Raw genomic sequence first — 57671 nt, 5'->3', positions numbered from 1 at the left:
CTCTACATCGATCAGTTGCGGGTACGTCGAGAGATTGCCGTTGACGATGAACACGCGCCGTTGTGCAAGCTGGAGGCTCCCCGGGGCGAGTTCGACGGGCTCGTGTTGCGCGACGTCCAACGGGCGCTCTATCGGCTACCGGTCGAACAGCGCGAAGTGCTGCTGCTCGTCTGCGTCGAGGAGTTGACATACCAGGAAGCGTCGAGCGCGCTCGGCGTGCCTATCGGTACGGTGATGTCGCGGCTGTCGCGCGCGCGTGAACGCCTGCGCGCGCGTGCACACCTTCGCGTGCTGCTGACCGAGGGATCGACGAGTAAGTTCTCACCACAGCAAGTAGTGAGAGATCCGTTATGAACAACGATGATGATCCTAATTCCGTGCTCAGGCCCGACCTGCCCACGTTGTCGGCGTTCGTCGACGACGAGTTGCCGGATGCGGAGAGCGCTGGCGTACTCGCGCGTCTTGCAAACGATCCCCATGCCGCCGCGCAGGTCGCTGCCTGGCGTGCGCAGAAGTCCACGCTAAAAGCGCTGTTCAGCGCTCCCGCGCATGAAGATCCATCCGTCGTTGTACATGCCCCAGACCCTTGGTGGTGAATCTGCATCGCGGCGTGTTTGCTCGTGCCCGGAACAGACGTGACGCTCGCGCTCGGAGCGTTAGCATCGCGTTGGATCAACAACGGCATCGTCGACTATCCAATGACGCTCGCAAAACGCGTCGACGTCGCCTATCCGGTCTATGCGCCCAAATGGCATCATTCGGTCGAGGTCACGGCCACCGAAGAAGAACATCTGAACAGTTGCCTGTCGAAACGTCTGAACCATTCGCTGTGGGTGCCGTCAAGTCGGGAGGTCTGTGATTCGTTGGTCGGCGGCCGTCTGTTGCCGGGCGAAGTACGTCTGGTGGCGCCGGTTTATGCACGAAAATCCGACGGGTGCACGGCTCACGCTCTACGCAACTGGTACTTCCACGGGCGAGACCACGTTTCGTCTCTTTCGCGCTGACAACTAGCCTGACATGGGGGGCTAACAACCAGGTGAGCTATGAGTTGGCGGCCGGAGTCCTGGCACTCGTGTAGATGCATTAAAAATGTCACCCGTTGAATGCCAAGGTAAAGGAATAAAAAGTTTCCCTCAAGACCAAGTCTTGCGTGGTTGGGGATAGTGATCCCTCCGTTGCGAACCTTGATGACGGGTCCGGTTTCTCGTCGTCTGGCTACGGAACTGATCCGCACCAGTCAACCATCTGGCTCAAGGTGAGCGCCGACTTAGCGCGGCTGGCCATCCGACGCATTGGCGGAATAAAGGGCACGTAGAACACGCTAGCAAAATTAATGAACAATCGGCCATGCGACCGTCACCGAAACGCAATGCGCCAGAAAGCTACGTTTGTTGGATGGCGGCTTTATTTGTCGGTGGTCTTCAGGGTCTTTTAGCTAGCGTGACCAAGGAATACTGTTAACAGAATTGGCGCATTTCGTCAGATGCTGCCACGCGGCGGATCCCGTCAGAGTGCAACCCAGATCTGCTGGATAAGAGACGTTATCCTTATCATATGGTCGCCGCTCGACCTGCTGTTCTTGTCGCGCCGGACCCTTTCTCCGAGGGGCAATCGTGCTACGGGCAGCCCTTCCTCGGGTCAAGAGGCGATGCGCCAGACGGCCGAAGTCACTCGCTCGGTATTCAAGCCGAACTGCCTGGCGATGGAAATCAGACGTTCCTGCCATTCCCACGTGCCAAACACGTCGTGGACGTTCTGCAGGCAGCTCAGCAAAGCGATTGTTGTCGGGTCATACACATTGATGTGTGCGCGCAGTAGAGCCTTTTTCAACGCTGCGACCCCCGCATCCATATAAGCGGGAATCTCGTTCGACGCCTTCGCGAGAAAGCGAACGGGCACCCCCTCCATCGTCGTGCTGTAATCGCGCGGCTGGATCAGGCGACCCACTGGACACCCGCCAAGGTAACCACAGTAGGCGCCGCCGCCGCGCTGTAACAAACCCGCCCGACCCTGCTGCTGCAAGTGCATAGCAGCGCGGTCAAAGATTTCCTGGTGGCTCAGGAAAGCTGTTGTTTCCGTTTTCATCTCATGCTCCTTCTGCCTTTTGGCCCTCTTACGCTGCAAGCCGATAACCCATCATTGCCGGCCGTGCAATCGCAGGAAACACACACCACGCGCCGTCGTCGTGCCGAAAGAAAAAAATTGCACGCGAACCGGCCGCGGCCGAGACCTCGACGCGCACATAGCGTCTCTTGTGTAAGCCCATGCGACCAGATTGGACTACGCGGATCCGCATCGTTGGAGTGGGCGCGAGCCATTTTTCTACCAGGAAACGTAGGGACTTCTCGGCGATGTTCATGTCCTTCTCCTTCCACTTCGGCCTCACTACTCACGCTGGCGGGCTGGTTAGTCGCCGTATGCCACGACCTGTCAACCGTCCGGCGTACACTGAGCAGACCACCGCAGTGCCCGCCTTATTCCCGAGTTGCAATTTTTGGTAGCCTTCAACGTTCGGCCAGTTGTTCAGCAACTACCGCTGTTCGCGGTGAAGTCATCGTGACAGGTTGCTTCTTTAGTCGAGTTAGCCATTGTCTCCGCACGAGGTGGTGCGTACACGAAGCTCAGTACCGCCGCCGGGAGCCAGCGCACCCGACAATCACGAACTGCAACTGGCTGTAGAAGTCGCCCGGAACATTGGGCTTCCAACGCTCGTTCTTGGTGCAGGCCTCCCGCGCTCTGCTTCCCAACATCGGCAAGACCGCGGGTAATCGGTGAACACCTGATCGATTGCACGACCGATGGGCGTCGTCGATGCGTTGCAGAAGGTGAGCAGGTCGTTGTTAGCGCGGGGTGCATCGTTAAACCGGCTGATAGCGTAGACTGCCGCACAATATTTCGAAGAAAATGCACGACAGCCGGGCTGCTCAAGCCGTTCAACCGAGGGACTTGGCGTCGTCATAAGTCGACACCCGATTGCCAATACACGCATCATGGAAAATCTGCATGCCGCAATGCTTTGCAGAGCGCTCGCGTACGTTTTCTTCCCGAATCTCGACCTCTGGCCCGCATTGTCTGGAGGGCGGTTCCTTTCAGTCGAACCGCCCTAAACTATCGGGTGCGCAGCCATGCGGTGCGTCCGCTCGCCGCAGCGGCACCCCGACGGCAGCGTGAACACAGCGCGGTTATTTTTAGGCACCCGCGTTGCTCAGGAGTCGCCCCCGTAGCCGCGGTAGATTCGGGAATAACCAACCGCAACCGACAGTCTTGCACAGTGAAAAGACACAAAAGGGGCGTCACAATGGACATCATCGACATGGCCCGTGCATCGGGAATGGCGGTCCTTCTCGACGGAAGGATCGGCCGCGAGGAATATCAGAGCGTATGTGGTTCGCTGTGGGCATTGCAGCGATTTGCCGATGCTGTACGTCAAGCCACGGCGGACCAAAACGGCAATCAGAAGCGCGCCAAAAAACCGCCCACCGCGCATAGGAAAAGGTCCACGGCACAAGCCGTGCGGTAGGACGCTGACCGGCCGATCTGAATCCGTTATGCGTATGCGCTCACCAGATCCTAGTAGGTCACGTCGTCGATAGGCATAAGCCCCTTTCCGCTTCGAGCAATTGCAGGTGTACCTGCTCGTGCGTCGTGGTACCTTGCGCCGCTACTGCATCCGCGATTGCGTGTAGCCCCAATTGGCACTGGCCACGCCTTAGCCGGCTACGATAATGCACACCGTCTGCAGCTAAAGACCAGCCTCGCTGTTGCTTCTCAACCCGACACTTTCGTTTATTGAATCTGGTGTTCCGTTCTGTTGTTACAGTAGCTGACCTATGTTTGCGTAGGATGCTGGTATCAACGGAACGGGAGGTACCACCATCCCAATGGGACGACCGAAGGCCGAATTGGTGTTGAGCGTAGACGAGCGGTCGCAATTGACTTCGATAGCCCCGCATAGACGACCGCGCCGGCGGCCGCGAGTGACTACACCGCATAGCCACGACGCGCGCTACCGAGTGCCGTCAGCGCAACGCCAGGAGGCCTACCATGGCCGCCGCTTGCAGCCAGATCAGGTATAGCCCCGCAGCGAGCGAGAGCGCATATAAAGCGCCCAGTCGCCAGCGGCCCAGGGAGGCAGCGGAGCCCCGGCCGTGGCTCCTGAGCATCTAAGCGCACGCAGGTACCCACCACCACCATCCCGAACAGTATGCCCTGCCCGACGGCGACCACGGGTTCCATGTCGGCGAGCGACTCCATCACTACCTGACCGTGAAGGTGTATTCACCTTGCGTGCGATGCCCGTCCGCGGCGACCGCCACCCACGTGACCGTGTACACCCCGGGCATCAATGCGTTCAGCGCCACCCACATGTGTTTCGCGTTGGACGGATCGACCACCGCCTTGCCACTCGTTACGGACATGCCGCGCGCATCAGTCACGGTGATCGCACTGAATTCCGATTCGAGTCCGTCATCAAAATCGATAGTCACCGCCTGTTGCGAACTGGGCACCGTGGAGCCAGCGGCCGGCACTTCGTGCTTCGGAAAGGCGTGAGCATGTGCCAGTTGCGCGATCGCCAGTGTCAGCGACGCAACGAGGCCGCGCGCGGTGGATGCACTCAGGAAAGAGGTTTTCATGGATAGCTCAGCGTTTTGCCTGGAGAGTTGGGAAACAGGTCATCGACATCCGTCGGGGCCGGAAAGACACGGCCACCACCGACCCTTTAGCCGGAGCCGTCAGCAAACCGGCAAAGCAATCGGAGGTGCCGCCTACCGCCTCAAAGTCGCACGCATGGTTCACACGTTGAAACACAAATTTCATGAACTGGGCAATGTCACATTAACGTTCAGCCAGTGGAAGTAGCGACTGGACACGTTGAAGCCGCGCTGCTGTTGCCATCGATATGTCCGATCCTTCATCAGGTATACGGTCCAGTTCGTCGGCGGGACGTCGGAGCGTCGTTGTCTGAACGTGGCGCGTTGCTCAGACATGAGACTGATAGGGCACTGGCGCGGCCTTCGCGAAACCGACCAGGTAGGCTCAGCATCGAACCGGTACCATCGGGCACCCCGACGGCCAGAGCTGGGATTCATGATTTGGCCAATGCCATCCACTTCGGCGTGGTCCATCAGCGCTTCGCGATCAAACGATTCACTCCGGATGATGCTCGCTATCGAGATTAACCTGCCAGACGCCCCGCGTCGTGGCCTGCTCACCGGCAATTTCCAAAGTCCGGCTGTCGTTTGCTAAGCCACTCGACACCTGCACCTTTTGCTTGCATTCTTGGCCAAGCCGAAAGCCTTGTTCGGAACCATCGACACGCGCCCCTCAGACCGACCCAAGCCAGCATCGAGCATGGGGCGCGAACTGTATTCGCAATCCACCGGATTCAGGGACTGAGCTTAGTCTGCGCTATCTGGTTTCCACCGGTCAGCGCATTCTTTTCCGCTTGATGTTTGGTCTCCAGCCTTTGTTCCGCCGCCTGAACGTCACCTGGGTAGTAGAGATCATTGGGAATCGGGCGATATCCAACCGACTCCAACTCCTTGAGTTCTTGCCGCACTTCTGCACGGGTGAGCTGATGTGTGCCGGGTTCCAGCGACGTTTGCGCGTACACAGAGGCTGAAGTTGCCATCAGCACTGCACTCGCGATGAGCGAACCACGCGCGGAATGAACAACAACCCGATTCAGCGAATTCGGTTTCATGTCAATACTCCTTGAATGTTCGAGCGAATGATGTCCACAATCGACTTGACTGCGCAGCATGACGCCCTGCACTGGTAAACCGCCAGACCGTCCTCCTTATTCCCAATTCGGTTTCGCAGGATGTATAGCCCGGGGTCATGGTTGACACTTCTGGGTAATTCAACTGCCTCGACTCAGATGCCTTGGAACCAGCGAGACACCATGAATGCGATAGCGCCGACATGGTCCAGCCTGCGCGTCCCAGGCGCGATTAATGATGAGCGTCGGGATGCCCTTGTGCCGGCGCTGGATCTCGGGCTCCCACAGGCGGGATATCGGTAGCTCCAGGCCGCCTCGACCAGCAACTGCCTGGCGTAGCTGTTGCCAGTTTTTTCAATGCTGCGCCGGCGCTGCTTGTCGCCCGATGAATGTTCGGGTCGCGTAACGCCCATCCAAGCCATCAATTGACGCGGGTGGTCGAAGCGCGACAGATCGCCGACCTCAGAAAGTATGCCTACGGCCATCGTGAACGGAGGACGCTGGAGGATGCCTCGACGAAGTGATCGCGGGTCGGCTCCGCATCGCTTCAAGACCATGTGATCTCGAAAAATCCGACTCGATGTCCAGGGTGTTCCAGCCTGATCCAACGTAGTCCGAAAAAAATTACACCGACTTCTCCAGTAACAATCGAGCAAGTGCAGACCTCGCCGCAGCAACCTCTAACTCGTACTTTTGCCACGGACGGTGGGGCCGTCGCGAAATCCACTTCGTCCCATGTGGCCTCGATGAATTCCGACTTGCGCACCAGGTGAGTAGCATGAACCTGATCGCCAGGCGTAAGGTGGATGTCGTCGCCGTCTGCTCAAGCGCATTGAAAAAGGTATGAATCTCAGCAGGCGATAACGTCCTGTCGTGAGCCTTGAATCTTGCAATAGCGCTGGGTCGGATCGACTCGGCCGGATTTTCAATTTTCAATCCGCGAGCATTGATGAATCGAAAGACCTGCAGCACGATTTCACGCGCGTGAACTGCCGGCGCTGCCGCCCCACGCTCCTTAATCTTTTCGCATCTGGCCATCAGCCGCACAGGTGTGATCTCTTCCAGCTTCAATCGACCAAATTCGTCTGCGAGGTTGCGGTCGTAGACCGACTTGCGCATGTCTCTCGTGGAATCGGCCAGATGAGCCTCGGCGAAGTATTTCTCCGCCCATTTTCCGAACGTTAGCGCATCGGCAACTTCGGACCTCTTTTCAACTTTGGAGCGTGAAGGGCTCGCCCCCTGTTCGACAGACCTGCGCGCCCGACCGAGCAGCAAGCGTGCCTCTGCGAGGGATAAGGAAACGCCCTAGTCCAGCTCGTTCAGCCCGCGCGCCTTCCTGGCCCCGACCGTCGGGTCATATCTGCCTATCACCAGAGTCTCGCGGCGTCCGTTCACTCGTTAGTCAAACCGCAAACTGATGACTCCCTTCCGCGTAACGGCGACGTAGAGCCCCTGCTGGTCTGCAACCTGTAGCTCTTCTCAGCGGGCTTGAGCGCCCTCAACTTCATGCCCGTGAGCATGAAACCCCTCCGTAAACTGATACCGTCAGGCCGTCTGACGGTATCGGTTTGGGTCGTTCAAGGAGCGGATCTCTGTACCGTCAGCAATACCGACATATTTGTCGTGCACTGCTGGGACATAGTGAGACGACATGGGACACTAAGTTACTGTTTTTAAATCGGAATATTGAAAAATCCGACGACGTGAAACGACTTGAAATGATGATAGTTCACTCCCACTCGATCGTAGCCGGCGGTTTCCCCGAAATATCATAAACAACGCGATTAATCCCGCGAACTTCATTAATGATCCGGTTCGAAACATGTCCTAACAGCTCATGCGGCAGATGTGCCCATTGCGCGGTCATGAAGTCCAGCGTCTGCACGGCCCGGAGAGCAACCACATACTCATAAGTCCGCCCATCGCCCATCACGCCGACGCTTTTCACCGGCAGGAACACCGCAAAAGCCTGACTGGTCAGCTCATACCAAGACTTCCCGGACTCCTTATCGACCGTATTCCTCAACGTTTCGATAAAAATCGCATCCGCGTGGCGCAGCAGTTCGGCGAACTCCTTCTTCACCTCGCCCAAAATCCGCACACCCAAACCCGGTCCCGGGAACGGATGCCGATAAACCATCGCCGGCGGCAGCCCCAGCTTCACACCCAACTCCCGCACTTCGTCCTTGAACAATTCGCGCAACGGCTCAAGCAACTTGAGGTTCAGCGTCTCAGGCAAACCACCTACGTTGTGATGGCTCTTGATCGTGTGGCCCTTCTTGCCCTTGCCTGCCGACTCGATCACATCCGGGTAAATCGTCCCTTGCGCGAGCCACTGCGCGTCCTTCAGCTTGTTGGCTTCCGTCTGGAACACTTCAACGAACTCAGCGCCAATGATCTTGCGCTTCGCCTCAGGATCGGTCACCCCGGCAAGCTTCGACAAAAACACTTCGCTCGCATCAACATGAATCACCTTCACACCAAGGTGATCGGCGAACGTGGTCATGACCTGCTCGGCTTCGTTCAACCGCAGCAACCCGTGATCAACAAATACGCACGTCAATTGCGCGCCAATCGCACGATGCAAAAGCGCTGCCGCCACCGACGAATCCACGCCGCCCGACAAGCCCAGGATCACATGTTCATCGCCAACTTGCGCGCGGATCTTCTCCACGGCTTCATCAATGTAGTGTCCCATCTCCCAGTCCGGCCGCGCACCGCACAACTCGAGCACGAAGCGGTCGAGCATCGCGCGCCCCTGCACTGTGTGCGTGACTTCCGGATGCCACTGGAGACCGTAGAAATGGCGTTCGTCGTCGGCCATGGCGGCGATCGGGCAAGCCGGTGTAGATGCCATCAGCTTGAATCCGACCGGCATGTCCGACACCTTGTCACCGTGGCTCATCCACACTTTCAGCATGCCGTGACCTTCAGCCGTCTGGAAGTCTTCAATGCCGTTCAGGAAGCTCGTGTGGTTATGCGCCCGCACTTCGGCATAACCGAATTCGCGAACATTGCCGAGTTCAACCTTGCCGCCGAGCTGTTCGGCCATCGTCTGCATGCCGTAGCAAATGCCGAGCACCGGCACGCCGAGATCGAAGACAACGTGCGGCGCCCGCGGCGAACCGAGTTCGGTGACCGAGTTCGGACCGCCCGACAAAATGATGCCCTTCGGTGCGAACTCACGGATGAACGCCTCATCGACGTCGTACGGATGGATCTCCGAATACACATGTGATTCGCGGATGCGTCGTGCGATCAACTGGGTGACTTGGGAGCCGAAATCGAGAATCAGGATCTTGTCGTGCATGGCAGCGGCCGGAGGGCGAGTGAACAGAAATAGTTGGCAAAAACGCAAAAAACGAAAACGCAAGCAGCAGGAGCAATGTCCCGCGCATCACGTCACGCAGAAAGTTCAACGGCCGGCGCTTGATGCCGACCGCAGCAAGACAGATTCATCGATACAACGAAACGCGGCGCTCCGTTCCCCGATCAGTGTTAGATCGACCCGACGCAGCCTTCGGGACCTGCGCGTACCACCCTCAGCGCGGATCGCGGCGAATCGGATCGATAAACTGGCCGGTAACCGGATCCACCGTACGGCCGGTGACCGGGTCAATCGGACGACCGGTTTCAGGATCGATCTTGTGACCGCTGACGGGATCGAACGCGCGGCCAGTGGCGGGATCAAGCGTGCGGCCTGTCGCCGGATCGATAGCATGTCCGGTAGCAGGATCAAACGCCGTAGCCGATGGCGCAGCGGGACGTGGTATGGCCTCGCCCACGACCGGCTCGGCCAACTCACTATCCCAGCGAGGATTCGCTGGTGCGACGGGATCGGACGACAAGGGCCTCGGCGGCGGAGTCACGCGCTCCACACGCTCTTCCGCCTGCGTCTTCGCCGCGCGCTTTTCGGCGCGCTCAGCCGCAGCAGCCCCCGCCAGCGCGGCGCGCTCACGCCGCCGCACCGCACCTGATAGCCTCACGCTGCCAAGCCCCAGCACCAGCATGCCCACGCCCACCAACGCCGCGATCACCTGACCAAACCCCGTCAACTCGGGCGTACGCAGTCCGAGTAGCCAGACCATCATCACCAGGCCCGACAACCACTCCATGTTCCCGGAAACCTTGGCGACTGTCGCAGTCAGCGCACCATCGACAGCGGCATGAACCGCAAGCCACGCAAGGCCGATCAGCGCAACCCCGAACAACTGTCCGACAAACGGCGGCTGCACGGTTACGAGATGCATCGACGCCCACAAAGCTGTCCATGGCGTAAGCAGGAACAACACGCCAAACGCCAGGAAGATCAGTGCATTGATGACAAGAACGGCGCGCAGCAGCGGTTTCATGGTCAGTCCACGTGGTAGTTGGGCGCTTCCTTCGTGATCTGCACGTCGTGCACGTGCGACTCGCGCATACCAGCGCCCGTGATCTGGACGAACTCGGCCTTGTCGTGCATTTCGCCGATATTGCGGCAGCCGCAATATCCCATGCTCGCCCGCACGCCGCCGACCACCTGGAACAGGATGGCGTTGACAGAGCCCTTATACGCGACCTGCCCTTCAATGCCTTCGGGCACGAGCTTGTCGATATTCACCGAGTTGTCCTGGAAATAGCGGTCCGCCGCACCGTCCTTCATCGCGCCGACCGAACCCATGCCGCGATACGCCTTGAACTGGCGGCCCTGGAACAGGAAAACGTCGCCGGGTGATTCTTCCGTGCCGGCCAGCATGCTGCCCATCATCACGGCGTCCGCGCCGGCTGCAAGCGCCTTGCTGACGTCGCCGGAAAAACGCACGCCGCCGTCGGAGATCACCGGCACGCCCGAGCCCCGCAATGCGTCCGACACGTTCGCCACCGCCGTGATTTGCGGTACGCCGACACCCGCCACGATCCGCGTCGTGCAAATGGAACCCGGGCCGATACCGACCTTCACTCCGTCCGCACCGTACTCCACGAGCGCCTTCGCGGCTGCCGCCGTGGCGATATTCCCGCCGATCACTTCAATGTGCGGATAGTTCTGCTTCACCCAGCGCACGCGTTCGAGCACGCCCTGGCTGTGGCCGTGCGCCGTATCCACGACAATGATGTCCACGCCCGCGGCCGACAGCAGCTCAACGCGCTCTTCATTCTCCGGGCCCACGCCCACTGCCGCGCCAGCGCGCAGTTTTCCGTGTTCGTCCTTGCAGGCATCCGGGTGTTCGGTTTGCTTGGTGATGTCCTTGACGGTCATGAGGCCGCGCAATTCGAACGAGTCGTTGACGACCAGCACACGCTCCAGCCGATGGCTGTGCATCAGCGCCTTGGCGTCAGCGAGCGGCGTGCCTTCCTTGACGGTCACGAGACGTTCACGCGGCGTCATGATCTTGCGCACTTCGTCGTCGAGACGTTCTTCGAAGCGCAGGTCCCGGTTCGTCACAATACCGATCAGTTGCTGCCCTTCCACCACCGGGAAACCGGAAATACCGTGCTGTTGCGTGAGAGCGATCACGTCGCGCACTTTCATTTGCGGCGGAACGGTGATCGGATCGCGCACCACGCCGGATTCGAAGCGCTTTACTTTCGCGACTTCGCGGGCCTGTTCGGCAGCGGTAAGGTTCTTGTGAATGATGCCGACGCCGCCGAGCTGGGCCATCGCGATTGCGAGGCGGCCTTCGGTCACCGTGTCCATGGCCGCGGACAGCAGAGGCATATTCAGGGAGATCTTGCGGGTAACCTGGGTTTTCAGGCTGGTGTCACGCGGGAGAACATTGGAAAACGCGGGCACGAGGAGCACGTCATCGAACGTGAGTGCTTTCTGGATCAGACGCATGGCAAATCCTATGGGCGCAAAACCGAATTATACCGATAGTTCCCCGGATTTTCACTGCCCGAACAGCAGGTTAGGCGACGTTTCTCGTTTTCCGCCGCAATTTACGGACCCTGGCCGGGCAAGCGATTTACACCGCCGTTTCGGTTTTTCGCTCGATTTATGTTCGATACAAGTTCGGTTTTGCGGATGCCGGCCGAAAAGCGGATTGCCCCTACCGCGCTTCCTTACGCGTCCACCGCCGCCCTTCAATGGACCCGCCGCGCCGTGTCTTCTCGACCCGCCTTTGCCGCGCCACTTTCGGATCGACCTTCAGCGGCCGATAAATCTCCACCCGGTCGTGATCGGCGAGCACGCCATCCAGCGCCTGGATTTTTCCGAAAACGCCCACTTTCTGCACGTTCAGATCGATCTCGGGAAACTGTGCGAGCAATCCACTTGCCTCAATGGCTTCCCGCAGGGTCACCCCTTCGCCGAGGGAAAGCGCACGCACCTCGCTCTGCCCCTCCGGCAACGCATAACAAACCTCGACGGACAAAGTCATCACTTTCCATACCGCTGATCGGCGCGCTTCACGAACGAATCCACGAACGTGTGCGCAATGTGACTGAAAACCGGCCCGATGATCTTCTCGAGAATGATGTTCGAAAACTCGTAGTGCAACGCGAACTCTATCTTGCAGGCGTCCGCCCGCAACGGCGTGAACCGCCAATATCCGGTGAATTTCTTGAAAGGACCGTCCATGAACTCCATATCGATGGTGGTCGGCCGTGTATGCACGTTGCGAGTGGCGAAATGCTGCTTGATGCCCTTGAAATTGATGTGGATCTTCGCTTCCATGCTGTGTTCGTCGTGGTGACCTACTTCCACGCCTCCACACCATGGCAAGAAATTCGGGTAATCGGCGACATCGGTGACGAGGTCGAACATCTGCTCTGCAGAATGACGTATCAATACAGTTTTCTGGACATCTGCCATAAAGGACGCAACGCGTGGCAAGAGTGGGAAGCTTTGCGGGCTTTACCTCGCCCACGCTGCTAAAATCAGGATTTTAAACGAGTTAGGCACTTTTCATTCATGAGCATCATCGACAACAGAAAAGCCTTCTTCGATTATTTCATCGAAGATCGCTACGAGGCGGGGCTCGTGCTGGAAGGGTGGGAAGTCAAGGCGCTCCGGGCCGGCCGCGGCCAGATCAAGGAAGGCTACGTCATCATTCGTGACGGCGAACTGTTCCTGATCGGCGCACACATCAGCCCGTTGCCTGAAGCATCGACCCACATCCATCCGGACCCGGTCCGCACGCGCAAACTGCTGCTCCACAGCGAAGAGATTTCGAAGCTCATCGGTAAGGTCGAGCAAAAAGGCCACACGCTCGTCCCGCTGAACTTCCACTACAAAGGCGGTCGCGTGAAATGCGAGATCGGCCTCGCGAAGGGCAAGAAGCTCCACGACAAACGCGAAACCGAGAAAAAGCGCGATTGGGAACGCGAAAAGGCCCAAATCATGCGCGGTGCCAAGCATTGAGCACCACCAGCATGACAATGAGCATATTCAACGCAAAAAGGGCGCCGACCATATAGTCGACGCCCTTTTTTGATGCAGCCGGCTGGTTCCAGGTAACGCTTCAGCTCTTGCGGATCACGCCACCCGCTGTTCCATCGCCCTTGATGATGCTCAGCGCCGACGCGATCATCGAACTCATCTCCGACAAATTTCCCGGCACGATCAGCGTATTGCCCTGCTTCGCGATGTTCCCGAACGCCGTGACGTATTGCTCGGCCACCTTCAGGTTCACCGCTTCCATGCCACCGGCGGTCTGGATAGCCGCACCGATCTTCTCAATTGCCTGAGCATTCGCCACGGCCACCGCGAGAATGGCCGACGCCTCGCCTTCGGCCTGGTTGATCTGCGCCTGACGCTCACCTTCAGACTTATGGATGGCCGCCTCACGCGCGCCCCAGGCAATATTGATCTGCTCCTGCTTGCGACCTTCGGACGCAGCAATCACGGCCCGCTTCTCACGCTCGGCCGTAATTTGCGCCTGCATCGCGTGCAGGATTTCCTTCGGCGGCGTCAAATCCTTGATTTCATAACGCAGCACCTTCACGCCCCAGTTCGCCGCGGCCTGGTCGAGCGACGTGACAATACTATGATTGATGTAGTCGCGTTCTTCGAAGGTCTTGTCGAGCTCGAGCTTGCCGATGACCGAACGCAACGTGGTCTGCGACAACTGCGTGATCGCGTAGATGAAGTTGCTCGATCCGTACGACGCCTTCATGGCGTCGGTCACCTGGAAGTACAGCACACCGTCCACCTGCAACTGCGTGTTGTCGCGCGTGATACAGACCTGGCTCGGCACTTCCAGCGGAATCTCCTTCAGCACGTGCTTGTAGGCCACGCGATCGACAAACGGCACCACGATGGTCAACCCTGGCGTCAAGGTCGCGTGATAGCGCCCGAGCCGCTCCAGCACCCATGCGTGTTGCTGCGGCACGATCTTGATCGTCTGCGCCGCAATCGCGATGACGATAATCAACAAAATTGCCCCGATGATAGTCACGTCCATCTCTACTCCTTGTTATGCGCGTGTTGCTTATCGATCTGCTTAGGAAAGCTTAAGCTCTGGTCAAACGTCTCAGCGTGTTGCCGCCACCACGAGCGTGTTGCCGGAAAACGCCGTGATCCTGTAGAGCCGCGCGCCTTCGGTCTCCCCCGGCGCCAGCTCGATGTCCCATTCCGCCCCGCGATAGAGCGCCCGCGCGCGGCCCTCGTGCCACTCGTCCACCTTCAGCGTTTCGCCAATATCCAGGTTCACACCCGGATCATGCGACGCATCGCGCCTCGTCACGTGTCCCAGCTTCGAGCGCCGCAACACAGCGACGGCGATCATCGCCACCAATGCAGCCACGAGCAGTTCGATCTCCAGTCCCGCTCCCAGCAAATGCGCGATCCCGCCCGCGATAAAACCAAGCGCGACCATCAACAGATAAAAAGTACCGGACATCAGCTCGAGCAACACGAGCGCCCCGGCGCCGATCCACCAGAAAAGTCCGTTAGCAGCCATGCGTTTCCTCCAAACAAAAACACCCCGGAACGTCCGGGGTGTTATAGCACGCTTACTGTTTTGAAAGGTTGATACTCTTTCGATACAGCCACATGTTTTACTTATCGCGCTTACTTATTCAGGGCCTTTGCCAGCGTCTTCCATGTGTCGATGATCGTGTCCGGATTCAGCGACATCGACTCAATGCCTTCCTTCGCAAGCCATTCGGCGAGGTCCGGATGGTCCGACGGACCCTGACCGCAAATACCCACGTACTTGCCCAGCCGCAGACAGGTTTCGATCGCGCGCTTCAGCATGAACTGCACGGCCGGGTCGCGTTCGTCAAAGTCGACTGCGAGCAATTCCATGCCCGAATCGCGGTCCAGACCCAGCGTGAGCTGCGTCAGGTCGTTCGATCCGATCGAGAAGCCGTCGAAGAACTGCAGGAACTCTTCGGCAAGAATCGCGTTCGACGGAATCTCGCACATCATGATCAACCGCAGGCCGTTCACGCCGCGTTTCAGGCCGAACTTCCCGAGCAGGCCAACAACCTTCTCGGCCTGCGCCAACGTACGCACGAACGGCACCATGATCTCGACGTTGTCGAGGCCCATCTCTTCGCGCACCTTCTTCAACGCGACGCATTCCATCTGGAAGGCTTCGGCGAAGTCCTCCGAGATGTAACGCGATGCGCCACGGAAACCGAGCATCGGGTTTTCTTCGTCTGGCTCATAACGCGAACCGCCGATCAGCTTCTTGTACTCGTTCGACTTGAAGTCGGACAAGCGCACGATCACCGGCTTCGGATAGAACGCCGCCGCGATCGTGGCGATGCCTTCCGTCAGCTTGTCGACGTAGAACGCACGCGGCGATGCATGGCCACGCGCCACGCTTTCCACGGCCTTCTTCAGGTCGGCATCAATGTTCGGATACTCGAGAATCGCCCTCGGATGCACGCCGATGTTGTTGTTGATGATGAACTCGAGCCGCGCCAGACCCACGCCTGCATTCGGCAGATGCGAGAAGTCGAACGCGAGCTGCGGATTGCCGACGTTCATCATGATCTTGACCGGAATCTCGGGCAGTTCGCCGCGCTCGACTTCAGTCACTTCGGTTTCGAGCAGGCCGTCGTAGATCTTTCCTTCGTCGCCCTCAGCGCACGACACTGTCACCAACTGGCCTTCCTTCAGCACGTCGGTCGCGTCGCCGCAGCCCACCACTGCCGGCACGCCCAGTTCGCGCGCGATGATGGCCGCGTGGCAGGTCCGTCCGCCGCGATTCGTCACGATCGCCGATGCCCGCTTCATCACCGGCTCCCAGTTCGGGTCGGTCATGTCGGCCACCAGCACGTCGCCCGGCTGAACGCGATCCATCTCCGACGGATCGTGGATCACGCGCACCGGACCTGCACCAATCTTCTGGCCGATAGCACGACCGGTTGCGAGAACGTTCGACTGGCCCTTCAATTTGAAGCGCATTTCGGCCTTGCCCGCGGCCTGGCTCTTCACCGTTTCAGGACGTGCCTGGAGAATGAAGATCTTGCCGTCGCGGCCGTCCTTGCCCCACTCGATATCCATCGGACGCTGGTAATGCTTTTCGATGATCACCGCATATTTCGCGAGCTGGATCACGTCTTCGTCAGTGATGGAGAAGCGGTTACGCTGCTCGTGCGCCACGTCGACGGTCTTCACGCGGCCGGCTTCGCCAGCGCTCGTGAATTCCATCTTGATGAGCTTCGAGCCGATCGAGCGGCGAATGATTGGGTACTTGCCTTGTTCCAGCGTGGTCTTGAATACGTAGAACTCGTCCGGATTCACGGCGCCCTGCACGACCGTTTCGCCCAGGCCATAGCTCGACGTGATGAACACGGCGTCCTTGAAGCCTGATTCGGTATCGAGCGTGAACATCACGCCTGCCGCGCCCACGTCCGAGCGGACCATGCGCTGCACGCCCGCCGACAACGCAACTTCAGCGTGCGTAAAACCCTTGTGCACGCGATACGAAATAGCGCGGTCGTTGTAAAGCGAAGCGAACACATGCTTCATGCGATCGAGCACTTCGTCAATGCCGACCACGTTCAGGTAGCTTTCCTGCTGACCCGCAAACGATGCGTCCGGCAAGTCTTCAGCGGTCGCCGAAGAACGCACGGCGAACGAAAGCTCTTCCGGCGAGCCGTTTTGCAGTGTGTCGAAGCCTTTGCGGATCAGTTCTTCGAGGCGCGGTTGCATCGGCGCGTCGACGATCCATTGACGGATCTCCTTGCCGGCTTCGGCGAGGGCTTTCACATCGTCCACGTCAAAGAGTTCGAGACGTTTGGCGATGCGTTCGGTCAGGTTGTTGTGATGCAGGAAGTCGCGAAATGCCTGTGCCGTGGTCGCAAAACCAGTGGGCACCTGCACGCCGGCTTCGGCGAGCTGGCTGATCATCTCGCCGAGTGACGCGTTCTTGCCGCCGACAATGTCGACGTCGGTCATTCGCAACTGCTCGAATGGAACTACATACGCCTGGTCCTTTGCAACGTTAGCTTCGTTAGTCATGTAAGCCCCTAAGGTGGATGGAATTCACGATCATGCAAGTGGGCTCGAAGCGGAGGCGCTTATAAAGGGCGCGTACCGCAACCTGCATAACCTGTTTGATAAGCACATGCCGCATGTTTCGATCCACGCGCCCCTCGGGAACGTGATGCGTCGTGCATCTATCAGATCTGCGGAACGTGAGCCCTTCCAAAACCACGTTTCGACACTGAAAAACACGACTCCGAAACACATCGATTCCGCCTGAAACCACCCACAAAATCTACGTTCTTCAGCGAAAACGCACGAATAAACGCTAATTTTTGTGAATCGATGACTAAACGACCGCAATTGCTTATCGAACAGGTTGCCGCTATTCTACCGTGCTAACTCTTGAAAATGTTTCATCGCGGGGCATAAAACCGCTGCGTAATGAGACCCTTCACACGTGCATGGTGTGGCGGCGCACATCGGGTGTTTTAGTGGTTGCTTAGTTTCAAGTTATTCGCCCGAATGCCGTTCGCAGACCGCCTTTGCCGGCCGCTTGCGTGAAGGCCTTTCGCGTCGATCCGTTGATCATCCCGTGAGTTGCGTTAATCGACGATACGACGATAATCACGGGCAGTTCGTTTCACGTCACTCACGTAATTTCACGCACTTCACGACCCATGCCGCCCACCGTATTCATCGTTTCCGATGGCACCGGGATCACTGCCGAGACATTCGCGCATTCGATCCTGTCCCAGTTCGACCAGAAATTCCGGCTCGTGCGCGTGCCATTTGTCGATTCGACCGAGAAGGCGCATGCGACCATCGCGAAAATCAACGAAGCCGTGTCGCTCGATGGCCGCCGGCCGATCGTGTTCACCACGCTGGTGGACAGCGCGTCCAACGAAATCGTGCAGCGATCGAATGCGCTGGTGCTGAACATGTTCCAGACGTTCATCGAGCCGTTGGAACTGGAACTCGACATCAAGTCGACGCACGCCATGGGCCGGGTGCACCAGAACGCGGATACGGACGAATACAAGAACCGGATCGAGGCGATCAATTTTTCGCTGGCGCACGACGACGGCCAGTCGAATCGCAATCTGTCCGACGCCGATGTCATCCTGGTCGGTGTGTCGCGCAGCGGCAAGACGCCGACATCGCTTTACCTGGCGATGCAGTACGGGGTCAAAGCAGCAAATTACCCGTTGATTCCGGAAGATTTTGAGCGTGGGCGCCTGCCGACGCCACTGCTTCCGTACCGGGAAAAGATGTTTGGCTTGTCGATCGACCCGCAGCGGCTGGCGGAGATTCGCAATGAGCGGCGACCGGGAAGCAAGTACGCGGCGCTGGAGAACTGCCGCTATGAAATCAACGAAGCCGAAGCGATGATGAAGCGCGAGGGGGTCAAGTGGTTATCGTCGACGCATAAGTCGATCGAGGAAATCGCTACCACCATCCTGCAGGAGATCCGGCTGGAACGGCCATCGTATTACTAAGGTTTGCTCGCGCCGGTGGACTGGTTTTGAGTTCTTGGGGCGGCGGTCCGGGTTGATGCCGGGTTGCTGCTTTTAAGGTCTTCGCGGGTTATGTGTTGGCTATTTTCTTTGTCACTATTAGCCACTGCGCGTGGCAGCGCGTCATTTCCTTGTCCAAAGCGACAAAGAAACGAAGCAAAGAAAACGCTTTAACCGCTCTACCCTAAGTGTCCACAGCGTGCAGTTTTCATTCATAGGTGCCCCAAAAGCACGGTGCTCGCCAGAGCCACCGATGTGTGAAACCCTCCTTCTCCGAACACGGATACCCACACGCTTCGCCACCAGTGACTGAACCCGCTTTTGGTTCACCCCGCGCTATCCGCGGACAACCTTCCCTCCAATTCGCATGCGCGAATTACTGCTGCCGTATGCGTTGCTGCCTGCACTGCTCAAAGACACAAACCGCGGCAGCCGCCGCCACATTCAGCGACTCCATGCCGCCCGGCTGGGGAATCGTCACCCGAAGCGCTGCATTGTCGCGCCAGAATGGCGAGACGCCCGCGCCCTCATTGCCCATGACCCAGGCCACGGGCCCGGACAAATCGGCATCGTAGATCGCCTTCGCGCCGTGCGAATCGGTGATGGTCACTCGCACCTCGGGATCAAGCCGCGACAACAATTCCGCCGCCTCGATGTCCTCGAAAATGCCTAGCAGGAAATGCGCGCCCATACCCGAGCGCAGCACCTTTGATGACCACGCATACACCGTCCCCGGCGCGCAAAATACATGCTGAATTCCAGCCGCCGCGGCACTTCGCAAAATGGATCCGACATTGCCGGCATCCTGGATCCCATCAAGAATCAGACACGTCTGGCTGATACGCTCGGGCAGCAATGTCGCAACCTTCTCGACCAGCAACACCATTCCCACGCCATGCACGACACTCGATAGTTGTCCGAACAAAGCATCGGGCAACGTATAAACATGTGCAGGATCGATGCGCCCAACAATTTGCCGCGCTTCCTCGTGCTGAAGCGCACCCTCGGTCACAACGCACGTCTCAGGCTGCCCCGCCGCATCAAGATAAGCACTCGCAAGATGCAGCCCTTCGAGCAACGCGTGACCGCTGCGGCGCTGCTGCGCGGTCGATCCGGCGAGCGCCTTCAGGCGCTTGTAAAGCGGGTTATCCCGCGAGGTAATGGCTTTCACGTGGGGGAATTCAGAACGGAGGGGCGTCGATGCCCTGTTGCGCGGCAGCCGCTTCCAGCGCCGCGGCAGCAACAACCGGCAACGCCATGCCCAATCGCGCATGCGCTTCACGAACAGGCGCAAACGAGCGCCGATGATGCTCGCAAGGCCCATGTTCGAACAACGCCCTCAGGTGCTGCGGCGTGCCGTAACCGGCGTGGGCATCGAAACCATAAACGGGGTGCACTTCGTGCAATTGCAGCAGCATGCGATCGCGCGTGACCTTGGCGAGAATTGAAGCCGCCGAAATCTGCGCAATCAATGCATCGCCGCCAATAACCGCCACTGAACGCATCGACAACTGGGGACACCGGTTGCCGTCAATCTTCGCCACCGTCGGCGTGACCGACAGCCCTTCCACCGCGCGTTTCATGGCGAGCATGGAGGCGTGGAGAATGTTGATCGTGTCGATTTCGTCGACGGTTGCCGAGGCCACGCAATAGGCGAGCGCGCGGTCGATGATCTTCTCGTACAGCTCTTCGCGCTTCCTGGCGCTCAACACCTTCGAGTCGTCGAGTCCGCGAATTTTAGGTTTCGATGGATCGAAGATCACCGCAGCCGCGACTACAGGACCGGCCAGCGGGCCACGCCCGGCTTCGTCCACGCCGCAAATGACGTCGGACGGCGTATCGACGTCGAAGTCGAACCCGGGCTGCACCGAGCGCCGTACCGCGCCTTTCACGACGATCTTCGCCATTACCGCGGCCTCCTCGTTTCCAGCACCTGCGCCACGGCCTCCGCAGCACGTTGAGCCGTGTTCTGACGCAGCGCGTGGTGCATTTCCGTGAAGATTTCTGTCAGTGTCGCGCGGTTCGCATCGTCGTTCAACTGTTTCAGCGTGGCGTCGGCGAGCGCTTCGGGCGTAGCGAAATGCTGGAGAATTTCCGGCACGACAAACCGCCCGGCCAGGATGTTCGGCAAGCCGACATAGGGCAGATAACCCTGCCGCTGCATGATCTGCCCCGTCAGCCAAGGCACCTTGTACGAGATGACCATCGGCTTTTTGAGCAACGCCGCTTCCAGCGTGACCGTGCCGCTCTTGACCAGGATGGCGTCGGCGGCGGTCATCGCGACCTGGGCCTTGCCTTCCGTAATGGTCAGGGACAGATTAGGATGTGCGGCAACCAGCGGCTGCAACAACTCGCGCAACGCGGCGGTCGCTGCCGGCATCACGAAACGCACGCCGGGTTCGCGAAGCTGCATCAGCTCCATCGCGTCGAAAAACGTCGGGCCGATCAACGCGATCTCCGAGCGCCGGCTACCCGGCAACACGGCAATGATCGGGCCGCCTTCCGGCAACCCCAACTCCCGGCGCGCACCTTCAACGTCGGGCACGAGCGGGATTTCATCGGCGAGCGGATGACCCACGTATGTGGACGCAATACCCGCCTTTTCCATCAGCGCCGGTTCGAACGGGAACACGCACAGCATGTGATCCACGGCCTTGACGATCTTCTTGATCCGTCCGCCGCGCCACGCCCAGATCGACGGGCACACGAAATGCATCGTCGGGATACCCGCGTCGCGCAACGCGTGTTCGAGACCAAAATTGAAATCGGGCGCATCCACGCCGATAAACACCGACGGCGGCTCCGCGAGCAATTGCCGCTTGAGCTCGTTGCGGATGCCCAGGATCTCGGGGATATGCTTCAGCGCTTCGACGTACCCCCGCACGGTGAGTTTGTCCATCGGCCAATGGGCATCGAAACCGGCGGCCGTCATGCGTGGACCGCCAATGCCATTGAACTGCGTGCCGGCCGGCAAGCGCTCGTTCAGACCCTCAAGCAGTGACGCGGCGAGCAGATCTCCCGACGGCTCACCCGCGACCATCGCAACTCGCAGCGGGGCGGGAGCCAGCGTCATTGGGCGCTCGGTCAACGGATGATGCCGCGCTGCGACGCGTCGATAAAATCGGCCAGCGCCGTCACGGGCGCGTCACCGTCGCCGCCTGCGGAAGCGAGTTCGCGCAATTGCGCCTTCGCCTCTTCGAGCGTTGCGCCGCTCTTGTACAACAGTCGATACGCCGAGCGCAGCGCCGAAATGGCATCCGCCGAAAAACCGCGCCGGCGCAGCCCTTCCACGTTGATACCGTGCGGCTCCGCCTTGTTGCCGGCGGCGATCACGAACGGCGGGATGTCCTGCACGAGGGCGGACGCGCCACCCAGCATGGAGTGCGCGCCAATCCGCACGAACTGATGCACGCCCGACATGCCGCCCACAATGGCGTAGTCGCCAATGATCACGTGACCCGCCAGTTGCGCGTTGCTCGACATGATGACGTTGTTGCCAAGCTGGCAGTCATGGCCCACGTGCACGTACGCCATGATCCAGTTGTCGTCGCCGATGGTCGTCACGCCCGTATCCTGCACCGTCCCCGTATGAATGGTGGTGAATTCGCGGATGGTATTCCGATCGCCGATCACGAGCCGGGTAGGCTCGTCCTTGTACTTCATGTCCTGCGGCCGGCCGCCGACCGACGCGTAGTGGCCGATGCGGTTGTCGCTGCCGAGGACCGTATGGCCTTCGATTACGCTGTGCGAGCCGATAGTCGTGCGCGCGCCAATCTGCACGTGCTGGCCGATGATCGCGTACGGACCGACTTCGACGGATTCGTCGAGCTGCGCGCCCGGCTCAATGATCGCGGTAGGGTGAATCTTGCTCATGCGCCCTCGCTTGGTGTTCTGTTGCTGAGTTTGCCCTGCTTGCCCTGATCTGCCGCGCCTCTCTTGGGGCACGGCTGGCGTCACTTGGGGTCCGCGGCCGTGTTCTTCACGGTGCACATCAATTCGGCTTCGGCTGCCACCGCGCCGTCCACTTCGGCACGCGCGCTGAACTTCCAGATGCCGCGCATGTAGCGCTCGAAGTTCACGTTCAGGATCAATTGGTCGCCGGGTTCGACTACGCGCTTGAAGCGCGCCTTGTCGATACCGACGAAGTAATACAGAGTCGTTTCCGGATCGTGCGGTTCCTTTTCCTCGGCAAACGTCAGCAGCGCGGCTGCCTGCGCAAGCGCTTCGAGAATCAGCACGCCGGGCATCACGGGCCGCGTCGGGAAATGACCCTGGAAATACGGCTCGTTGATCGACACGTTCTTCAGCGCTTTGATGCTCTGATGCGGCACGAGTTCGAGTACACGGTCGACGAGCAGGATCGGATACCGATGCGGCAGCAACGTGAGAATCTTGTGGATGTCTAGATTGATTTTTTCGGTGCTCATAGTCGTTCTGCTCGCGCGCTTCGCAGCGCGGGTGTTGACTGCGAAACCACTCGCCAGGAAGCTATAAGCCAACAAGCGATTTCGCGTGGGATGCCGGTTTTTACCGTCTTAATGCTTGCCTGAAGTGCTGTCCGGGATGGTATCCGGCGTGTCATCCGGCTTGGTGCCCGCGGACACGGCAGCTTCGAGCGTCTTGATGCGTTCGCGCAGCTTGTCCAGATTCCGCACAATGGCCGCGCTTTTGTTCCAGTCCGCGTGATTCACGGCGGGAAATGCGCTGGTGTACATACCCGGTTTCAGCAGCGACTTCGACACGCCGGACTGCGCCGTGACAATGACGTAGTCCGCCAGCGTCACGTGGCCCGCAATGCCCACCGCGCCGCCGATCATGCAATGCCGTCCAATGTTCGTGCTGCCCGCAATGCCCGCGCAGCCTGCAATCACCGTATAGGCTCCGATCCGGCAGTTATGCCCGATCTGGACCAGATTATCGATCTTGACGCCTTCCTCGATCACCGTGTCGGCCATCGCGCCCCGGTCGATCGTGGTGTTCGCGCCAATCTCCACGTCCTGCGCGACAACCACCGTGCCGACTTGCGGGATCTTGACCCAGTTGCCGGTGCGCGCATCGCCTTCGCCTACGAAATCCGCAGCAAATCCAAATCCGTCCGCGCCAATCACCGCACCTGCATGCACGATCACGCGCGCGCCAAGCTTGCAGCCATGATAGACGGTGACGTGGGGGTACAGGTGAACGTCATCAGCCAGCTTCACGCCCCGGCCGATGGTCACACCGGCATCCAGCTTCACGCGCTCACCAATCTCGGCGCCCGCTTCCACGCTGACGTGCGGCCCGATCACCGCGCTGGCGGCTACCTTTGCGCCGGGATGAATAAACGCCGTGGGATGCACACCGGGTTCAACGGGCGGTGTCGCGAGGTCAATGAAGACTTGCGCAACGCGCGCAAAATAAGCGTAGGGATTCGCCGTGACGATAAAGTTACGCCCTTCCGGCGACGTCACTTTTTCCAGGTCCGCAGGAGAAATCAGCACCGCGCCGGCCTGCGTGCTTTCCACTTGGGGCAGATACTTCTGGTTCGCGAGAAACGCGAGTTGCGTAGGACCGGCCTTGTCGAGCGGCGCGAGGCCATTCACGCGATGCGCTGCATCGCCTGCTATGTCTCCGCCGAAGCGCCGTGTCAGTTCACCCAGTGTGATCGCGCTGTCTGATGCCATCCGCTACCGCTCCCGATCAGTTCGAACTACTGGCTGGATTGGTCGACAGGCTCGCCTGGTTCGCGGCCAGCGCCTTCAGCACCTGATCGGTAATATCGATACGCGGACTGACGTAGACCGCCTCCTGCACGATCAGGTCGTAATGCTGCTGCTCGGCAATCTGCTTGATGACCTTGTTGGCCTTATCCAGCACCGCAGCAAGCTCTTCGTTGCGGCGCTGGTTCAGGTCTTCGCGGAACTCGCGCTGCTTCCTCTGGAAATCCTGGTCGAGTTGCGACAGATCGCGTTGCTTGGCGGCGCGGTCGGCCGGCGCCATGGTGGCGCCGTTCTTGTCCATTGCGTCCGACATGGTCTTCAGACGCGCTGCCATGTCCTGCAACGCCTTGTCGCGCTTCGAAAATTCCTGTTCGAGCTTGGTCTGCGCCGCCTTGGCCGCTGCCGACTCACGCAAGATACGATCGGAGTTGACGGCTGCAATCCGGGTCTCCTGTGCCTGTGCCTTGGCCACGCCCATCAGGCCGAACGCCATAGACATGACAAGCGCCAACGCTATATGTTTCGAAAGCTTACCGGTTCGCAAAGTCTTCCTCACGTTACTTATTTACACCACTGACCTATCCTGCTCAATCAAGTTGCTGAAGCAAGTCGCCGCATCAGGTCACCAGTTCAAGCCACTGCAGGGCCGCCCGGACCCGCCACAGGAGCGGCAAACCGGGGCACCCACCCGTCCCGATCGCGGTTTAGAACGCCGTACCGATCTGGAACTGGAACTTCTGATACTGGTCGCCGGCATGCTTCGTCACCGGGAAACCCAGGCTCAACTTGAGCGGACCGATTGGCGAGATCCACGCCAGACCGAAACCGTAACCATACCGCAGACCGTTCGCGCCGGTGGTCGTACCGCCCTGACCCGGATCGCCCCAGACGTTACCGCCGTCGAGGAAGGTGAAAACGCGCAACGTGCGGTCATAACCGGTACCCGGCAACGGGAAGGTCAACTCGATGTTACCCACTGCCATACGCGAGCCGCCGATCGGGTCACCCGTGGTCGTGTCACGCGGACCCAGCGAACTCGGTTCATACCCACGAACCGAGCCGATACCGCCGGCATAGTAGTTCTTGAAAATCGGGTACGTCTGGCCCTGCAGGCCCTTACCGTAGCCGCCCTGCAAGTTAAAGCCGAGCACGAAGCCGCGCGCGAACGAATAGTAATACTGCGCTTGCGCATCGGCCTTGATGTAGGTGGTGTTACCCGCCGGCGTACCGTATTCGAAGTTCGTCTGCGTGTAATAACCGCGGCTAGGGACCAGCGCGCTGTCACGATTATCACGCGACCAGCCGACCGTCACCGGCACGTTGTTCACTACGCGACCGAATTCGTTGACGTAGTCCTTGTAGCTTTGCGGCGTGGCGGAATCGATGTCGAGCGTGTTCTGCTCGAGACCCGCGCCGAAATACACCGTGTCCTGCTCCGAGAACGGAATGCCGAACTTCAGGTCACCACCGACGGTAACGATCTTGAAGCTGGAATCCGTGGAGTAATAGAGCGGCTGATATGTGCGGTAGTACAGGTCGGTAATACGCTTGATACCGTCGATGGTGAAGTACGGATCAACTTGCGTCACCGTCAACGTCCGATACGTCTTGGCCGTGTTGATATTGACCGAGAGGCTGGTACCCGAACCGAACACGTTGTCCTGCGACACGCCTGCTGACAACACCACCTTGTCCGTTGACGAAAAACCCGCGCCGAGCGTAATCGCGCCGGTCGGCTTTTCCGTGACCTTCACGTCCACGTCCACCTGGTCGTTCGTGCCTTCCACAGGAATGGTGGTCACGTCGACGTCGGTAAAGTAACCGAGACGGTTCACGCGATCCTTCGACAACGCCAGCCGGCTCGAATCGAACCACGAGCTTTCGAGCTGGCGCATTTCCCGGCGCACCACTTCGTCACGCGTACGGGTATTGCCGACAATGTTCACGCGCCGCACATACACGCGGCGGCTCGGATCCACGTTCAGCGTCAGGTCAACGGTGTGATCGGCCTGATTGATCTGCGGCTGCGCGTTGACCTGCGCGAACGCATAACCATATTCGCCGAGCTTGTCGACGATGGCCTTCGTGGTCGCCTGCAGCTTTTCGGCCGAGAAACGGTCACCCGGTTTGATCTTGATGAGCTTGGTCAGCTCGGCCTGGCGGTCGAGCAGATTGCCCGAAAGCTTGATCGCGCTGATCTTGTACGGTTCGCCTTCGTGGAGCGCGATCGTCAGGTACATGTCCTTCTTGTCGGGCGAGATGGACACTTGCGTCGAGTCGATGTTGAACTCGAGATAACCGCGGTTCAGGTAGTACGAGCGTACGTTTTCGAGGTCGCCGGTGAGCTTGTCCTTCGCGTACAGGTCGTTCTTCGTGTACCACGAGAACCAGTTCGGCGTGGACAACTGCATCTCGTCGCGCAGCGTGCTCGTGCTGACCGCCTTGTTACCGATGAAGTTGATCTGGCGGATTTTCGCGCTCGGACCTTCAGCCACCGAAAACAGGATCTGCACTCGGTTGCGGTCGACCGGCGTCACGGTAGTCGTGACTTCGGCAGCATAGAACCCGCGCGTCAGGTACTGGCGCTTGAGTTCCTGCTCGGCTTTGTCGACGAGCGCCTTGTCGTACGAGCGGCCCTGCGACAAGCCTACCGCGCGCAACGCCTTCGCCAGATTGTCCTTTTCGAACTCGTGGATCCCGGCGAAGTCGATTTGCGAAATGGCCGGACGTTCCTGCACCTGCACCACCACCACGTTGCCCTGTGTGGCGATCTGGACGTCGTTGAAGAAGCCCGTTGCATAAAGCGCGCGAATTGCTTCCGAGGCTTTGTCGTCGGTGAACGTGTCGCCCTGCTTGATAGGCAAGTAGGCGAATACCGAACCGGGTTCAATGCGCTGAAGGCCGTCGATCCGGATGTCCTGCACGACGAACGGCGTTGTCGCGTGCGCCGCCATTCCGGTTGCGGCCAATGCTGCGGCCACAGCCGACTTAGGAACAAAGCGATGAGGTTTGAACAACGTGCTTCCCCAGTGTGTATAGCTGCATCAAGCCCGGCGGCGTTCGTTCAAGCGCCGCCAGACAGGATGAAAAAGGATCAAGGTGACGGCAAGCCCGATCAAAAGCGGATCAGGCGGGCAAGGTCGTTGAAGAGCGCGATCATCGACAAGGCGACGATGCAAACAAGACCCGCCCGCTGCAACACCAGCTGCCAGCGATCTGACACGGCCTTGCCGGTTGCAGCTTCAACCAAATAATATAACAGATGCCCACCGTCAAGAACCGGAATCGGTAACAAGTTCAAGACGCCGAGGCTGATACTCACGAGCGCGAGGAAAGAAAGAAACGCCGACAATCCAAGCCGAGCGCTCTTGCCGGCGTAGTCGGCGATCGTCACTGGCCCCGAAAGATTTTTCAGCGACGCTTCGCCCGTGATCATCCGCCCGAACATGCGCAGCGAATAAATGCTGATGTCCCAGGTCCGTTTGACGCCAAGCTGGAGGCTTTCGACCGGGCCGTAGCGCACGTCCACCGACGGAATCCGGGTCGCGAGCGACGCGCCGATCCGCCCGACATCGCGATGGGTAGCCGCGTCCTCCTTGAGTTCCGGCACGATCCGGACCGCTTGCTGCACACCGTTGCGCTCGACCGTCAGCGAGACCGGCGTACCCGGACGATGCTGCACGTAGTCGATAAAACCCATCGCGTTATCGATCTTTTTACCGTCGATCGCGCGCAGCACGTCGCCGGCCTGCAAGCCTGCTTTGGCCGCCGCGCTGCCCGCTTCCACGCCCGCGACCGCCAACGTGCCGCCGCCCGGCTCGAAGCCGAGTTTATCCATGAAATCCTGGTCGACGTCCTGGTCGTCGATCTTGCCCACGCTCAAAGGGAAATCGAACGTGCCCTCGTTGGTCTTGGCCGTCAGCACCACGCGGCGGTGATCGAACGAAGCGTCGAGCAGTTTCCAGCGCAAGTCGGACCACGAGCGCACCTTGTGTGTCTCGCCGCTCGCGTCGCCGCTGCCCTGCACGTCGCGCATTGAAACAATTGTCTCGCCGCCCTCGAAGCCCGCCTTGGCGGCAACGGTATCGGGTGCGGGCGCCGCGAGAATGGCGGCGGGCTCCGAGACACCGCCCGCGAACACCGCGGCGAACAGCAGGATGGCCAGAATGAAGTTCGCCACCGGACCGGCGGCAACAATCGCGATCCGCTTGAACACCGGCTGACGGTTGAATGCGCGGGGCAAATCGGCTTCGGGAATGGTCGCTTCCGCTTCCCGTTCGTCGAGCATCTTCACGTAGCCGCCCAGCGGCAGCGCGGCGATTGTCCACTCGGTACCGGTGCTCTTGCTAACCCACTTCACGAGCGGCTTGCCGAAACCGACCGAAAATCGCAGGACCTTCACGCCGCAAAGCCGCGCGACGCTGTAATGGCCGAACTCGTGGACGACGACCAGCACGCCGATAGCCACCACAAATGCAACGATTTCAGTCAGGAAGTTCATGGCGACCTCAATGCAGGACGCGTTCGGCGTGCGGCGCGTCGGCTGTCAGCAAAGCGGTGAACTCACTTGCCAGGCGACGCGCTTCGGCATCGGCGGCAAGCACTTCATCGAGTGTGGATGCACTGCCGTTCGGCAACGCATTCAGCACACGCTCGACCACTTCCCCGATCGCCATGAAGCCAATACGGCGAGCAAGGAACGCCTCCACCGCGACCTCATTGGCCGCGTTGAGCGCCGCGCTCGCGGTGCCGCCAGCTTCCAGCGCCTTCAATGCAAGCGCGAGGCAAGGAAAACGGTTCAGGTCGGGCTTCTCGAAGGTAAGCGACGCAATTTGCGCGAGATCAAGTTGCGCGACTCCGGAATCCACGCGCTCCGGGAACGCCAACGCATAGGCGATCGGGGTACGCATGTCAGGGTTGCCGAGTTGCGCGAGCACGGAACCGTCCGCGTATGAAACGAGCGAATGAATCACGCTTTGCGGATGGATCAGCACTTCAATGCGCGACCCCGGCACGTTGAAGAGCCAGTGCGCCTCGATCACTTCGAGACCCTTGTTCATCATCGTGGCGGAATCGACGGAAATCTTGCGGCCCATCGCCCAGTTCGGGTGCTTGCAGGCTTCGTCCGGCGTGACGTGCCGGAGAGTAGCCGGCTCGCGGGTGCGGAACGGACCGCCGGATGCCGTCAGAATGATCTTCGATACCCCGCCGTGCAGCGCTATTTCACGCGGCATGCACTGGAACACCGCGTTGTGCTCGCTGTCGACCGGCAGCAGCACCGCGTTGTTGTCATGCACCGCGTCAATGAAAATCTTGCCCGACATGACCAGCGCTTCCTTGTTGGCCAGCAGGATGCGCTTGCCGGCGCGGGCGGCAGCCAGCGTGGGGGCCAGGCCCGCCGCGCCGACAATAGCGGCCACCACCGTGTCGCAGGCGGCGCTCTCCGAAACGTCCACGAGCGCTTGCGGGCCGTAGCTCACCTCGGTCTTGCAGTCTTGAGCGCGTAGCGCGGCAGCGACCTTCGCGGCGGTATCGGCGTCGCCGACCACCGCCACTTCAGGCTGGAACCGCACACATTGGTCGACGAGCTTGTCGCCGTTGCGATGCGCGGTCAGCGCGTAGACCTTGAAGCGGTCCGGATGCCGCGCCACGACGTCGAGCGTGCTTTCGCCGATCGAGCCCGTGGAGCCGAGCAAAGTCAGACGTTTTTGCATAAATCCTTCTTTAGCCGATTAACCAATTGACTGGGCAACAGGACCGAGCAACAGGAGTGCGATCGGCAATACAGGCAACAATGCGTCGATCCGGTCGAGAACGCCACCGTGCCCGGGCAGCAGTCCGCTCGAATCCTTGACGCCGGCCTGGCGTTTCAGCAGGGATTCGAACAGGTCGCCAATCACGCTGAATACGGTCAGCACCGTCAACGAGAGCAGCGCTCCGGCCCAGCCGAGATGCTGCACCAGCGCCGAAAAAAGTGTCGGCGCAAAAACCAGCGTGGCGGCACCCGTCGAACCGACGATCATCACCGCCAGCCATCCGCCCAACGCGCCTTCGCGGGTTTTACCCGGACTGATGGAGGGTGCCAGTTTATGACGGCCGAACGCTTTTCCGGCGAAGTATGCGCCAATGTCCGCCAGCCATACGACTAGGAGAAGCGATAGCACGAACGCCACCCCGACCGTACGGGCCGCGACGAGCGCGTGCCAGCAGGCGACGAACGTCACAATTCCCGCAAACAGCAGGAACACGCGCCACGCGCCGCCGGCAAGAGCGGGTTTGCGCGCGAGCGCAAACGGACCGGCCAGCACCCAGAATATGGCCGCCATCTGGTACAGCGGTTTATAACCCAGTCCGAGCCGTGTACTGGCGATCAGCGCCATGCCGGCAACCACCGCGTACACCACCGGCGACCCGCCGGTCAGCTTGAGCAGCCGCCCCCACTCCCAGGCAGCGAAGATGACCACAACGGCGATCAAAGCCGCGAAGACGCCTATTGGCGCGAATAACGTGATGGGCAGAAGCACTGCCAGCAGGACGATTGCCGTGATGACACGGGTCTTTAGCATGAAAGAGTGTCGGCCTTCTGCGATTGCGGCTCGAGTTGCGCACTGGTCCGCCCGAACCGGCGCTCACGTTCGCCATACGATTCGATCGCGCGAGCCAGGGCTTCGGCATCGAAATCGGGCCAGTAGGTATCGGTGAAATAGAGTTCGGTGTACGCCATTTGCCACAGCAGGAAATTGCTGATGCGCTGTTCTCCGCCCGTCCGGATGAACAGGTCAGGCTCCGGCGCGTAGGACATTGCCAGGTGCTGCTCGAACGCCGCTTCGTCGACTGGCACGACGCGGCCTTCCTGAACGGACTGCTCCGCCAGCTTTTTCGCCGCCTGCATAACATCCCAGCGGCCGCCGTAATTCGCTGCAATGGTCAGCGTCAGGCGCGTATTGCGCGCCGTCTTGGTTTCGGCGCGCTGAATCAGCGCGCGGATGCGGTCGTCGAACATGGAAACGTCGCCGACCACGCGCAAACGGATCCCATTGGCGTGCAGCTTGCCGACTTCCCGTTCCAGCGCCGTGACGAACAGGCGCATGAGGAAGGAAACTTCGTCGGTCGGACGACGCCAGTTTTCGGAACTGAAAGCGAACAGCGTCACGAATTCGACGCCCTGGCGCGCGCAGCTTTCGACCGTCGCCCGCACGGCGTCAACGCCGCGCGTATGCCCGGCCACGCGCGGCAGGCGCCGCTGCGTCGCCCAACGGCCGTTGCCGTCCATGATGATCGCGATATGGCGCGGGACAGCCGCGACATCGGGTACGCGAACGGTAGAGCTGGTATAGGTCATGGCCGCTGAATCTAAGTATCGACAGAGTGACGCGCCGGCACGACGCAAGAGACCGGAAACGGTCTCAAACCGTCATGATTTCGGCTTCTTTCGACACAACCAGCTTGTCGATATCCGCGACGTTTTTATCGGTGAGTTTCTGGACGTCGTCGCTCGCACGGCGTTCGTCGTCCTCGGAGATTTCCTTGTCCTTCACGAGCTTCTTGAGTTGCTCGTTGGCGTCGCGACGCAAGTTGCGGATCGCGATCTTGGCGTTTTCGCCTTCGCTTTTCACCACTTTCGTCAGTTCGCGACGACGCTCTTCGGTCAATGCGGGCATTGGCACGCGGATCTGGTCACCCTGGTTTGACGGGTTCAGGCCCAGGTCGGAATCGCGAATCGCCTTTTCCACCACCGGTACCATCTTCTTTTCCCAGGCCTGCACGCCGATCGTACGGGCGTCGATCAGCGTCATGTTCGCTACTTGCGAAATGGGCACGCTCGAGCCGTAGTAATCCACCTGGATATGATCCAGCAACCCCGTATGGGCACGGCCCGTGCGGATCTTGGCCAGATCGTTCTTGAACGCTTCGATCGACTTTTGCATCTTCTGATCGACGCTCTTCTTAATGTCAGCCACACTCATTTGAGCCTCCGTACTTTTGTTACGTGCAGTGCCGGCGGCGGCGGTGCAGTTCCCGTGGGACCGCTCCCGCCCTCGCCCTTTGTCACCGCGAGAGTTTACACGTGGACGAGCGTACCTTCGTCGTCGCCCTGAACGATGCGCTTGAGCGCACCCGGCTTATTGATCGCAAACACGCGAATAGGCAGCTTCTGGTCGCGGCATAGCGCAAATGCCGTCGCGTCCATCACCTGCAGATTCTTGCCGATCGCCTCGTCGAAGCTGATCGTGCTGTAGCGCGTGGCGCTCGGGTCCTTCTTGGGGTCGGCGGAATATACACCGTCCACCTTGGTCGCTTTCAGCACGACTTCCGCACCGATTTCCGAGCCGCGCAGCGCAGCGGCGGTGTCGGTGGTGAAAAACGGGTTACCGGTACCGGCCGCGAAAATGACCACTTTGCCTTCTTCCAACTGGCGAATGGCGCGCGGACGGATGTACGGCTCGACTACCTGGTCCATGCGCAGCGCGGACTGCACGCGCGCCTCGATCCCAGCGTGACGCATGGCGTCCTGCAAGGCGAGCGCGTTCATCATGGTCGCGAGCATACCCATGTAGTCGGCCGTTGCACGGTCCATGCCGGCCGCACCGCCCGCCACGCCGCGAAAGATGTTACCGCCGCCAATGACGACCGCGAGTTGCGTGCCCATGCGCACCACTTCCGCAACGTCTGCCACCATCCTTTCGATTGTCGCGCGATTGATGCCAAAGGCATCGTCGCCCATTAGTGCTTCGCCGGAGAGTTTGAGGAGTACGCGTTTGTAGGCTGTGGGCATATGAGGGTTCCGATCGCGCCGAGAGGGAGTGCAACAACGTAGAACTGTAGGGGTGAAACGATATTTCCGGCAAGCATCCCATATCGGACAAGCCGCGGCGGCGTAACGGGGTAACCTCGGGTCATCCCCGGTTTGCCCGTCCGGCGCGGTTTTGACCGCCATGAGGGCGCGAGACGGCGTTCCGCATTCGGGAACGCTGAACTCGCATTTAGCTGCTTTTCACTGCATTTTTGATTCGGCGGCCGGTGCGCCTGCATCGAGCGGCCCGGCTGAACGGACCGGCTGATGCTGCACTGCACTGCTTGCGCGTGGCTGCTTCAAAGCAAACAGCCGGCGCACTACTGACCGCCGTTTGACTCTTTAGCCTTGCTTGGCGGCGGCAACTTGCGCGGCCACTTCGGCAGCGAAGTCGTCCGTACGCTTTTCGATGCCTTCGCCGACCACGAACAGCGCAAACTTCTGCACCGACGCGCCTGCTGCCTTCAACATCTGTTCGATCGTCTGCTTGTCGTTCTTAACAAACGTCTGGTTCAGCAGCGACACTTCCTTCAGGTACTTCTGGACGCTGCCGTCGACCATCTTCGCGACGATCTCAGCCGGCTTGCCCGATTCCGCGGCCTTTTGCTCGGCGATGCTGCGTTCCTTCGCGATCAGTTCCGCCGGAACGTCGTCCGACGACAGCGAGACCGGCTTCATTGCAGCGACGTGCATGGCAACGTCCTTGCCGACCTGCTCGTCCGCGCCCGTGAATTCGACCAGCACACCAATGCGCGTGCCGTGAAGGTACGAAGCCAGCTTGTTGGCGGATTCAAAACGCACGAAACGGCGTACCGAGACGTTTTCGCCGATCTTGCCGATCAGCGCGAGACGCACTGCGTCGACCGTCGAGCTTTCCAGCGGCAGGGCCGACAGAGCGGCCACGTCAGCCGGGTGATGCTTCGCGATGAGCTCAGCCACGGCCTTGCCGAACGCCAGGAAGTCGTCGTTCTTCGCAACGAAGTCGGTTTCGCAGTTCAGCTCGACCAGGACGCCCACGCCGTCAGCGATATGCGACGTCACAATGCCTTCAGCCGTCACGCGCGATGCCGCCTTGCTTGCCTTGTTGCCCAGCTTCACGCGCAGCAGCTCTTCAGCGCGCTCCATGTCGCCTTCAGCTTCGGTCAGCGCCTTCTTGCATTCCATCATGGGCGCGTCGGTCTTTGCGCGCAGTTCTGCCACCATGCTTGCGGTAATTGCCGCCATCATTTGCTCCTTGAGTCTGTGCCGTGCTTTCGCACGTATCGCACTATTGACACGCGCCGCCGGCGAGAAATGCCCGCGGCCAGAATGGGGGTGCTGCCTGATACTTCACAGATGCTTCACGGCTGTCTCGCGCTCTGCTTCACACGAATAGTGCCGTTGTTACTTTACGTTGCAGTTGCGGCCGGTTAAAAAAAGGGGGCCTTTCGCAAAGCCCCCTTTTTTGCCGGATACATCACGTCGGCGTCAGATGCCGCGACTTACGCTTCTGCGTTGACTTCCACGAACTCGTCGCCTTCACCGCTGCGAACTGCCTGAACCACTTCGTTCACCGCGCTCGAACGGCCTTCCAGGATCGCATCGGCCACGCCCTTGGTGTACAACATGACAGCCTTGCTGGCGTCGTCGTTACCCGGGATCACGTAGTCAATGCCTTCCGGCGAGTGGTTCGTGTCAACCACGGCGATAACCGGAATGCCCAGCTTCTTGGCTTCGGTCACGGCAATCTTGTGGTAACCAACGTCAACCACGAAAATTGCGTCCGGAATGCCGCCCATGTCCTTCACGCCGCCAATCGACTTCACCAGCTTGGCCATTTCACGTTCGAACAGGAGCGCTTCCTTCTTGCTCATGCGTTCCGTTTCACCGGCTTCCAGCGCTGCTTCCATGTCCTTCAGGCGCTTGATCGATACTTTCAGCGTCTTGAAGTTGGTCAGCATGCCGCCGAGCCAGCGTGCGTTCACGAAAGGCATGCCAGCGCGCTGCGCTTCTTCTGCCACCGTGTCACGCGACTGACGCTTCGTGCCAACGAACAAAATCGTGCCGCGATTCGCTGCCAACTGACGCACGTACTTCAGCGCGTCGTTGTACATCGGCAGCGTCTTTTCGAGGTTGATAATGTGAATCTTGTTACGATGACCGAAAATGAACGGAGCCATTTTCGGGTTCCAGAAGCGAGTTTGGTGACCGAAGTGGACACCGGCTTCCAGCATTTCACGCATTGTTACTGCCATGAGAGTTCTCCGCGAGGGTTAGGTCTTAAGCCGGCTGCCGCATCAGGCGCCCCGTGTTTCTTAACCGAGTTTCCCCGGACCGGAGCGCCGGACACCCTGGGTGCGCCGGCTTGCGATTCAAGTCCGATCTTCCTTCATGCCTTTTTGCACCGGCCTTCCGAAAAACACCTGTTTTCAGAAACGCCGCATTCAAAAGACGATTACAAAGTAGATGCAGACTTAGCCAGCGAGTATATCACGCTCAAATGGCACGACTCAAGATGCCCGCTCATCCGAATATATAAGCAGGGGGGTTTTCTCCAGCGGCACCGTCGTGGGCTGCGGCCGGCCTTGTAATCGGTAAATTCGTGTCTCAGCCGCCCTAAAACCGCTGCGCCGGCCCGCGCCCGGGTGCGGCGAGGCCTGTAAGGTGCGATAATGGCCGATTGGCGCTCACAGCCGCTTACACGCATTCTCGATACAAGTCATGTCCATTACGCTGAAAAACGACCACGATATCGCGCAAATGCGCGTCGCCTGCCGGCTTGCCAGCGAAGTGCTCGACTTCATCACGCCCCATATTGTCGCCGGCGTGACGACGGGCGAACTCGATCGCCTCTGCCACGAGTACATGGTGAAGGAACAGGGCACGGTGCCCGCGCCCCTCAACTACCAGCCACCTGGCTATCCGCCGTACCCAAAAGCGACCTGCATTTCCGTGAATGACGTGATTTGCCACGGCATTCCTGGCGACAAAGCGTTGAAAAACGGCGACGCGCTCAATATTGACGTCACGGTGATCAAGGAAGGCTATTTCGGCGATACCAGCCGCATGTTCCTGGTCGGCGAAGGGTCAATCCTGGCAAAGCGCCTGGTGCAAACCACGTTCGACTGCATGTGGCTCGGGATCGACCAGATCAAGCCGGGTGCGCATCTGGGCGATATCGGGCATGCCATCCAGAAATATGCCGAAGCACAAGGCTATAGCGTGGTACGCGAGTACTGCGGCCACGGCGTGGGCAAGGTGTTCCACGAGGACCCGCAAGTGCTGCACTACGGCCGGCCGGGCACGGGCATCGAATTGCAGGCGGGCATGATCTTTACCGTCGAACCCATGATCAACGCTGGCCGCCGCGATATCCGCACCATGCCCGACCAATGGACCGTCAAGACGCGCGATCGCAGCCTGTCCGCGCAATGGGAGCATACGGTGCTGGTTACCCCAACGGGCTACGACGTGCTGACTGTGTCCGCGGGCACGCAAGCGCCGTCGCAATTGATCGCCGCGACGGCCTGAAGCTCTCGCTGACCGGGAACCCGGAGAGCGTGGTTCCGCCATTGACCGGCCAGGCTTTTGACACATCAGGATATGGCGCGAGTCGCGCGCACCGTATTTCGGACGATATCAAGCGGGTCGAATCTTGCTATTTGGGTTGTGCTCCACCCACCAGGCGCTTGTCGCGCCCATGAATTTCCTAGCTGAGTGGTACCGGATGTGCCGGATCGTCGAAGCCAGTTATTTCGCCCGGTTTAAAGACAGCTTAAGCTTGCTGTATAGAGCGGTATAGGGAGCCTGCGGCATCTCGCCTTGCCCGATGATCCCCGACAAACTCAAGCTCGCGGTCATGGCTGGTCAGACAACGGCCTGCGTTTCACGCCGCAAGCGGCCTATGGCGGACACGCGCTGAGCGCATCGCTGCGACCCGATTAAAAGCCCGCGAACCGCCTGTTCGCCACAATCAATTTCACCCACTGACCTCACGACCCGCCTGCCCATGAGCGTACCTGCCGACGCCCCGCCCCGCGCCGATTCGCTGAAAGCCTCGTACAAGACGGCCAAGGCCGCCCTGCTGGAGCGCTTCCAGAGCGCGACCAACGTCGATGGCCTGATGCACGCCCTCGCGCGCGCCACCGACGAAGCGCTCCGAGGCGCCTGGGAAGCCTGCGCGATGCCGAAATCGGCGGCGCTGATTGCAGTCGGCGGCTACGGGCGCGGCGAACTTGCGCCCTATTCGGACGTCGATATCCTCGTCCTCCTGCCCGATGACGATACGCCCGACCACACCGCCTCGCTGGCCTCGCGTATCGAACGGCTGATCGGCATGGCGTGGGATCTTGGTCTGGAGATCGGCAGCAGCGTACGGTCGGTGACGCAATGTATCGACGAAGCGAGCAACGACATCACCATCCAGACCTCGCTGCTGGAGGCGCGGCGCATAATCGGCAACGAGAAACTGTTCGAGACGTTCGAGGGGCGGTATCAGCAAACACTCGATCCGCGTGCGTTCTTCCAGGCGAAAGTCCTCGAGATGCGCCAGCGGCACGCCAAGTATCAGGACACGCCGTACAGCCTCGAACCGAATATCAAGGAAAGTCCCGGCGGCCTGCGCGACCTGCAGCTTATTTTATGGATCTCGCGTGCGGCCGGTTTCGGCAGTAGCTGGCGCGAACTGGATTCGCGCGGCCTCATCACCGAGCGGGAAGCCAGCGAACTGCGCCGCAACGAAGGCTTCCTGAAGACCCTGCGCGCGCGGCTGCATGTGATTGCCCGGCGGCGCCAGGACATCCTCGTCTTCGACTTGCAGACGGCGCTGGCCGAAAGCCTCGGCTACAAGGCAACGTCGTCCAAGCGCGCGAGCGAACAGCTCATGCGCCGCTATTATTGGGCCGCCAAAGCCGTCACGCAGCTTGCCACCATCCTGATCCAGAACGTGGAGGCGCAACTGTTTCCATCGACGAGCGGGATCACGCGCGTGCTCAACGAGCGTTTCGTCGAGAAGCAGGGCATGCTGGAAATCGCCAGCGACGACGTTTTTGAACGTGAACCGAACGCCATTCTCGAAGCATTCCTGCTGTACGAACAGACGCGCGGCGTGAAAGGCTTGTCTGCCCGGACACTGCGAGCGATCTATAACGCCCGTGACCTGATGGGCCGCGACTGGCGGCGAGATCCGGAAAACCGGCGCCTGTTCATGGAGATCCTGAAGCAGCCCGAAGGCATCACGCACGCGCTGCGGCTGATGAACCAGACAAGCGTGCTCGGGCGTTACCTGCTCAACTTCCGGCGCATTGTCGGCCAGATGCAGCACGACCTGTATCACGTCTATACCGTCGATCAGCACATCCTGATGGTGTTGCGCAATATCCGGCGCTTTGCGATGGCCGAACACGCACATGAATACCCCTTCTGCAGCCAGTTGATTGGCAATTTCGAGCGCCCGTGGGTGTTGTATATTGCGGCGCTTTTTCACGATATAGCCAAGGGCCGCGGCGGCGATCACTCCGTGCTCGGCATGGCGGATGCGCGGCGTTTCTGCCGTGACCACGACGTCGGCGCGGACGACAGCGACCTGGTGGTGTGGCTCGTGGAACAGCATCTGACGATGAGCCAGGTGGCGCAAAAGCAAGATACAAGCGATCTGGAAGTCATCAAGCAGTTTGCATCGATGGTCAAGACCGAGCGCCGGCTGACCGCACTGTATCTGCTGACCGTCGCCGATATCCGCGGCACCAGCCCCAAGGTGTGGAACGCGTGGAAAGGCAAGCTGCTCGAGGATTTGTACCGGGCCACCCGTGCCGTGCTCGGCGGCGCCGAACTGCACGCGCATTCGGAACTCAAGTCGCGCCAGGAAGACGCGCTGGCGTTGCTGCGCCTTGAAACCGTGCCCGAAAACGCAGAAAAAGCATTGTGGGACAAGCTCGATGTCGGCTATTTCCTGCGTCACGACGCCGCCGATATCGCCTGGCAAACCCGCGTGCTTTACAAGCACGTGGAGAGCGAAAATCCGATTGTGCGGGCGCGGCCGTCGCCGATCGGCGCGGCGCTCCAGGTGCTGGTGTATGTGCAGGACCGACCCGATCTGTTCGCCGGGATTTGCGCCTATTTCGATAAAAACGGGCTGTCCGTGCTGGATGCACGGGTAACAACGACGCGGCACGGCTACGCGCTCGACAATTTTCTGGTCGCGCATCCGGACCATGACGGGCATTATCGCGACATTGCGAATCTCGTCGAACAGCAGTTGAGTATGCTGCTGACCGCCGAAGGCATCTTGCCGGAACCGTCGAAAGGACGTGTTTCGCGGCTGGTGCGCACTTTTCCGATCACGCCGCGCGTGGATTTACGTCCCGACGAACGTGGTCAGTATTACATCCTGTCCGTATCGGCTAACGATCGGCAGGGCCTCCTTTATTCGATCGCGCGGGTTCTGGCCCAGCACCGGATCGGCGTCCACGCGGCGCGGATCAATACGCTTGGCGAACGCGTGGAAGACGTGTTCCTGCTCGACGGCAAAACCCTATCCGACAACCGGACGCAGATCCAGGTCGAAACCGAACTGCTGCGCGCGATCGCAGCCTGAGAATATATGCGCGTCAAACTGACAGCGAAGCACCCGCGCCCGGCATCGCCGGCACGTTCCCCCGTTCGTACCGGCAGCGCTGCCGGACGGAAAAAGCCCGTACGCGCCGAGATGGCGAGCGGCGACCGGCCAGTGCGCAGCGATAAACCCGCAGGCGGTGCACGGCCGGCGGGTTCCGGTGAGCGGAAGCCTTTCAAGGCGCGTAGCGACGACTCGCGTGGCGCGGGAGATCGCGGGCCCCGGCCTTCGTTTGGGGATCGTGGTGCTCCGCGCGGTGATCGGCCTTCGGGCGATGGTGAACGTCGGCCGTATACGCCGCGTGGCGATGCTCCAAGGGGTCCGAGTAGTGATCGTGGGCCTCGGCCTTCATTTGGGGATCGTGGTGCTCCGCGCGGTGATCGTCCGGCCGATGGTGAACGTCGTCCGTACGCGCCGCGTGGCGATGCTTCAAGGGGTCCGAGTAGTGATCGTGGGCCTCGGCCTTCATTTGGTGATCGTGGCGCGCCGCGCGGTGATCGTCCTTCGGGCGATGGTGAACGTCGTCCGTACGCGCCGCGTGGCGATGCTCCGCGTGGTCCAGGCAGCGACCGTGGTCCGCGTCCTTCCTTTGGTGATCGTGGCGCGCCGCGCGGTGATCGTCCTTCGGCCGATGGTGAACGTCGGCCGTACGCGCCGCGCGGTGATGCTCCGCGTGGCCCGAGTAGTGATCGTGGTCCGCGGCCGTCGTTTGGCGATCGTGGCGCGCCCCGTGGGGTTCGTCCTTCCGGTGATGGTGAACGCCGTCCGTTCACCCCGCGTGGCGATGCTCCGCGTGGCCCGGGCAGCGACCGTGGTCCGCGTCCGTCGTTTGGCGATCGCGCCCCCCGCCCTTCCTTTGGTGACCGTGGCGCACCGCGTGGCGACCGCCCATCGGGCGACAGCGAACGCCGCCCGTTCAAAGCCCGCGATGATTCGCGTGGCCCGGGCAGCGATCGCACACCGCGCCCATCGTTTAACGACCGCGGCGACCATGGCGCTCCGCGCGAGCGCAACCACTCCCACGATGGCAGTCCGCGCCCAGCTCCCACTGACCGTCAACGGCCATCGAGCGATAGCCCTTACGCCAAACGCGAAACATCCGAACGCTTCAGCGATGACCGCAAGCCCGCCGCACGCAAACCGGTATCGAAGCCATCAAAACCGCGCGACGCCGACGCCCCTCCCTCACCCGCCCGCGTCGCGCGCGAAAGCGAAGAAGGACTCGTGCGCTTGTCGAAGGTGATGTCGGAACTGGGACTGTGCTCGCGCCGCGAAGCGGATGAATGGATCGAAAAGGGCTGGGTGCTGGTCGACGGTGAGGTCATCGATACGCTCGGCACCAAGATTCGTCCCGACCAGAACGTTGAAATTGCCCCCGCCGCGCACGCGGCCCAGATGCAGCAAGTCACCATCCTGATACACAAGCCGGTCGGCTACGTGTCGGGTCAGGCGGAAGACGGGTATCAGCCGGCTGTCACGCTGGTCAATCCGTCCAACCATTGGGCCGACGATCAGTCCGGCATCCGGTTCACACCGCTGCATCTGCGCACGCTCGCACCGGCGGGTCGTCTGGATATCGATTCGACCGGCCTGCTCGTCCTGACCCAGGATGGCCGGGTGGCAAAGCAACTGATTGGCGGCCATTCGGACGTCGATAAGGAATATCTCGTGCGCGTGAAATTCGGCGAACATGAAGTCGATATCGAACCGCACTTCCCGCCCGAAAGCCTGGCGCTGTTGCGCCACGGACTTTCCCTCGACGACGTGCCGCTCAAAACCGCGCAGGTCAGTTGGCAAAATGGCGAGCAGTTGCGTTTTGTGCTGCGCGAAGGCAAAAAGCGCCAGATTCGCCGGATGTGCGAATTGGTCGGCCTGGAAGTGGTTGGCCTGAAGCGGATCCGGATGGGACGTGTCACGCTCGGCGCGTTGCCGCCGGGTCAGTGGCGTTATCTGGGCGCGGACGAAGCGTTCTAAGCCGCTTCGCTCACGCTTTTCGCACGCTTCAAAGCGTCGCGGGAAAACGGCGTAATTGTTACCAGTCGATGCGAACGGCGCCCGCCGATCGCATCGATTTTTTTTGGCCGATTTTTTGGCTAAAGAAAATATGACATATGACCGTTAGTCAGATACATGCGCAATTTACCGCTTCGAGTCGCGCGTGCCTGGGCGTTGGGCTACTGGAGAATTGCCATGTCCGTTGAAATCATTGTTCGCGAAACCAAAACCGGCCTCGAGATCATCAGCGGCCGACGTCGACTCGACGCGCTGCTTGCGGTGCGTGACGAAGTCGTCGTGACGAGTCCGGGCGTGGGTGAAGTTGTCATCGCGCGCTTGCCGGACGGACGCTTGCAGGCATCGGCGAATCCGGAACACATCGAACTGTTCCGTCAGCCGGAAACATCGGCGGGAAACAAGAAAAGCTTCGCGTGAGGATGAAGCCACCGCGCTTCCGGCGGCTTTTGCTTCCTTGACGCATGGATGCGCCGGTGGATCTTTCGGGCCCCGTCAGGCACGGCTGATTGAGTCGGCAATGGATCATTCGCTGCGACGAAAGGCGCATCTCACCAAACAAAAAGGGCCGCGATTCTTCGCGGCCCTCAATTCATCCAGCGGCTGAACGGCCTGTCAATCCGGCCGCTCCTCCCTCCATCGATCAATCGTCGCTTTTCGGATCGAGCCCCGGAAACAGGATCTCGGTGAAGCCGAATTTCGAGAAATCCGTCACCCGCATGGGATAAAGCTTGCCGATCAGGTGATCGCATTCATGCTGCACGACCCGCGCGTGGAACCCCTCGGCCAGCCGTTCGATGGCTGAGCCATACTGATCGAACCCCTGATAGCGGATCATGGAATACCGCTGCACGGCGCCGCGCAGGCCTGGCACCGACAAACACCCTTCCCAGCCTTCCTCCATGTCGTGCGAGACCGGCGTAATGATCGGATTGATCAGCACCGTTTCCGGCACCGGCTCAGCGTCCGGATAACGCTCATTGTGAGCAAAACCGAAGATCACAACCTGCAAATCCACGCCGATCTGCGGCGCGGCAAGTCCGGCACCGTTTGCGTGGCGCATGGTGTCGAACATGTCCTCGACAAGCGCATGCAGCGCGGGGGTATCGAAATGGTCGACCGGCTCTGCAATACGCAACAAACGCGGATCGCCCATTTTGAGGATTTCGCGAATCATGGGGTTTCTCCCTCCAAAAGCTTGCGCATACCATCTTCGTCGAGCACGGGGACGCCGAGTTCCTCGGCCTTCACGAGCTTGCTGCCCGCCTCAGCCCCCGCCACCACGTAATCCGTCTTCTTCGACACCGATCCCGCCACTTTCGCACCCGCCGCCTCCAGCATCTCCTTCGCGTCTTCGCGAGACAGATTGGGCAGCGTGCCGGTGAGCACGACCGTCTTGCCGGCGAGCACGCCTTGCGGCGCCTTCGGCGCGGGCGGGCCTTCGGGCCAGGTCACCTTGCCCGGCGCGCGCAACTGCTCGATCACCATCTGGTTATGCGCTTCGCTGAAAAAATTGTGCAGCGACTCGGCCACGACCGGGCCAACGTCATTCACTTCCAGCAATTCCTCGACGCTGGCCGCCATGATCGGATCAAGCGAGCCGAAATGCTTGGCCAGGTCCTTTGCAGTGGATTCCCCGACGTGACGAATACCGAGCGCGTAAAGAAAACGCGGCAAGGTGGTTTGCTTCGCTTTTTCGAGAGAATCGTACAGATTTTGGGCGGATTTATCGGCGAAACGGTCCAGGGCCGCGAGCGTGGCCACGCCGAGATTGAACAGGTCCGCAGGCGTGCGCACAATATTCTGCTCGACCAGCTGGTCGATGATCTTCTCACCCAGCCCATCGATATCCAGCGCGCGCCGTTGCGCGAAATGCCACAACGCTTGCTTGCGTTGCGCAGGACAGATGAGTCCGCCCGTGCAACGGGCAATGGCCTCGTCAGGCAGCCTTTCGATCTTCGATCCGCAGACCGGGCACTCGGTCGGCATGACGAACTCGCCAGCATTATCCGGACGCCGGTCGAGAATCGCGCCGACGACTTCGGGGATTACGTCGCCGGCACGCCGCACGATCACTGTATCGCCAATACGGATGTCCTTGCGCCGCACCTCGTCCTCGTTATGCAGCGTCGCATTCGTTACCGTCGCGCCGCCGACGAACACGGGCGTGAGCCGGGCGACCGGCGTGATGGCGCCCGTACGGCCGACCTGGACGTCGATGGCAAGCAACTGCGTGAGCGCTTCCTGCGCGGGAAACTTGTGCGCGAGCGCGAAGCGCGGTGCGCGCGAAACAAAACCGAGCTTGTCCTGCTCGTCGCGCTGGTTGACCTTGTAGACCACGCCGTCGATGTCATACGGCAAACCGTCGCGTTTCTCGCCCGTTTTGCGGAAGAATTCGAGCAGGCCTTCAGCGCCTTGCACCACGCCGCGCTCGGCGTTGACCGGCAGGCCCATTTCCTTGTACCAGTCGAGCAGCGCCGAATGCGACGCCGGCATCTCCACGCCTTCCAGCACGCCAATGCCATAAGCGAAAAACGACAACTGGCGCTGCGCGGTCATCTTGGGGTCGAGCTGGCGCAAACCGCCGGCCGCTGCGTTACGCGGATTCGCGAATTCGCGTTGTTCAGCCTCGCGTTGCCGCGCGTTGATCTTCTCAAAATCGCGCTTGAACATAAGCACTTCGCCCCGCACATCGAGCCGCTTCGGTATGTTCTTACCCTTGAGTTTCAGGGGAATGGAACGAATGGTACGGACGTTTTCCGTCACCTCTTCGCCCGTCGCACCGTCGCCGCGCGTGGCCGCCTGAACGAAGATGCCGTCGTCATAACGCAGAGAAATGGCCAGTCCGTCGAATTTCAGTTCGCATGCGTATTCCACGGGCGTGTGGCCGAGCGTGTCGGCGACGCGTTTATCGAACGCAATAATGTCTTCGTCCGCGAAACCGTTGTTCAGCGAGAGCATGGGCACGTCGTGCGTAACCGGCTGAAAACCCGTGGCGACCTGGCCGCCGACGCGTTGCGTGGGGGAGTCAGGCGTGATCAGTTCGGGCTGATCGGCCTCGATCTGCTGCAGCTCCTTGAACAGGACGTCGTATTCGGCGTCCGGCAGATCCGGCTGATCGAGCACGTAATACGCGTAATTGGCGCGCTCGAGCTCCGTGCGCAGCCAGGCGGCGCGCTCAGCCGGCCGCTCCGCGCCGGCGATGGGCGAACCATGCGCAGCGGAAGCGGCGGAGACAGCGGAATCAGCTTTGGCAGCGGCTTTCGGTTTGGCAGACATGCGGCAGGACAGACTAGAAAGTTAGAAGAAAACCGACCTGTTGATTGTCTCAGAGATCGGCTGTTCGTGGCATCGGGCGTGTAGTCGATGCCTGACGAAATCGCTAACTGTCCAACGGCTGCCGCCGTCAGGTCCTACTGGCTGAACAAGCGCCGCGTGGCGGGGGAGCCCGCCGGAATACCTGCCTGTTCGAGCTTCGCGTACAGCGTCATCAACTGCTTTTCAATGGCCAGCAGCGACGATTCCGGCAACGGCCGGCGCTGGTCGTCCACCACGCGCGCGCCAATGCGCTCGGAGAGCGACTTGGCGTAATCGCACATCAGGCGGAACGGCAGGATGTCTTCATCGGCCACGGGCACGTCCAGCACGAGCGTGATCATCTGGCCGCCCTTGTACGTCAGGTCGTCGCGCAGGAAGTTCGTGTCGCCGAAAAGCAGCATGAACACCGGATTCTGGCGTGCATCGAGCTTGACGAAACGCGTGCCGTCGCGCGACAGCAGCAAGCCGTCCTGCGAAGCCACTGCCTGCACATAGTTGGCTGACCACGGCGCGCCGTCTGAGAGAATGTTGATCGACAACTGCGCGTCGCACTGAGCCGCGAACGCGTCGAGTTCACGTGCCATGCCGACCGTTTCCAGCATGTCGGGGAACTCGGGCGAACCGTCAATACTGTCGGCGAAACGCTGCACGCCCGTAACGAACTCCGAGAACTCCAGTTCGTTCAGCGGGCCGCCGCGATTGGCCAGTTGCGCCGCTGCGCGCAGCTCTTCATAACGCGCGCCGTTCTTGAGCAATTCCCAGGTCGTGCCGCCCTCCGGCTTGCCTTCTATGTGCACGGGTTTCGCGCCCGCGCGGCGCAGTTTCTGCGCGCTCGGGATCAGCTTTTCGCCCGCTATGGGGGCAAGCAGACGGATCGGCACCACGCAATCGATCCGCCGGTCCACGATAGCCGGCGGCGCCGATGAAATCGTGGTCGCGGCGGGCAAAACGGGGTCGTCATCGTCGGCGAGAATGGGCGCCACGGGTGACGAATCCGGCTCCGGGAAATCGCCATTGACCGAGGTCGATTCGGCCTGGAGATCGACTGCGGTATCGGCCGGCGCTACCGTAGAAAGCGGCGCACCGCCGAAACTCGGCTCCACCCGCGTGTCCGGTGTATCGCCCTCGCCGCCCATGGCGGGTTCACGCCGCACCGGGCGTGTAGGTTCAATGAACGGCTGCTCCTCGTCGGTGTCGTTGCGCGCAAGCGACTCCGCTGCTTCGTCAGGCATCGGGCGCGGCATCTTGCGGCGCACCTTGGCGCCCTGCCACGCGTTATAAACCACCACGCCGCCCACCACCACGGCACCGGCTCCAATCAACCCGAGTGTCAACTCGTCCATGCACTCTCCGTCATTCTTTTCTGGTTGCGCTCTCGGCGCGCCTGACGGCGCTATTGAGGCATCCGGCGCTCGATTGAGCACTTGTTGAGCTTACGCTGCGCGATCTGCGCCCCACGCCGTGCGAATGTTGCGTCCGGACTGCGTGAGTCACTCCGCGCCTGCGCGCCAGAACGGGCCTCCCAGGCCCGTTCTCCATACCATCTTGCTGTCCGTTCTAGAAACGCCCGGCCAAACGTTCAAGCATTCTGGGCGAAACCCGCCGCGGATTCCATATCCACGGCAACAATCCGCGAAACGCCCTGTTCCTGCATCGTCACGCCGATCAGTTGTTGCGCCATTTCCATAGCGATCTTGTTGTGCGAGATGAAGAGGAACTGCGTCTTCTCCGACATCGCCCGCACCAGGTTCGCAAAGCGTTCCGTGTTGGCGTCGTCGAGTGGCGCGTCCACTTCGTCCAGCAGACAGAACGGCGCCGGATTCAACTGGAACATCGCAAACACGAGCGCGGTGGCGGTCAGGGCCTTTTCGCCGCCCGACAGCAAGTGAATGGTCGAATTCTTCTTGCCTGGCGGTTGCGCGAGCACCTGCACGCCGGCATCGAGGATTTCGTCGCCGGTCATCACGAGTTTTGCCTGACCACCGCCGAAAAGACGCGGGAAAAGCTCGCCGAAATGACGGTTCACTTCGTCGAACGTGCCTTGCAGCAACGCCCGCGTTTCCTGGTCGATCTTGTGGATCGCGTCTTCCAGCGTGCCGATGGCGTCGTTCAAATCCGCCGATTGCGCATCCAGGAACTCCTTGCGCTCGCTGGCTGCGGCGAGTTCATCGAGCGCGGCCATGTTCACGGCGCCAAGCGCCGCGATCGCATTGTTCAGCCGCGTGACCTCGCCCTGCAGGTAAGAGGGTTTCAGGTCCGGCGTGAGCTTGGCCTGCAACTCGGCTTCATCGACACCGGCAGCCGCCAGTTGCTCGATAAACTGCTCGCCGCTGATGCGCGCCGCCTGTTCCTTCAACTGCAATTCGCTGATCTTGTCGCGCAAGGGCTGCAGCGAACGTTCCGCGATAAGCCGCAACTCGTCTGCCTGTCGCAGGCGCGCGGTGAGATCGTCGAGTTCGAGCCGGGCCGAGTGCAACGCCTCTTCCTTGACCGCGCGCAATTCGAGCGCGTCCTGCAAGCCGGTGTGCGCGGTCTGTTCGTTGATCGTTTCGAGCTCGCCACGGGCATCTTCCAGGGCGCCGGCCACGCGTTCGCTCTGATCCTTCGCGGTTTCGATGTTGCGCCGGTATTCGTCGATCTTCGCCGCTAGCCCGCGCGCCGCGAAGCTGGCGTCGGTGGCCGCGCGTTCGAGGTCGCGCGCTTCCTGGCGGGCATTGGTCAACGCTTCGTCGAGCGCTTCGAACGCCAATTGATGATCTTCGAAACGCGCCTGCAACTCGGCGAGTTCGCCATCGTGGCGCTCGAAATTCGCCTCCGATTCAGCCCGCAACTCGCGCTGTTCATAGATTTGCGCGGTGATTTCAGCCAGTTCCACGCGGATCTGCGTACTGCGCTGCATGTAGCGCTCGTGCGCCTGCGCGAGCTTCAACACGTCCATTTGCAATGCATGGACGCGTTGGGTCGCGCGTTCGGCAGAAGAACGGGCGTCGCCAAGACTCGCCGATGCCTGCGTATGCGCCGCTTCCGCTCGCACGGCCGCGGCCTTGGCTTCATCGGCGAGCAGGGCTTGTGCACGCACTTGCTTCGTCAGGTTTTCGATTTCCTGCTGGCGGGCGAGCATGCCGGCCTGTTCGGAGTCCGCGGCGTAAAGCTGCACGCCAACCCGCGTCACCACATGGCCCGCCTTCACCACATACGCAGCGCCATCCGGCAATTGCGAACGCGAGGCAAGCGCCTGGGCGATGTCATCGGCGACAAAAACGTTACCCAGCCAGTCGGTCAGTACGGCGCGCAGACCGGCGTCGTCGATACGGATCAGCGCAAGCAGCGGCCGCAAACCAGCGGGCGTTTCCTGCGGCCGGCCGGCGTTAGGCGGTGCATAGAACGCCAGTTTGGCCGGCGGAGCGTCGGTCGCGAACGCCTTCACCCAGTCGAGATTCGATACTTCCAGCGCCGCGATCCGCTCACGCAGAACCGACTCCAGCGCCGTCTCCCAACCCGCTTCAATGTGGAGCTTTTTCCACAGGCGCGGCAACGAACCGAGTTCGTGTTTATCAAGCCACGGCTGGATCTTGCCTTCAGTCTGGACGTTTTCCTGCAATTGCTTTAACGCCGCGAGCCGCGCCTCAAGCTGGTGAATCTGCGCGCTTTCGGCCTGCACTTTTTCTTGTGCCGCGCGACGCTCGCCATCCAGACGCGGCAGCGTATCTTGCGCATCGGAGAGACGGGCCTGGGCTTCCGCCAGGATTTCTTCGTGCTCGGCGAGTTGCATGCGCAACTCTTCGAGTTGCGCTTCGTCGGGCGCGTCAAGGCCGCCCGCTTCGCTTTTCAGGCGTTCGTGACGCTGCTGCAATTGCTGCAGTTGCTGATCGGCATTGCGCTGATGCGCAGCCTCGAGTTTCAACGCTTGTTCAGTCTGCGCGATACCGCCGCGCTCCGCGTTCAGCTCCGTCTGGGCGTCGCGGAAACGCGCTTCGAGCGCGGGCAGTTCGTCGTGTTTCGCGGCAGCCGTTTCTTGCGCAATAGCGGCCTTTTCCTCGCCGACAGCCAACGCTTCTTCGGCATCCGTGATCTCGCCGCGCGCTTTCTCGGCCTGCATCTGCCACTGTTCGCGCTGAGCGCTCAACGCGGCGATCTGCGCCTGCACCCGATTGCGCGATTCCACGATAAAGCGGATCTCCGCCTCGAGCTTGGCCACCTCCGAGTTCGCTTCGTACAGCGCGCCCTGGGCGCCCTGCATGGCGTCGCTCGCGCTGTAGTGCGCCACCCGCAGCGTTTCCAGTTGCGCTTCGACTTCGCGCAGCTTGGCGGTTTGCGCCTCGAGTTCAATCTGCGCGTCGCTGATGGCACGCTGCTGGCGCTCCGACTCGTTGCCCGCCTCGTTTTTGCGCAACAACCACAGGAGCCGTTGTTTTTCCTCGCCTTCGGCCTGCAGCGTCTTGTATTTCGTCGCGACAATAGCCTGCGCTTCGAGCTTCTCCAGATTCGAGCTCAACTCGCGCACGATATCTTCCACGCGGGTCAGGTTTTCGCGAGTATCGTGCAGGCGGTTTTCGGTCTCGCGGCGGCGTTCCTTGTACTTGGACACGCCTGCGGCTTCTTCCAGGAACACGCGCAGTTCTTCGGGCTTCGCCTCGATGATCCGCGCGATCATGCCCTGCCCGATGATCGCGTACGCGCGTGGCCCGAGGCCTGTACCCAGAAAGATGTCCTGGATATCGCGGCGGCGGGCCGGCAGGTTGTTGATGTAGTAGCTCGAGGTGCCGTCGCGCGTGAGAACGCGCTTGACGGCAATCTCGGCGTAGGTGCCCCACTGGCCGGCAGCGCGGCCGTCGGCGTTATCGAAGATGAGTTCGACGCTGGCGCGGCTGCCGGGCTTGCGCGCAGTGGAGCCGTTGAAGATCACGTCCTGCATCGACTCGCCGCGCAGCTCGGAAGCGCGCGATTCGCCGAGCACCCAGCGCACGGCATCGATGATGTTGGATTTGCCGCAGCCATTCGGGCCCACCACGCCGACAAGCTGGCCTGGGACCTGGAAATGGGTGGGATCGACGAAGGACTTGAAGCCAGCGAGTTTTATCGAGGTCAGACGCACGGCGATATCGCTGATTGAAAAGAATTCGGGAGAACGGGCCGGCGGGCCTCCGAGCCATGCTGCTTGTGCGGCAGGAGATAACGACTAACGCCGGTCGAAAACGCTCGGGCGGTGGGTCGAACCCCGTCGGTTCGAAGCGACGGCGCGCAACCCGTGATGCTCTTGCTTGACGGCTTATATATAACCCATAACCCACCTATAACCCACCGCAAGCACGCAACCCGGCGAACGATGACAATCATACCATCGCCCGTCTTGAATTCTTTTGGTTTGCTGACACAGCGATTTCCGCTCGCAACGAAGGGCCGGCCGGGGGTCTGCCAGCGCCAATGCCAGGGTCAATGCCGGTCGATTCCGGCTTAGCGGCGGCAGCAGTCGCCCAATGCCGGCGCACTGCAGGAACCGGCCTTCCGGAAACCCCCTCAACGAGCCGGCAAACCCGACCAGGAGGCGACGGAGGGCTATAATCCGAGCCTTGCCGTTCCATCGTCCGCACCCGACTTCGCCGTGAATCCACTTCTCCAGAAACTTCAGCCGTATCCATTCGAAAAGCTGCGCGTGCTATTCAAGGGCGTCACGCCGCGCGCGGACCTGGCACCGATCAGCTTTGGTATCGGCGAGCCGAAACATGCAACGCCGGCGCTGATCCGCGACGCTGTAATCAATGCGATGTCCGGTCTCGCGTCCTATCCCGCCACGGCAGGCAGCGAGCCGTTGCGCCAGGCCATCGCTGACTGGACCAGGCAGCGCTACGCCCTGCCCGCCGTCAACGCAGCCACAGAAGTCCTGCCCGTCTCCGGTTCGCGCGAAGCCTTGTTCTCACTGGCGCAAACCGTGATCGACAGCCGCAGCACCAGTGAACCGCCCGTTGTCGTCTGCCCCAACCCGTTCTATCAGATCTACGAAGGCGCGGCCTTGCTGGCCGGCGCCGAGCCGTACTTCGTGAACAGCAATCCGGCGCGCAATTTCGCCTGCGACTATGCATCCGTACCCGACGCCATCTGGGCACGCACGCAACTGCTCTACGTCTGCTCGCCCGGCAACCCGACTGGCGCCGTGCTGACGCTGGAAGACTGGCGCGAGCTATTCGCGCTGTCGGATCGGCACGGTTTCGTGATCGCCTCGGACGAATGCTATTCCGAGATCTATTTCGACGAAGCCACGCCACCGCTGGGCGGCCTGGAAGCCGCGCACAAGCTGGGCCGCGGTTTTGGACGTCTGGTCATGCTCTCCAGCCTCTCGAAGCGCTCGAACGTGCCCGGCATGCGCTCGGGTTTCGTCGCCGGCGATGCATCGATACTCAAGCAATTCCTGCTCTACCGCACCTATCACGGCGCAGCGCTCTCGCCCATGTTCCAGGCGGCGAGTATCGTGGCGTGGAAAGACGAAGCGCACGTGCGCGACAACCGCGCGCTGTACCTGAAGAAATTCACGACCGTCACACCCATGCTCGCCGACGTGCTCGATGTCCGCCTGCCCGACGCCGCGTTCTACCTGTGGGCGAACGTCGCGCGCACCGGCCTCACCGACACCGAGTTCGCCGCCCGCCTTTACGCCGACTATAATGTGACGGTTTTGCCGGGCTCGTATCTGGCACGAGACGCCCACGGCACGAATCCCGGTAGCGGTTTCATCCGTATCGCGCTGGTCGCGGATGTCGACGAATGCGTGGAAGGTGCCCGGCGCATCGTCGAATTCTGCCGCTCGCTGGCGCAGTAAATCCCTCCTTAATCACAGCACTCACTTAAGTCACGACCATGTCGCAACAACTTCAGCAGATCATTGACACCGCCTGGGACAACCGCGCCGAACTGTCGCCCAAAGCGGCCGCAGCCGAGGTGCGCGACGCCGTCGCTCACGCCATCGAGCAACTCGACAAAGGCCTGTTGCGCGTCGCCGAGAAACGGGACGGCGAATGGGTGGTCAATCAATGGCTGAAGAAAGCGGTATTGCTGTCGTTCCGGCTGGAAGATAACGCACCCATGCCGGCTGGCGGCTACAGCCAGTTCTACGACAAGGTGCCGTCGAAGTTCGCGAACTACACGGCTGAAGATTTCGCCGCGGGCGGCTTTCGCGTCGTGCCGCCGGCCATCGCGCGCCGCGGTTCGTTCATCGCGAAGAACGTGGTGTTGATGCCCTCGTATACGAATATTGGCGCCTATGTGGATGAAGGCACCATGGTCGACACATGGGCTACGGTCGGCTCCTGCGCGCAGATCGGCAAGAACGTGCATTTGTCGGGCGGCGTGGGCATTGGCGGCGTGCTGGAACCACTGCAGGCGAACCCGGTGATCATTGAAGACAACTGCTTCATCGGTGCGCGTTCGGAAGTGGTGGAAGGCGTGATCGTGGAAGAGAACTCGGTCATCTCCATGGGCGTGTATCTCGGCCAGAGCACCAAGATTTATGACCGCGAAACCGGTTCGGTGACTTACGGCCGCATTCCGGCGGGCTCGGTGGTCGTCGCGGGCAACCTGCCTTCGAAAGACGGATCGCACAGCCTGTACTGCGCGGTGATCGTGAAGAAGGTGGACGCGAAGACGCGCGCCAAGGTTGGCCTGAACGAGCTGCTGCGAGGCGATTGATCCATGGCCGCGAAAAAGATCGTCGTGTATGGGATTCCGAATTGCGACACCGTGAAAAAAGCACGCGTGTGGCTGGAAGAACATGACGTGCCGTTCGAATTCCACGACTTCAAGAAAGCCGGGGTATCGACGGCCTTGTTGCAGGACTGGTTGAAGGACGTCACGCTCGACGAACTGATCAACCGGCGCGGTACGACCTGGCGCGGCCTGTCGGACACGTATAAAGACGAAGCGGGTTCCACGGCCGGCGCGATCGCGTTGATGATCCACAAGCCGTCGATCATCAAGCGGCCCGTGCTCGTGGTCAACGGCCGCGTGAAATCGCTCGGTTTCGACGCAGACAAGTACGAATCGCTGTTCGTTTAAGGGTTGAAATTCAAGCTTTAAGCGCAGCATCGCATGCGCCCTGATAAACGGCGTGCGAATCTTGATCCCTGCCGGCCGCCGCGCCGGCATTTTTTATTGAAAGTGGCTCCAATCCATGCCCGGCACTCTTCTTCTCTCTGAACAACTCATCGCGCGCGCATCCGTCACGCCCGACGACCAGGACTGCCAGAACCTGCTGATCGAGCGGTTATCGGCGATTGGCTTCGAGTGCGAAACGATCGCGTCCGGCGGCGTCACGAATCTCTGGGCTGTGAAACGGGGCACGGACGGCACTGACGGCAAGTTGCTCGCGTTCGCGGGCCATACCGACGTCGTGCCGACAGGTCCGCTCGAACAATGGACCTCGCCGCCATTCGTGCCGACTCACCGCGACGGCAAGCTGTACGGCCGCGGCGCGGCTGACATGAAGACATCGATCGCGGCGTTCGTCGTGTCGAGCGAAGAGTTCGTCACGGCGCACCCGGCGCATCGCGGCTCGCTTGCGTTCCTGATCACGAGCGACGAAGAAGGCCCCGCCACCGACGGCACCGTCAAGGTAATCGACGCTTTGAAAGCGCGCGGCGAGCGGCTGGACTACTGCATTGTCGGGGAGCCCACCTCCAGCGCCACGCTGGGCGACATGGTCAAGAACGGCCGGCGCGGTTCCATGTCCGGCAAGCTGGTGGTGAAAGGCGTGCAAGGGCATATTGCTTATCCGCATCTCGCCAGGAACCCGATTCATCTGCTCGCACCCGCGCTGGCTGAACTGGTCTCCACGCATTGGGACAACGGCAACGAATATTTCCCGCCGACCACGTGGCAAGTGTCCAACCTGCACGGCGGCACGGGCGCAACCAACGTGATCCCGGGTCATATCGAGTTGATGTTCAATTTCCGCTTCTCCACAGCGAGCACGGTGGAAGGACTGCAAAGCCGTGTTCACGCGATCCTCGATAAACACGCGCTGGACTACGATCTCGCGTGGAGCGTCAGCGGCCTGCCGTTTCTCACCCCGCGCGGCACGTTGTCGAACGCGCTGGAACAAGCCATCTTCGATGAAACCGGCGTGCGCACCGAACTGTCTACTACCGGTGGCACCTCGGATGGCCGCTTTATTGCTCGCATCTGCGAACAGGTGGTCGAGTTCGGACCGCCCAACGGCAGCATTCACAAGATTGACGAGCACGTTGAAGTGGCGTTTATCGAACCGTTGAAAAACGTGTATCGACGCGTGCTCGAAACCCTGCTTGCCTGATCCGACTCACTCTTATAAGGAGCCTGCGATGGCGCTTCCCTTCACCACCGTTCGCGATCTGCTGCGTTTCGCCGTCTCGCGTTTCACCGCGGCAGACTTGTCGTTTGGCCACGGTTCGTCGAATGCATTCGATGAAGCCGCGTACCTCGTGCTGCATACCCTGCACTTGCCGCTCGACACACTCGATCCGTTCCTCGACGCCCGCCTGCTCGACACCGAAATCGACGCCATCATGAAAGTGATCGAGCGCCGCGCGACCGATCGCGTACCGGCGGCGTACATCACGCACGAAGCGTGGATGCACGGGCACCGTTTCTACGTGGATGAGCGCGTGATAGTGCCGCGTTCGTTTATCGGCGAGCTGTTGCAGGATGGCTTGCAGCCCTATGTGCAGGACCCCGACGAAGTGTCGCGCGTGCTGGAACTCTGCACCGGCTCCGGCTGCCTCGCGATCCTGGCGGCGCAGGCGTTCCAGAACGCGGACATTGACGCCGTCGACATCTCCGCGCCCGCGCTGGAAGTCGCACACAAGAACGTGGACGACTACGACCTGGACTCGCGTGTCGCGTTGTACGAGGGCGACCTGTTCGCCCCACTGCCAGTTGGCCGCTACGAAGTCATCATCACGAATCCGCCCTACGTCAACGCACTGGCCATGCAGACCCTGCCCGCTGAATACCGCCACGAGCCGGAACTTGCGCTCGCGGGCGGAGCGGACGGCATGGACATTGTGAAGCGGATCGTAGGCGAAGCACGCAAGTGGCTGACCGAAGACGGTGTGCTCGTGGTCGAAATCGGCAACGAACGGGCCAATGTGGAAGCTACGCTCGGTGGCCTCGACCTGGTCTGGCTCTCGACCAGCGCGGGCGATGACAACGTGTTTCTCATCCAGGCAGCCGACTTGCCGGGCTAACGGCGCAACTCCCGACTTCCAGGCACCGCGTACATGCACTTCGAGTGGCAGGACTGGCTTCATCTCGGCACGTTTGTGATCATCGCCCATTTGCTGGGCGCGGCCGCAGCATGCCATGCAGTGCTCAACACGCGGACGTCGCAAGGCGCGGTCGCGTGGGCCGTGTCGCTGGTCGCCATGCCCTACTTCACGCTGATCCCGTATCTCTTTCTCGGGCGCAGCAAGTTCGCCGGGTATATCGACGCGCGTCGGCTGGAAAACGAGATCCTGCGCAAGAGCACGCACCCGGCGGAATGGAATTTCCCCGATGAAGCCGCCCGCCTGCGCGGCGCAGCAGCGGGAGATCCCGCGGAATATCTGGGACATCCGACCATACGGGCGCTGACGCGTTTGAGCGGCATGCCGTTCCTGCGCGGCAACTCGGTGCGTGTGCTGATCAATGGCGACGCCACCTTCGACGCAATCTTCAAGGCCATCGAGGTCGCGAAGGTGTATGTGATCGTGCAGTTCTTCATCGTCCGCGACGATGAACTCGGCAATAAACTGAAAGACCTGCTGATCAAAAAAGCGCAGCAAGGCGTGCGGGTCTATTTCCTCTACGACAGTATCGGCAGCTTCGATTTGCCGAAACGCTACGTTGACACCTTGCGCGCGGGTGGCGTGCAGACGCATCCGTTCGCGACCAAGCGCAAGTTCGTCAATCGCTTCCAGATCAACTTTCGCAATCATCGAAAGATCGTGGTGGTTGACGGCGAATGCGCGTTCGTCGGCGGTCACAACGTGGGCGTGGAATATCTCGGCGCGAATCCGCGTTTGTCACCCTGGCGCGATACCCACATTGAAGTGCGCGGTCCGGCGGTCGCGAGCATCCAGTTCGTGTTCATTGAAGACTGGTACTGGGCAACGCAGCGCATTCCGGAAGTGGAAGCGTCGAAGACATCCACGCACGACATGAGTTGCCTCGTCCTCGCGAGCGGCCCCGCCGACCATCAGGAAACGTGCTCGCTGTTTTTCGTCGAGGCAATCAACGCGGCGCGTTCGCGGATCTGGATCACGACGCCGTATCTCATCCCCGACGAAGCCGTGTTCTCCGCGCTGCGGCTCGCCGTATTGCGCGGCGTGGACGTGCGGATCCTGATTCCAAGCCGCCGCGATCATCGCGTGGTGTTCGCCGCATCGAAACTCTATGCCTACGATGCGCTGCTCGCAGGCGTAAAGATCTATCGATATCGCCCGGGCTTCCTGCATCAGAAAGTGGTGCTGGTGGACGACATGTCCGCCGCCATTGGCAGCGCGAATCTGGATAACCGCTCGTTTCGCCTCAACTTTGAGATCATGGTCCTGACCGTGGATCGGGGTTTTGCCAGCGAAGTGGAGAAAATGCTCCTCGACGACTTCGCGCAATCATGGGAAATCACCCGCGACGACTATCTCGGCGCGCCCGCGTGGCGCCGCGTGACAATGCACGTCGCGCGCTTGTTTTCACCCATTCTTTGACGCGGTTTTAACCCGCGTACGGTCCGAGGCTATCGGCGAATCGCCGGGCGCATTCCAGTCCGAACGCACTCGGCGTAATGCCGCGGTCGTGTCTGACCTCAAACCCCATTCGCCATGCAGCAATGCGCTTGCCATAACAGGTGAGCGCGTCGAGCGATTGCATCACGAAAACAATCGCCGGCAACACTTCCTCATAGTGCCGCTGCGCCGCAGCCGGATCGTGCGCAAATGCCCGATAGATTTCCACCTGATGATCGAAGCTGTCAGGCGCGATGATCATGCCCGCGCAGCCGGCGCGCAGGTTGTCGAGCAACTCCTGGCCGCCGCGCCCGTTGAAGACAGGCATTGTGCTGCCGGCCGCCGCCAGGCACTCGATAGTCGTACGCAGTACCGTCGCCGCACCCTCGCCCTTCAACCAGCGGAAGTTCGGGCATTGCTGAGCCAGTTCGGCCAGCGCTTCCGGCGACAGACCGACACCCAGATACTCGGGCGCGTTTTGAATGCCCGCGCCGGCCGTGCCGGCCAAACCGTTCATGACGGCGGCAAAGAAATCGAAGTAAAACCGCTCGGGCTCGGTGCGCGTGGACGGCGGTTGCAGGATCAGCCATTGCGCGCCGTGCGCCACAGCCCAGTTGCCGAATTCGGTCTGCTCACGGACGGTGTCGCCGGTGACGGTAACCGCCAGCGGGACGCGCGATGCAATGTCCTCGCGCGCCCAGTTCACGAGCTGCTCGCGCTCAGCGCGCGACAGCCGCTGAACCTCGGTTGCAAGCCCTAGACACAATGTATTGGACCTGCTGTACCTCAAGCGACGCGGGTTAAGCTTGAGGCTCCGAAGAACCGAAGGCTCAGAACCGCAATTGAGGAGAGCAGGTCGTGAAGCAGTTTAGCAAGTTCGTTGGGTTGGATGTTCACAAGGCGACGATTGCGGTTTCTGTAGCCGATGCGG

Annotated in this window: 50 protein-coding genes and 2 pseudogenes (1 of these 52 running past the window's edge); 17 read left to right on the top strand and 35 right to left on the bottom strand. The window is 60.7% G+C overall.

Going from position 1 to position 57671, the window contains the following annotated elements; translation table 11 throughout:
* The 3 genes in view from ABH944_RS31870 to ABH944_RS31860 are tightly spaced (at most 39 nt apart) and all read left to right on the top strand, a layout consistent with a single transcriptional unit that may run on beyond the window.
* Positions 1-354, top strand: the 3' portion of a protein-coding gene (locus tag ABH944_RS31870) for a sigma-70 family RNA polymerase sigma factor (protein WP_404611333.1). 186 nt of this gene lie to the left of the window's left edge; only the last 354 of its 540 coding nucleotides appear in the window; the start codon falls outside the window, past its left edge; the stop codon is at positions 352-354.
* Complete coding sequence (locus ABH944_RS31865) at positions 351-596, top strand: hypothetical protein (RefSeq protein ID WP_404611295.1); 246 nt, start codon at positions 351-353, stop codon at positions 594-596. The genes ABH944_RS31870 and ABH944_RS31865 overlap by 4 nt, the downstream gene beginning before the upstream one ends.
* Before the next feature lie 39 nt (positions 597-635).
* Positions 636-1004: a hypothetical protein gene (locus ABH944_RS31860; RefSeq protein WP_404611296.1), complete on the top strand. Its 369-nt coding sequence runs from the start codon at positions 636-638 to the stop codon at positions 1002-1004.
* A 634-nt stretch (positions 1005-1638) separates the two neighbouring features.
* On the opposite strand, the gene ABH944_RS31855 is transcribed toward ABH944_RS31860, so the two are convergent.
* Positions 1639-2085 (bottom strand): hypothetical protein, encoded by a 447-nt coding sequence (locus ABH944_RS31855; RefSeq protein ID WP_404611297.1) that lies wholly within the window; start codon positions 2083-2085, stop codon positions 1639-1641.
* Positions 2086-2113: 28 nt separating this feature from the next.
* Entirely contained in the window at positions 2114-2359 is a 246-nt protein-coding gene (locus ABH944_RS31850; protein ID WP_404611298.1) for a hypothetical protein, read from the bottom strand.
* Between the two features lie 939 nt (positions 2360-3298).
* Here ABH944_RS31850 and ABH944_RS31845 point away from each other — a divergent pair.
* Positions 3299-3520 carry a hypothetical protein gene (locus tag ABH944_RS31845; RefSeq protein ID WP_404611299.1) on the top strand — a complete coding sequence of 74 codons (222 nt, stop codon included), beginning with the start codon at positions 3299-3301 and terminating at the stop codon, positions 3518-3520.
* 736 nt (positions 3521-4256) lie between these two features.
* Here ABH944_RS31845 and ABH944_RS31840 read toward each other — a convergent pair.
* The 9 genes and pseudogenes from ABH944_RS31840 to ABH944_RS31800 form a co-directional block, all read right to left on the bottom strand.
* Positions 4257-4634, bottom strand: coding sequence for a copper resistance CopC family protein (locus ABH944_RS31840; RefSeq protein ID WP_404611300.1), 378 nt, complete (start codon positions 4632-4634; stop codon positions 4257-4259).
* A 752-nt stretch (positions 4635-5386) separates the two neighbouring features.
* Positions 5387-5704 carry a DUF4148 domain-containing protein gene (locus ABH944_RS31835; RefSeq protein WP_404611301.1) on the bottom strand — a complete coding sequence of 106 codons (318 nt, stop codon included), beginning with the start codon at positions 5702-5704 and terminating at the stop codon, positions 5387-5389.
* 207 nt (positions 5705-5911) lie between these two features.
* A pseudogene (locus ABH944_RS31830) lies at positions 5912-6213 on the bottom strand (transposase); the annotation flags it as partial.
* 188 nt (positions 6214-6401) lie between these two features.
* A pseudogene (locus tag ABH944_RS31825) lies at positions 6402-7242 on the bottom strand (tyrosine-type recombinase/integrase); the annotation flags it as partial.
* A gap of 209 nt (positions 7243-7451) precedes the next feature.
* Entirely contained in the window at positions 7452-9032 is a 1581-nt protein-coding gene (gene guaA, locus ABH944_RS31820) for a glutamine-hydrolyzing GMP synthase (RefSeq protein WP_404611302.1), read from the bottom strand.
* Between the two features lie 232 nt (positions 9033-9264).
* Positions 9265-10074, bottom strand: coding sequence for a hypothetical protein (locus ABH944_RS31815; protein ID WP_404611303.1), 810 nt, complete (start codon positions 10072-10074; stop codon positions 9265-9267).
* A gap of 2 nt (positions 10075-10076) precedes the next feature.
* Positions 10077-11537, bottom strand: a complete 1461-nt coding sequence (gene guaB / locus ABH944_RS31810; RefSeq protein ID WP_404611304.1) for an IMP dehydrogenase — start codon at positions 11535-11537, stop codon at positions 10077-10079.
* 211 nt (positions 11538-11748) lie between these two features.
* Positions 11749-12078 carry an RnfH family protein gene (locus tag ABH944_RS31805; protein WP_404611305.1) on the bottom strand — a complete coding sequence of 110 codons (330 nt, stop codon included), beginning with the start codon at positions 12076-12078 and terminating at the stop codon, positions 11749-11751.
* Complete coding sequence (locus tag ABH944_RS31800) at positions 12078-12512, bottom strand: type II toxin-antitoxin system RatA family toxin (protein WP_062086854.1); 435 nt, start codon at positions 12510-12512, stop codon at positions 12078-12080. Before ABH944_RS31800 ends, ABH944_RS31805 begins: the two co-directional genes overlap by 1 nt.
* Before the next feature lie 99 nt (positions 12513-12611).
* On the opposite strand from ABH944_RS31800, the gene smpB reads away from it, so the two are divergent.
* Entirely contained in the window at positions 12612-13061 is a 450-nt protein-coding gene (smpB, locus tag ABH944_RS31795) for an SsrA-binding protein SmpB (protein WP_047896703.1), read from the top strand.
* A 100-nt stretch (positions 13062-13161) separates the two neighbouring features.
* On the opposite strand, the gene ABH944_RS31790 is transcribed toward smpB, so the two are convergent.
* The 3 genes from ABH944_RS31790 to ppsA form a co-directional block, all read right to left on the bottom strand.
* Entirely contained in the window at positions 13162-14103 is a 942-nt protein-coding gene (locus ABH944_RS31790; protein WP_165089046.1) for an SPFH domain-containing protein, read from the bottom strand.
* Positions 14104-14172: 69 nt separating this feature from the next.
* Positions 14173-14601, bottom strand: a complete 429-nt coding sequence (locus ABH944_RS31785) for an NfeD family protein (protein WP_404611306.1) — start codon at positions 14599-14601, stop codon at positions 14173-14175.
* A 110-nt stretch (positions 14602-14711) separates the two neighbouring features.
* On the bottom strand, positions 14712-17117 hold the full coding sequence (gene ppsA, locus ABH944_RS31780) for a phosphoenolpyruvate synthase (protein WP_404611307.1): 2406 nt from the start codon (positions 17115-17117) through the stop codon (positions 14712-14714).
* 644 nt (positions 17118-17761) lie between these two features.
* On the opposite strand from ppsA, the gene ppsR reads away from it, so the two are divergent.
* Positions 17762-18580, top strand: a complete 819-nt coding sequence (gene ppsR, locus ABH944_RS31775) for a posphoenolpyruvate synthetase regulatory kinase/phosphorylase PpsR (RefSeq protein WP_062086846.1) — start codon at positions 17762-17764, stop codon at positions 18578-18580.
* Positions 18581-18974: 394 nt separating this feature from the next.
* Here ppsR and ABH944_RS31770 read toward each other — a convergent pair whose 3' ends face one another.
* The 16 genes from ABH944_RS31770 to rpsB form a co-directional block, all read right to left on the bottom strand.
* Positions 18975-19769, bottom strand: coding sequence for a TrmH family RNA methyltransferase (locus ABH944_RS31770; protein WP_404611308.1), 795 nt, complete (start codon positions 19767-19769; stop codon positions 18975-18977).
* A 10-nt stretch (positions 19770-19779) separates the two neighbouring features.
* Entirely contained in the window at positions 19780-20505 is a 726-nt protein-coding gene (gene rnhB, locus ABH944_RS31765) for a ribonuclease HII (RefSeq protein ID WP_404611309.1), read from the bottom strand.
* Positions 20505-21671, bottom strand: a complete 1167-nt coding sequence (lpxB, locus tag ABH944_RS31760; RefSeq protein ID WP_404611310.1) for a lipid-A-disaccharide synthase — start codon at positions 21669-21671, stop codon at positions 20505-20507. The genes rnhB and lpxB overlap by 1 nt, the downstream gene beginning before the upstream one ends.
* A gap of 11 nt (positions 21672-21682) precedes the next feature.
* Positions 21683-22471 (bottom strand): acyl-ACP--UDP-N-acetylglucosamine O-acyltransferase, encoded by a 789-nt coding sequence (gene lpxA, locus ABH944_RS31755; protein WP_062086838.1) that lies wholly within the window; start codon positions 22469-22471, stop codon positions 21683-21685.
* An 80-nt stretch (positions 22472-22551) separates the two neighbouring features.
* Positions 22552-23025 (bottom strand): 3-hydroxyacyl-ACP dehydratase FabZ, encoded by a 474-nt coding sequence (gene fabZ, locus ABH944_RS31750; protein WP_097262204.1) that lies wholly within the window; start codon positions 23023-23025, stop codon positions 22552-22554.
* A gap of 108 nt (positions 23026-23133) precedes the next feature.
* Entirely contained in the window at positions 23134-24261 is a 1128-nt protein-coding gene (lpxD, locus tag ABH944_RS31745) for a UDP-3-O-(3-hydroxymyristoyl)glucosamine N-acyltransferase (RefSeq protein ID WP_404611311.1), read from the bottom strand.
* Positions 24262-24277: 16 nt separating this feature from the next.
* The gene (locus ABH944_RS31740) at positions 24278-24796 is read right to left on the bottom strand and encodes an OmpH/Skp family outer membrane protein (protein ID WP_404611312.1); all 519 of its coding nucleotides are present in this window, start codon (positions 24794-24796) and stop codon (positions 24278-24280) included.
* 205 nt (positions 24797-25001) lie between these two features.
* The gene (gene bamA, locus ABH944_RS31735; protein ID WP_404611313.1) at positions 25002-27314 is read right to left on the bottom strand and encodes an outer membrane protein assembly factor BamA; all 2313 of its coding nucleotides are present in this window, start codon (positions 27312-27314) and stop codon (positions 25002-25004) included.
* A 98-nt stretch (positions 27315-27412) separates the two neighbouring features.
* Positions 27413-28798: an RIP metalloprotease RseP gene (gene rseP, locus ABH944_RS31730; RefSeq protein ID WP_404611314.1), complete on the bottom strand. Its 1386-nt coding sequence runs from the start codon at positions 28796-28798 to the stop codon at positions 27413-27415.
* 7 nt (positions 28799-28805) lie between these two features.
* Positions 28806-30011: a 1-deoxy-D-xylulose-5-phosphate reductoisomerase gene (locus ABH944_RS31725; RefSeq protein WP_404611315.1), complete on the bottom strand. Its 1206-nt coding sequence runs from the start codon at positions 30009-30011 to the stop codon at positions 28806-28808.
* 18 nt (positions 30012-30029) lie between these two features.
* The gene (locus tag ABH944_RS31720) at positions 30030-30863 is read right to left on the bottom strand and encodes a phosphatidate cytidylyltransferase (protein WP_404611316.1); all 834 of its coding nucleotides are present in this window, start codon (positions 30861-30863) and stop codon (positions 30030-30032) included.
* Complete coding sequence (uppS, locus tag ABH944_RS31715) at positions 30857-31639, bottom strand: polyprenyl diphosphate synthase (RefSeq protein WP_120310084.1); 783 nt, start codon at positions 31637-31639, stop codon at positions 30857-30859. Before uppS ends, ABH944_RS31720 begins: the two co-directional genes overlap by 7 nt.
* Before the next feature lie 64 nt (positions 31640-31703).
* Entirely contained in the window at positions 31704-32264 is a 561-nt protein-coding gene (gene frr / locus ABH944_RS31710) for a ribosome recycling factor (RefSeq protein ID WP_062090810.1), read from the bottom strand.
* Positions 32265-32359: 95 nt separating this feature from the next.
* On the bottom strand, positions 32360-33073 hold the full coding sequence (gene pyrH / locus ABH944_RS31705; protein WP_047896685.1) for a UMP kinase: 714 nt from the start codon (positions 33071-33073) through the stop codon (positions 32360-32362).
* A gap of 360 nt (positions 33074-33433) precedes the next feature.
* Positions 33434-34315, bottom strand: a complete 882-nt coding sequence (tsf, locus tag ABH944_RS31700; RefSeq protein ID WP_062090811.1) for a translation elongation factor Ts — start codon at positions 34313-34315, stop codon at positions 33434-33436.
* Between the two features lie 257 nt (positions 34316-34572).
* Complete coding sequence (rpsB, locus tag ABH944_RS31695) at positions 34573-35325, bottom strand: 30S ribosomal protein S2 (protein WP_404611317.1); 753 nt, start codon at positions 35323-35325, stop codon at positions 34573-34575.
* Between the two features lie 466 nt (positions 35326-35791).
* Between rpsB and map the strand changes: the two genes are divergently transcribed.
* The 5 genes from map to ABH944_RS31670 all read left to right on the top strand — a co-directional run bounded on the left by map (position 35792) and on the right by ABH944_RS31670 (position 42113).
* Positions 35792-36601 (top strand): type I methionyl aminopeptidase, encoded by an 810-nt coding sequence (gene map, locus ABH944_RS31690; RefSeq protein ID WP_404611318.1) that lies wholly within the window; start codon positions 35792-35794, stop codon positions 36599-36601.
* A 478-nt stretch (positions 36602-37079) separates the two neighbouring features.
* Positions 37080-39665, top strand: a complete 2586-nt coding sequence (locus tag ABH944_RS31685; RefSeq protein WP_404611319.1) for a [protein-PII] uridylyltransferase — start codon at positions 37080-37082, stop codon at positions 39663-39665.
* A gap of 217 nt (positions 39666-39882) precedes the next feature.
* Positions 39883-40926: a hypothetical protein gene (locus ABH944_RS31680; RefSeq protein WP_404611320.1), complete on the top strand. Its 1044-nt coding sequence runs from the start codon at positions 39883-39885 to the stop codon at positions 40924-40926.
* Positions 40908-41657 carry a pseudouridine synthase gene (locus ABH944_RS31675; RefSeq protein WP_331712703.1) on the top strand — a complete coding sequence of 250 codons (750 nt, stop codon included), beginning with the start codon at positions 40908-40910 and terminating at the stop codon, positions 41655-41657. Before ABH944_RS31680 ends, ABH944_RS31675 begins: the two co-directional genes overlap by 19 nt.
* Before the next feature lie 216 nt (positions 41658-41873).
* Positions 41874-42113 carry a hypothetical protein gene (locus ABH944_RS31670; protein ID WP_062090817.1) on the top strand — a complete coding sequence of 80 codons (240 nt, stop codon included), beginning with the start codon at positions 41874-41876 and terminating at the stop codon, positions 42111-42113.
* Between the two features lie 223 nt (positions 42114-42336).
* Here ABH944_RS31670 and def read toward each other — a convergent pair whose 3' ends face one another.
* From def to smc, 4 genes are all read right to left on the bottom strand, one after another.
* A complete protein-coding gene (def, locus tag ABH944_RS31665) occupies positions 42337-42870 on the bottom strand; it encodes a peptide deformylase (protein WP_404611321.1) in 534 nt (177 codons plus the stop codon).
* A complete protein-coding gene (gene ligA, locus ABH944_RS31660) occupies positions 42867-44972 on the bottom strand; it encodes an NAD-dependent DNA ligase LigA (protein WP_404611322.1) in 2106 nt (701 codons plus the stop codon). The genes def and ligA overlap by 4 nt, the downstream gene beginning before the upstream one ends.
* Positions 44973-45106: 134 nt before the next feature.
* Positions 45107-46354 carry a cell division protein ZipA C-terminal FtsZ-binding domain-containing protein gene (locus ABH944_RS31655; RefSeq protein ID WP_404611323.1) on the bottom strand — a complete coding sequence of 416 codons (1248 nt, stop codon included), beginning with the start codon at positions 46352-46354 and terminating at the stop codon, positions 45107-45109.
* 236 nt (positions 46355-46590) lie between these two features.
* The gene (gene smc, locus ABH944_RS31650; RefSeq protein ID WP_404611324.1) at positions 46591-50106 is read right to left on the bottom strand and encodes a chromosome segregation protein SMC; all 3516 of its coding nucleotides are present in this window, start codon (positions 50104-50106) and stop codon (positions 46591-46593) included.
* A gap of 507 nt (positions 50107-50613) precedes the next feature.
* Here smc and dapC point away from each other — a divergent pair.
* The 6 genes from dapC to cls all read left to right on the top strand — a co-directional run bounded on the left by dapC (position 50614) and on the right by cls (position 56722).
* Positions 50614-51825, top strand: coding sequence for a succinyldiaminopimelate transaminase (gene dapC, locus ABH944_RS31645; RefSeq protein WP_404611325.1), 1212 nt, complete (start codon positions 50614-50616; stop codon positions 51823-51825).
* Positions 51826-51863: 38 nt separating this feature from the next.
* On the top strand, positions 51864-52691 hold the full coding sequence (gene dapD / locus ABH944_RS31640; protein ID WP_062090823.1) for a 2,3,4,5-tetrahydropyridine-2,6-dicarboxylate N-succinyltransferase: 828 nt from the start codon (positions 51864-51866) through the stop codon (positions 52689-52691).
* A gap of 3 nt (positions 52692-52694) precedes the next feature.
* On the top strand, positions 52695-53057 hold the full coding sequence (locus ABH944_RS31635) for an ArsC family reductase (RefSeq protein ID WP_062090824.1): 363 nt from the start codon (positions 52695-52697) through the stop codon (positions 53055-53057).
* Positions 53058-53172: 115 nt separating this feature from the next.
* The gene (gene dapE, locus ABH944_RS31630) at positions 53173-54312 is read left to right on the top strand and encodes a succinyl-diaminopimelate desuccinylase (protein ID WP_404611326.1); all 1140 of its coding nucleotides are present in this window, start codon (positions 53173-53175) and stop codon (positions 54310-54312) included.
* Between the two features lie 28 nt (positions 54313-54340).
* Positions 54341-55225, top strand: a complete 885-nt coding sequence (prmB, locus tag ABH944_RS31625; protein WP_062090826.1) for a 50S ribosomal protein L3 N(5)-glutamine methyltransferase — start codon at positions 54341-54343, stop codon at positions 55223-55225.
* Between the two features lie 33 nt (positions 55226-55258).
* The gene (gene cls / locus ABH944_RS31620; RefSeq protein WP_404611327.1) at positions 55259-56722 is read left to right on the top strand and encodes a cardiolipin synthase; all 1464 of its coding nucleotides are present in this window, start codon (positions 55259-55261) and stop codon (positions 56720-56722) included.
* A gap of 7 nt (positions 56723-56729) precedes the next feature.
* Here the strand turns inward: cls and ABH944_RS31615 are convergent, their stop codons facing one another.
* Entirely contained in the window at positions 56730-57506 is a 777-nt protein-coding gene (locus tag ABH944_RS31615; RefSeq protein ID WP_404659609.1) for a dihydrodipicolinate synthase family protein, read from the bottom strand.
* Positions 57507-57671: the final 165 nt, after the last annotated feature.

It is taken from the genome of Caballeronia udeis (assembly GCF_044909315.1).
Lineage (GTDB): Bacteria > Pseudomonadota > Gammaproteobacteria > Burkholderiales > Burkholderiaceae > Caballeronia > Caballeronia udeis_A.
Note: the sequence above shows the minus strand (reverse complement) of the source record. Positions and strands in the feature narration are given on the sequence as shown.

What these genes read in the sequence shown, in the direction of transcription:
- ABH944_RS31865 (WP_404611295.1), top strand. Translation starts at nt 351, where the DNA reads ATGAACAACGATGATGATCCTAATTCCGTGCTCAGGCCCGACCTGCCC.
- ABH944_RS31855 (WP_404611297.1), bottom strand. Translation starts at nt 2,085, where the DNA reads ATGAAAACGGAAACAACAGCTTTCCTGAGCCACCAGGAAATCTTTGAC.
- ABH944_RS31850 (WP_404611298.1), bottom strand. Translation starts at nt 2,359, where the DNA reads ATGAACATCGCCGAGAAGTCCCTACGTTTCCTGGTAGAAAAATGGCTC.
- ABH944_RS31845 (WP_404611299.1), top strand. Translation starts at nt 3,299, where the DNA reads ATGGACATCATCGACATGGCCCGTGCATCGGGAATGGCGGTCCTTCTC.
- ABH944_RS31840 (WP_404611300.1), bottom strand. Translation starts at nt 4,634, where the DNA reads ATGAAAACCTCTTTCCTGAGTGCATCCACCGCGCGCGGCCTCGTTGCG.
- ABH944_RS31835 (WP_404611301.1), bottom strand. Translation starts at nt 5,704, where the DNA reads ATGAAACCGAATTCGCTGAATCGGGTTGTTGTTCATTCCGCGCGTGGT.
- guaA (WP_404611302.1), bottom strand. Translation starts at nt 9,032, where the DNA reads ATGCACGACAAGATCCTGATTCTCGATTTCGGCTCCCAAGTCACCCAG.
- ABH944_RS31815 (WP_404611303.1), bottom strand. Translation starts at nt 10,074, where the DNA reads ATGAAACCGCTGCTGCGCGCCGTTCTTGTCATCAATGCACTGATCTTC.
- guaB (WP_404611304.1), bottom strand. Translation starts at nt 11,537, where the DNA reads ATGCGTCTGATCCAGAAAGCACTCACGTTCGATGACGTGCTCCTCGTG.
- ABH944_RS31805 (WP_404611305.1), bottom strand. Translation starts at nt 12,078, where the DNA reads ATGACTTTGTCCGTCGAGGTTTGTTATGCGTTGCCGGAGGGGCAGAGC.
- ABH944_RS31800 (WP_062086854.1), bottom strand. Translation starts at nt 12,512, where the DNA reads ATGGCAGATGTCCAGAAAACTGTATTGATACGTCATTCTGCAGAGCAG.
- smpB (WP_047896703.1), top strand. Translation starts at nt 12,612, where the DNA reads ATGAGCATCATCGACAACAGAAAAGCCTTCTTCGATTATTTCATCGAA.
- ABH944_RS31790 (WP_165089046.1), bottom strand. Translation starts at nt 14,103, where the DNA reads ATGGACGTGACTATCATCGGGGCAATTTTGTTGATTATCGTCATCGCG.
- ABH944_RS31785 (WP_404611306.1), bottom strand. Translation starts at nt 14,601, where the DNA reads ATGGCTGCTAACGGACTTTTCTGGTGGATCGGCGCCGGGGCGCTCGTG.
- ppsA (WP_404611307.1), bottom strand. Translation starts at nt 17,117, where the DNA reads ATGACTAACGAAGCTAACGTTGCAAAGGACCAGGCGTATGTAGTTCCA.
- ppsR (WP_062086846.1), top strand. Translation starts at nt 17,762, where the DNA reads ATGCCGCCCACCGTATTCATCGTTTCCGATGGCACCGGGATCACTGCC.
- rnhB (WP_404611309.1), bottom strand. Translation starts at nt 20,505, where the DNA reads ATGGCGAAGATCGTCGTGAAAGGCGCGGTACGGCGCTCGGTGCAGCCC.
- lpxB (WP_404611310.1), bottom strand. Translation starts at nt 21,671, where the DNA reads ATGACGCTGGCTCCCGCCCCGCTGCGAGTTGCGATGGTCGCGGGTGAG.
- lpxA (WP_062086838.1), bottom strand. Translation starts at nt 22,471, where the DNA reads ATGAGCAAGATTCACCCTACCGCGATCATTGAGCCGGGCGCGCAGCTC.
- fabZ (WP_097262204.1), bottom strand. Translation starts at nt 23,025, where the DNA reads ATGAGCACCGAAAAAATCAATCTAGACATCCACAAGATTCTCACGTTG.
- lpxD (WP_404611311.1), bottom strand. Translation starts at nt 24,261, where the DNA reads ATGGCATCAGACAGCGCGATCACACTGGGTGAACTGACACGGCGCTTC.
- ABH944_RS31740 (WP_404611312.1), bottom strand. Translation starts at nt 24,796, where the DNA reads ATGTCTATGGCGTTCGGCCTGATGGGCGTGGCCAAGGCACAGGCACAG.
- rseP (WP_404611314.1), bottom strand. Translation starts at nt 28,798, where the DNA reads ATGAACTTCCTGACTGAAATCGTTGCATTTGTGGTGGCTATCGGCGTG.
- ABH944_RS31725 (WP_404611315.1), bottom strand. Translation starts at nt 30,011, where the DNA reads ATGCAAAAACGTCTGACTTTGCTCGGCTCCACGGGCTCGATCGGCGAA.
- ABH944_RS31720 (WP_404611316.1), bottom strand. Translation starts at nt 30,863, where the DNA reads ATGCTAAAGACCCGTGTCATCACGGCAATCGTCCTGCTGGCAGTGCTT.
- uppS (WP_120310084.1), bottom strand. Translation starts at nt 31,639, where the DNA reads ATGACCTATACCAGCTCTACCGTTCGCGTACCCGATGTCGCGGCTGTC.
- frr (WP_062090810.1), bottom strand. Translation starts at nt 32,264, where the DNA reads ATGAGTGTGGCTGACATTAAGAAGAGCGTCGATCAGAAGATGCAAAAG.
- pyrH (WP_047896685.1), bottom strand. Translation starts at nt 33,073, where the DNA reads ATGCCCACAGCCTACAAACGCGTACTCCTCAAACTCTCCGGCGAAGCA.
- tsf (WP_062090811.1), bottom strand. Translation starts at nt 34,315, where the DNA reads ATGGCGGCAATTACCGCAAGCATGGTGGCAGAACTGCGCGCAAAGACC.
- rpsB (WP_404611317.1), bottom strand. Translation starts at nt 35,325, where the DNA reads ATGGCAGTAACAATGCGTGAAATGCTGGAAGCCGGTGTCCACTTCGGT.
- map (WP_404611318.1), top strand. Translation starts at nt 35,792, where the DNA reads ATGTCCATTACGCTGAAAAACGACCACGATATCGCGCAAATGCGCGTC.
- ABH944_RS31685 (WP_404611319.1), top strand. Translation starts at nt 37,080, where the DNA reads ATGAGCGTACCTGCCGACGCCCCGCCCCGCGCCGATTCGCTGAAAGCC.
- ABH944_RS31670 (WP_062090817.1), top strand. Translation starts at nt 41,874, where the DNA reads ATGTCCGTTGAAATCATTGTTCGCGAAACCAAAACCGGCCTCGAGATC.
- def (WP_404611321.1), bottom strand. Translation starts at nt 42,870, where the DNA reads ATGATTCGCGAAATCCTCAAAATGGGCGATCCGCGTTTGTTGCGTATT.
- ligA (WP_404611322.1), bottom strand. Translation starts at nt 44,972, where the DNA reads ATGTCTGCCAAACCGAAAGCCGCTGCCAAAGCTGATTCCGCTGTCTCC.
- ABH944_RS31655 (WP_404611323.1), bottom strand. Translation starts at nt 46,354, where the DNA reads ATGGACGAGTTGACACTCGGGTTGATTGGAGCCGGTGCCGTGGTGGTG.
- dapD (WP_062090823.1), top strand. Translation starts at nt 51,864, where the DNA reads ATGTCGCAACAACTTCAGCAGATCATTGACACCGCCTGGGACAACCGC.
- ABH944_RS31635 (WP_062090824.1), top strand. Translation starts at nt 52,695, where the DNA reads ATGGCCGCGAAAAAGATCGTCGTGTATGGGATTCCGAATTGCGACACC.
- dapE (WP_404611326.1), top strand. Translation starts at nt 53,173, where the DNA reads ATGCCCGGCACTCTTCTTCTCTCTGAACAACTCATCGCGCGCGCATCC.
- prmB (WP_062090826.1), top strand. Translation starts at nt 54,341, where the DNA reads ATGGCGCTTCCCTTCACCACCGTTCGCGATCTGCTGCGTTTCGCCGTC.
- cls (WP_404611327.1), top strand. Translation starts at nt 55,259, where the DNA reads ATGCACTTCGAGTGGCAGGACTGGCTTCATCTCGGCACGTTTGTGATC.